The following is a 55,609-nucleotide window of genomic DNA, read 5'->3' on the forward strand; positions in this document are numbered from 1 at the left end:
ATTGCGGGAGAGTAGGTCGTCGCCGAGTTTTTACACAGCACAAAAAGCCTGCTCTACCCAGCAGGCTTTTTTGCGTTTTAGCCCATAACCCCATCCGGCTCCCGACTATCAGCAACAACCTCGGACAACTTCGCATCTGCTTTTTTCATTCATAATTCGCCATTTCATCTTCTTTTTTCCGGCACTATCCTTCTCTTTTTAATGTTCTATATTTATTATATGTACTTTGTTAATAGTAGTACATTAATAAGGTTTAACGGAACTTGGAGCATGGAGGCGAAACATGATGAACAGAGTGACACCTATACCGGAAGAACTTCTCAGGGTTCAAACCTCCCCGTGTATTTCGATCTACATGCAGACCAGCCGATGCTATCCCGAGAATGCTCAGGACCCGCTCAGGTTCAAGAATCTTGTTTCCAAGGCTGAAAGTGACGCTCTGAAGTCTGTAGGAAAAAGGGTGATCGCGCCTCTCATCGAGCGTTTACGGATGCTTCAGGAGGAGAAGGATTTCTGGAATCATACGCTCGAAGGGCTGGCTATTTTCGTGTCTCCTGATTATTTCAAGGTGTTTAAATTACAGCAAGCAGTTAATGAACAGGCGTATGTTTCGGATGTTTTTTTCATCAAGCCGCTGATCAGGATTTATCAGATGAACGAGCGCTTTCAGGTGCTTGCGTTGACCAAAACCGAGGTGCATCTTTTTGAAGGCAACCGCTATCGTCTTGATGAAATCGAGATGGATCGAGAGGTTCCAAAAACGATGATCGAAGCACTCGGTACGGAGATTACGCCACCACACATGACCATTGCCTCTTATGGCGGGGTTGCTCAAGGCTCCTTTATGCGGCATGGTCACAGCTCCAGAAAAGATGAAGAGGAACTCGATGAGGAGCGTTTTTTCAGGGCTGTCGATCATGCGATTACCGAACGTCACTCGAAGCCTTCCGGCCTTCCGCTGATTTTGGCTGCTCTTCCGCAACATCAGAGTGTTTTTAGGTCAGTTAGTCGGAATCCGCATCTTCTTGAAGATGGAATCGCCGGCGATCCGCGATTGCTCGAAACCGATGCGCTCCGCGAGTTGGCGTGGAAAGTGCTTGAGCCTCAATGGCAACGGAAGATCGATGGACTCCTCGCGCGATTTGAAGAGGCGCTCTCCAAGGCCCTCGGTTCAGACAATCCTTTCTATATAACGGAAGCTGCTTTGGCCGGAAACGTTTCAGTGCTTCTTCTCGATCAGCAAAGAATCTATCCCGGCGGCATCGATGCTGCTGCTGGCGACATCTCATTCAGCAAGATGACGCCGGGCAACGAGCATGATGTGTTGGAAGACCTTGCCATTACGGTACTTGGCAAAGGTGGCGAGGTGCTGGTGCTTCCGCCGGAAAGGATGCCGACCGTATCGGGCGTTGCGGCCATATTCCGGCACGAGTAGATCATGTTATCCTGTCGGCGCAATGTTGCCGTTCTCAAGCCTCCTGTTTTATGCCCCTTACCACTATATTGCGTAGTCATGGATGTGCTTGTCCCGTTCATGACTACGCAATAATTTTATCGAACGCTTCAAAGGCAGGATGGGCGCAACCCGCGAGATTTTCTGGAATACCGGCAGCGCGGCGGTCGCCGCCATGTACCTGCTCGCGCTCGTCGCCGTTGGCGCGCTGGCGCACGGGTTCCGGCGGCGGCGCGACATCTGGCGGCGCGGCAAGCCGCTTGACCGCACCGACCATCCGCTTCGGCGGCTGTCGCGATTGCTCGCCGATACCGTCAGCCAGCGGAAGGTCGCGCGGGTCGCGGAGGGCGGTGTGCCGCATGCGATCTTCTTCTGGGCCTTCCTGCTGCTCTTCGCCGGAACGCTGCTCGTGATGGCGCAGGCCGATCTGTTGACCCCCTTTTTCAACTTCAATCTGCTTTCGGGCGACTTCTACCGCCTCTACTCGCTCACGCTCGACCTTGCCGGCCTGTTAGCGTTCGTCGCGCTTGGCGTACTGGCGGCGCGGCGCTTCGTTATCCGTCCGCCGGGACTGGAGCGCACACCCGGCGACGCGACCATTCATCTGCTGCTTCTGGCGATTCTCGTGACGGGCTTCATCGTCGAAGGGTTTCGCATGGCCGCAACCGAACTGCGCGACAATCCCGGCCTGGCGCTCTGGTCTCCGGTCGGCTACCTTTTCGCCGAGCTGTTCGCGGGCATGAGCGACCAGGCGCAGCGAGTCGCGCACCGGGCGCTGTGGCTCGCGCACATGCTGCTGGCGCTTGGCTTCATCGCCATCATCCCGTGGACGAAGCTGCGCCACATCGCAACCACCAGCGGCAACAGCTTTTTCGAGCCGGACGAGCCGAAGGGTACGCTTGCGCCGGTCGATCTCGACGACGAGAGCGCGGAGCGGTTCGGCGCGTCGGCGGTCGGCGATCTCTTCTGGAAAGACCTCTTCGACGCCGATGCCTGCACGAAGTGCGGACGCTGCCAGCAGCGCTGCCCGGCCTGGCTCACCGGCAAACCGCTCTCGCCGATGAAGGTGATCGCCGACATCGGGGATGTGGCAGAAACGGCATCGGAAAACGGGCTGATCGACGCGGTTTCGCGCGACGCGCTCTGGTCGTGCACCACCTGCGGAGCCTGCGAGGAGATTTGCCCGGCGAGCATTGAGCACGTCGGCAAGATCATCGAAATGCGCCGCAGCCTCGTGCTCATGGCGGGCGAGTTCCCCGGCGACGAGGCCCGCCGCGCCTGCGACGCCATCGAAATCAACGGCAACCCGTTCGGCCTCTCCGGAGCTTCGCGGGGCGACTGGGCCAACGGGTTGCCGGTCAGCGTCGCCGATGGAAAAAGCGAAACGGAGATTCTCTACTTCACCGGCTGCTACGCTTCGTTCGATCCTCGCAACAGCAAGGTGGCCGAGAGCTTCATCAAAATTTGCGCGGCGGCGGGCGTCAGCGTCGCAGTGCTCGGCAAGGTGGAGCGGTGCTGCGGCGAACCGGCGCGGAAGCTCGGCAACGAATATCTCTACCGGATGGTTGCCGAGAGCAACATCGCCGCCATCCGCGCCTCCGGAGCGCGGCGCATCGTCACGGCCTGCCCGCACTGCTTCAACACCCTCGCGCGGGACTACCGCGAACTCGGATTCGATCTGCCGGTCGAGCACCACTCTACTTTCATCCGTCGGCTCGTTGGTGAGGGTCGTCTCAAACTGAATCCGGCGCCCTTCAGCGCCACGTATCACGACTCCTGCTACCTCGCGCGGTACCGCGATATTGTCGAAGCGCCGCGCGTTGTGGTCGAAGCCGCGGGCGGCAGGCTCGCCGAAATGGAGTGGTCGGGCAGCGAAACCTTTTGCTGCGGCGCGGGCGGCGGGCGCATCCTCGCAGAGGAGAGGATGGGGACGCCGATCGTTGACGAGCGCTTGCGGATGGCGAGGAAAACCGGCGCATCGACGCTCATCGCCGCCTGCCCCTTCTGCCTGAGTATGTTCGAGGATGGCATCAAGCGTTCGGACGCCCATCAGTCTCTCAAGGCCTTCGATCTCGCGGAAGTCGTCGTCCGAAGCCTCGAAAATCCGTAACGGTAAAAACACTTCATGATGCTGAAACGAACCGAAATCGGCGAGCGCATCGAGCGGCTGCAAGCGCGTCTCGGTGCAAGCGGTGTGCAGGCGGCGCTGCTCCTGATGCCTGTCGATATTTTCTACTTCACCGGCACTCGCCAGAACTCGGCGCTCTGGGTTCCCGCCAAGGGCGAGCCGGTGCTGCTGGTGCGCAAAAGCCTCGTCCGCGCCCGTGCTGAAGGGCTGATCGGCGACATTCGCCCCTTTCCGTCGAGCAAGGAGCTTTCGGGGCTTCTCGGCAGTGAAGGCGACAAGGTTGGCATGACCTTCGACGCCGTGCCGGTGGCGCAATATTCGTGGTACTCGAAGGTGCTGCCGGGGCGCAGTTTCGTCGATGTCACCATGATCGTGCGCGAGCTGCGCTCGGTCAAGTCGCCCGCCGAAATCGAAATGCTCCGTTTCAGCGCCGGGAAGCTGGCGTCGGTCTTCCGGGAGGTTCCGGATTTTCTGAAGGCGGGGATGCGCGAGGTCGATCTGGCCGCCGAAGTGGAGTTCCGGTTGCGCCGCATCGGGCACGAAGGGTACGTGCGGATGCGGGCGTTCAATCAGGAGCTGTTCGGCGGCATGGCGGTGTCGGGCGGCGCGGCGAGCTACGGATTTTTCGACGGAGCCGTCACGGGCCAGGGGCTTTCGAGCGCATCACCGCAAGGCGCGTCGCTTGACGCGATCCGCGAGAACGAGCCGGTGCTGGTCGATTTCGCCGGCGTATTCAACGGTTACATCGTCGATATGACCCGCATGTTCGTCATCGGCTCGCTCGACGCCGAGTTGCGGAGGGCCTTCGACGTCTCGCTTGAAATTCAGGAGGCCGTGCGCCGGGCGATGGTGCCGGGCGCGATTGGCGAGGAGGTTTACCGGCAGGCCGCCGCGATGGCCGAAAGCGCGGGCTTTGGCGGCAACTTCATGGGAATGCCGGGCGAGCAGTCGCGCTTCGTTGGCCACGGAGTGGGCCTCGAACTCGACGAACTCCCGGTGCTGGCGCAAGGCTTCGCCATGCCGTTGCAGGCCGGGCAGGTGGTGGCCGTCGAGCCGAAATTCGTCATTCCCGGCAAAGGAGCGATCGGCATCGAGAACACCTTCGTGGTAACGGAAAACGGCGGCGAGAGGCTGACTGAATTATCCGACGAAATTGTCGTGCTTTGAGCGGGCCGATAAAAAAGGCTCCGGTGTCGCCGGAGCCTCGATGAAGTGTCTGCGAAAAGCGGCAAGGATCAGAAGTTGTACCTGATGCCCGCCAGGAAATTGCTGCTGGCGAGGGAGACTTTTGCCCCATCAAATTCTGCATCGGATGGAGAGAGGTAGCGATACCCCAGGTCAACCATGGTGTTAGCGGAGGTTTTGATGCCAACGCCAGCGCCGAGCTGCCAGGCAAATTCCGTCGAACTCGATTCCGGCCCCCAGTTGCCGTCACTGATCGATGCGTCGGCCACGCCGAGACCGGCCATCACGTAAGGCGATACGTCGGCATTCGTCAACTCGAAGTCGTAATAGCCATTAGCCATAAAGGTCCACATCGAAACATGCGCTCCGTTTGGCCCATAATAGAAGGACGAATCGACACTGTTGCGGTGGTAACCGACCTCGGCTTCCATGCGAACATTATCGTTTTTCAAGCCGACCGCGCCATTGATCAGGTAGCCGGCGTCATACTCGATGGCGTCATCGTTTCCATCGACGGTCGAGTTGTTGAGCAAACCGATACCGCCTGACAGGCTCACGTACGGATTACCCATCGCATGGGCCAGAGATGGTGCGGTGCACACGCCAGCGACAAGCAGAGGGAGAATAATTTTTTTCATGGCTGTCTTTGTTTTGTTTGTTCATCGTTTAACTGATCATGAGCCAGCGCTCGGTGAAAGTTATATAAAAGTTCTTGAAAAAACAGGACATGGCAATGTTTTGACAACGGCGGTTTTCGGGAAATAATCTCTCCGTTTTCAGTTGCCAGTTCGAGACGCGCTCTGTACGTTGTCTGTGGTTACGCCTGTCCGGCGCGGGTTTACTGGAAGATTTCCGTGAATTTCGAGTGATTTTCTGACATCATGAACATACTTGTCTGCATAAAACAGGTTCCCGATATGGAGGGGCATTTCACGCCGAACGCAGCCGGGAACTGGTTCGACGAGACTGGGCTGGCCTGGCGGATGAACGAGTACGACGCCGTCGCCGTCGAAGAGGCCGTGCGGCTGAAGGAGTCGCTCGGCGGCGGGGCGCGGGTGATGGCGCTCTCCATCGGCCCGGCGCGGGCGGTCGAAGCGATCCGCAAGGCGCTCGCGATGGGGTGCGACGACGGTGTGCACATCGAAGACCCCGAAGCGCTGGAGCGCGATCCGTGGCAGATCGCCTCGATGATCGCCGGATTTGCCGCCGGGCGCGGGTTCGACCTCATCTTCACCGGAATGCAGTCCGAAGACCGAGGCTCCGCGCAGGTCGGCCTGCTGGCGGCCGAGCGGCTCGGCGTCGCCTCGGTGACCGGCATCACGGCGTTCGAGTGGCGCGATGGCTCGACGACGGTCGAGCGCGAGCTCGAAGGCGGGCGGCGGTGCAGGCTCCGGCTAAAGTCTCCGGCGCTTCTGACCTGCCAGCCCGGCCTCAACACGCCGCGCTACCCGACGCTGCCAAACATCATGAAATCGAAGCGCGCCGCATTGACCGTCCTCTCGCCCGACTCGGTCGGCCTCGAATCGCCGAAGGTGTCGTCCGAAAATTTCCGCCCCCATGAACGCAACGCGGAGGGCGTGATTCTCGAAGGCGACGCCGAAACGCTTGCCGCGCGGGTGTGCGAGATTCTCGAAACCAGAACCGCCGTGCACGGCAAGGGAGGCGCGCGATGAAGCTGCTACTTGTCGGCGAGGTGCACGACGGTCGGCTCACCACCGAAACCGCCGAGCTGTTCGGATTCGCCGCCCGCCTCGGTGCGGAGGCGTCGATGGTGATCGCCGGATCGGTTGACGATTTGCCAGCTTTCGACGGACGGCTCTATCGCGCGGAGGGTGGGCATGAGTTCGATGCGACGTTTCACAAACGCCTCGTGCTCGACGCCATCGAGCGGGAGCAGCCGGACGCAGTGGCGTTGCTGCACTCGTCGTATGGCTGGGAGCTTGCTCCGCGTGTGGCGTTCGCCATGAATGCCGCTCAAGTTTCCGGCGTCGTCGGTCTCGACGATGATGGCGGCTACGTGGTCGAATGCTGCAACGGCAAAATGCTCCGCACCGTCAGGCCGCTGACCGACCTGGCCGTGCTGACGATCCAGCCGGGCGCGTTCGCCGCCGCGCCGATGGCGGGGAGTCCCGAAGCGATCGCCATCGAAGCAGCGCAGGACGCCGCTATCGAGTTTCTCGGCTGCATCGAGCCGGAGCGGGGGATCGATCTCAGCCGCGCCGAGGTGATCGTCAGCGCCGGGCGTGGCATTGGGAGCGAGGAGCAGGTCGAGCTGGTGCGGGCGCTGGCCTCGGCGCTCGGCGGCGAGGTCGGGGCGAGCCGCCCGGTGGTCGATGCCGGATGGCTCGAACGGGCGCGGCAGGTGGGGTCGAGCGGGCAGAGCGTTTCGCCGTCGCTCTACGTGGCGTGCGGCATCTCCGGCGCGATCCAGCATCTTGCCGGGATGAAAAACTCCGGCTTCGTGCTCGCCGTCAACACCGACCGCGACGCTCCTATCGCCAGCGTGGCCGACGTGCTCGTCGTCGCGGATCTCGCGGAGTTCCTGCCTGCGCTGACGACGGCGATCCGGGCGCGGAAGTGATCGGGATACGGCATTTTTTCAACGACAACCAAACAGCGGATGAATCAGCAACCATACGCCTTCACGATGGAGATGGAGGTGCGCGACTACGAGTGCGACATGCAGGGCATCGTCAACAACAGCGTCTATCAGAACTACCTCGAACACGCGCGGCACGTCTGGCTCAAAACGGTCGGCATCGATTTCAAGGAGTTCACGGAGCGTGGCATCAACCTGGTGGTCGTCCGCGCCGAGCTGGACTACAAGTCCCCGCTGCAAAGCGGCGAGCGCTTCACGGTCGGCCTGACGATGGTGCGCGAGTCGCCGCTCAAGTTCGCGTTTTATCAGGACATCCTGCGCCTGCCGGACATGAAGCTCGCGATCAAAGCCAAAATCATCGGCACGGCGCTCAACGGCCGTGGCCGCCCGCAGATTCCCGCCGAACTCGAATCGCTGATGCAGCCGGGGGCGTGAGCGGTCACGAGTCGAAGCCGCGAAGGTTCAGGGTATAACGATTGTCGGCATCGACGGTAAGCAGCTTCCGTTCGAGCAGATTTTTCAGGTCACGCCGCGCGGTCATCTCTGAGACTTTCCGGTACAGCATCGTGTAGGGCATCGCCTGTTGAAGCTCGTGCAGCGTGAACGGCTTGCCCGATGAATCATCGAGCAGCAGCGTGAGCAGATCGTGTTGCCGCTTCGAGATCGCTTTGTTGCTGCTGAGGGAGTGGACGTGCTCTCTCATGACCAGCATTCTGATGAGAATAGCGATGCGGGTTTTCATGGTTTGCAACGATTCGATTACGCCGCGAAGGTTGAATTCGAGGAACGGCGTGACATCTTTTTTTGCTTTGATGGTGTCGGAGAAGGCGAGGTAATAGTCGTCCACATGGCGGTAATAGTAGTTCGAGAGCATCTTGGGCACATAGCGAATTCCCGCCGATTGGAGTAGCGATGCTTCAAGAAGCCGGGCAACACGCCCGTTGCCATCCCAAAAAGGGTGAATCAAAGAAAAATGGTAATGGGCCAGCGCCGCCCGGATGAAAACGTTCTCCTTGATGAGATCATCGCTGTTGATCCAGTCGATGAACTCCCGCATGAGCATCTCGACATCCTCGATGATTTTCGGCGGCGTGTAAATGCCGCCATGCGCTTTGTCGCCGACCTTGACCATACCATTGCGGTACGTACCGGGGATGTTGTCCTCATACGGCAGGCCGTTGGTGATCTGTCGATGCAACGCGCGGATGTGACTTTCGGCAAGAACGCTCTTTATCAAATTTAATCTCAGGGGAAAATCATACGTCCCCGAAGGCTCTGCTGCCTGAAGGTCAAGCTGACGATACGCGCCGATCAGGTTGGTAATCTCAAGCCTGTCCTTTGCCGTGTGGCCTGCATCGGGTATTTTCCCCTCGTCGAGTTCTCTGACTTCATTCGCATCAAGGGAGTTGCCTTCGATGGCGGCGGTTCCGGCGACTGAACTGTACAGAAGCTCCGGATCGATCTGTGACGACCACTTCGGCAAAATCGGTAAATCGCTGATCGCGGCGTTCAGGGTTGACGCTTCGACAAGCAGTTTCTCGATGCGGGGCCTGTCGTACTGGTCGCAAAAAACGAACTTGCCCGCTTTGAAGGTCATGACCTCTTTAATCATGATGCCCGAAATGTTAGTGATTTTGTTACACTCAATGAGTTATAAAATAAACCATTAGCAAGCCAGTGCGGTTCATTTTTGTTAAAGTTTTTTACAAGATTTGTTAAAGATTTCTGCAAGAATCATTGAAGAAAGCGTGAATCTTTTTTTTTCACTTCTGTTATCTGTTTATGAAACCACTCAAAGAGGTTGCCGGGGCTTATCTGGCGCTTTCCGACGCGCAGCGTCAGTTGCTCGAATCAAAATATGACGAGGCGGCGGCGAGTTGCCGCAAGGCGATGGAGATTTCCCGCACGATGCCGCCGGAGGAGGCGTTCGATCACGCCGGGTTCGATGCTTTCTGCCATGCAGGGCTTGCCGAGGCGCTGGCGGGGCTTGGCTCGTTCGACGAGGCGCTTCGCTCCGCCGACAAGGCGCTGCACCACTTCAACCGCCGGGGGGAGCTGAACCAGGACGAGGGGAAGCTCTGGATTTCGGCCGTTTACAGCCGTGCGCTGGCGCTCGACGGGCTTGGGCGCGGCGCGGATGCGCTGCCGGAGTTTCGCAAGGCGGTCGCGATGCTCGACGAGCGCAAGGGCGAAACGCCCGGCAAGGAGCGGATGAAGGCGGTCTCGAGCGAACGCATCGCCGCGCTCGGCGCATCGAAGAAGCAGCAGAAGCCTGAGGGGTACAAGGCGTGGTGGGAGTTCTGGTCGTGACGGATCCCGCCGCCATTCGCCGCGTTCTGGTCGTGCGACTCAGCGCTATCGGCGACATCGTGCTGACGACGCCCGTGCTTGCCGAGCTTCATCGCGCGCTCCCGCAGGCGCGGATCGACTTCTGCACCAAAGCCCCCTTCTCGCCGCTCGTCGCATCGAATCTCGCCGTGGCGTCGGTGGTGACGCCGGAGTCGATCACGCCCGGTTCGGCGTACGATCTGGTGATCGATCTGCAAAATAATCGACGCTCTCGCGCTCTGATCCGCAAAATCCGGGCGGCTGAGGTGCGGCGCTACCACAAGCGCAACTGGAAAAAGCTGTTGCTGGTGCAGTTCAAGATCAATGTTTCGGATGGCTGTCGATCCGTCGTCGAGCGTTACGGCGAGGCGCTCGGCGGTCTGGCGCCGAAGATCACCGCGTCGTGCTCGCTCTCTCCGTCGCCGGAGGATCGCGCCTTCGCCGCCGGAGCGCTCAGCGCGGACTCGCCCGTGCTGGCGCTCTGCTTCGGCGCGAACCACTTTACCAAGCGCTATCCGCTGGAGCGCTTCGCCCGGATCATCGAGCTGGTCACGGCGGCGACACCGGCTCGCGTTCTGCTGCTCGGTGGCAAGGAGGACGAGCTGGAGGCGCAGCGGCTCATGGCGCTTTTGCCGGCGGCAGCGCGAGGCCGTGTGCTGTCGCTCGCCGGAAAGGCGACGCTCATGCAATCCGCAGCGTTGCTGTCCGGAGTCGATGCGGTGCTCACCAACGATACAGGACTCATGCACATCGCCTCGGCGTTCGGCAAAAAGCTGTTCGTCATCTTCGGCTCGTCGGTCAAAGCGTTCGGCTTCATGCCGTGGGGCGCGGAGTACGAGCTGTTCGAGACGCCGGGGCTTGCCTGCCGACCCTGCTCGCACATCGGGCGCGGCTCCTGCCCGAAAGGGCACTTCCGCTGCATGACCGAAATCGCGCCGGAACGCATCGCGGGCCGCATCGTCGAAACGCTCAACCAGAGATCGTCATGAATATTTATACTTGGAACATTAATGGCATCCGCGCCCGGCAGGAAGCGCTTTCGGCGTGGCTCGAAAGCCGCAAGCCCGACATCGTGGTGCTCGAAGAGGTGAAGGCGCGGGAAGAGGAGATTCCCGAAAGCATCGCCTCGATCGAGGGATACCGGAAATTCTGGAACGGCTCGTCGTTCAGAAAAGGGTACAGCGGCGTCGGCCTGCTCGTCCGCGACGGGTTGTTCGATGATGCACATTGCGAAGTGCCGCCGTTCGACGTCGAGAACCGCACACTCGTGCTGCGCGCTCCTCAGTTCACCCTCATTGGCACCTACGTGCCGCGCGGCGACGGCGCGGAGCACTACGCCGTGAAGCTGCGCTATCTTGCCGATCTGAAAGCCTTTATCGCCGATCTTCTCGCCGAAGGCCGCCAGGTGGTGCTGGCCGGGGACATGAACGTCGCCCTCACGGAGATCGATGTGCACCGCTCGCAGAACAAGCCCGGCGCTACCGGCCTGCGCCCCGAGGAGCGCGCGGCTATCGGCGAGCATCTCGAACTCGGCCTGCACGACATCGTCCGCGAGCTGAACCCCGACAAGAAAGACCTGTTCACCTGGTGGCCCAACTGGAAATTCGCCCGCGAGCGCAACCTCGGCTGGCGCATCGATTGCCTCTATCTCACCGACGCGCTTGCCGGAAAGGTTTCCGGCGTCTCGGTCGATCTCGACGAGAAAAGCTCCGACCACGCGCCGGTTTCGGTCGAGCTTTCTTTGTGATCCACTTCGGTTACCATGCCGTTAACATCGCCGTGTTCGGGCGTTGGAAAACAGAATTAATATTCTTACCTTACATGTCCCAAAACGCAAATGGTGTTCGTGCGTCCGCATGAAGCCGCGAAGACAGGGATGCGCAATACCTGTTTTCCGCCGTTTGCGCAGTTTGACTTCACTCAAGAACGATTGCGCTATGAATACATTGAAACAGTATGAATGCACCGTCATCATCGACGGCGGCCTTCAGGATGACGCCATCGCCTCCGCAATGGAGCTGGTGAAAACGACGATCACCGGCAAAGGCGGCGTGATCAACAACGTCCTGGAAGTCGGAAGAAGAAAAATGGCCTACCTCATCCGCAAGTCCTCCATCGGCTACTACGCGCACATCGAGTTCGATGCCGAGCCTTCGGTTATCGCCGAGGTCGAGCGCGTGTTCCGTTACGAAGAGGCTATCCTGCGGTTCCTCATCATCCAGCTCAGCTCTCCGCTGCTCGAAATGCGCAAGCGCGTCGAGAAATACAGCGTCATGCTCGGCAGCCCGGAAGACCAGGTTGAACCCGAAGCCGATGCTTCAGCCAAGAAGAGCTGACGGCGGATTTCGCCCGGTTTATTGTGTGAATGACGAAACGATCCCATTTGAGAACAAAAAGGAGAAGATGCTATGGCGGAACTGAAAATGCCTGAAATCAACAGCGTCATCATTGCCGGCAACCTTACCAAAGATCCGGTCTTCAGACAGACCAATTCAGGCGGGACGCCAGTCGTCAATTTTTCCATCGCCTGCAATCGCCGCTTCCGGGACAGCAACCACCAGTGGCAGGAAGATGTCTGCTACGTCGGCGTGGTCGCCTGGAACAAGCTTGCCGAAAGCTGCCGCGACAATTTGCGGAAAAGCTCGGCGGTGCTGGTCGATGGCGAGTTGCAGAGCCGTACCTGGAAAGCCCAGGATGGCACATCGAGAACCGTGGTCGAAATCAAGGCCAGGAGGATCCAGTTCCTCAACAAAAGGAAGAAAAACGGAGAGGAGGACGAGGAGGACGAGGAGGGCTTTATCGAGGATGAAGCGCATGAGACCCATCATGGTCATATCGAGGATGACGGGCACATGTACGAATACAAATACCTCACTTCCGACTGAGAACGGGCGCATCGCTCTGCCGTAAACGAGAACTGGCAGACGACGGGCCACAAGATCATGCAAGCAAAATTCTGAACAAGATCAATGAGACAGAAACCAGGAAAGGCACAGGGCAACAAATCGTTGAGCAATGCTCTGGCATCGAAAAAGAAAGTGTCGAAAAACCAGGTGGTTTTCTTTGACTATCGCGATGAGCGCAAACTGAAACGCTTCATCAACGACCAGGGAAAAATCATTCCCCGCCGCATTACCGGCCTGTCGGCCAAAGAGCAGAGCCTGCTCACCCATTCGATCAAATGGGCGAGGTTCCTGGCGATTATTCCCTATGTTGCCGACGAATACAAGTAAGTGGTTGTCCGCACAAGTTTAATTATTTCAGAACGAGGAAACAGACCGTGAAAATAATTTTAAGAAAAGATGTGGCAACTCTTGGCGATGCCGGTGAAGTGGTCACCGTCAAGAACGGGTATGTCAATAACTACCTGATCCCGCAGGGATATGCCATCCGTGCTACCGAAGGTACGCTCAAGGCGCTTGAAACCGAGAAGAAACAGCAGGCGCGCAAGATCGAGCTTCAGCGCAAGAGCGCTCGCGAGCTTGCCGAAAAGCTGGAGCAGATGACGCTGAAGGTTTTTGCCAAGGCTGGCGAGTCGGGCAAATTGTTCGGCACTGTGACCGCCGGAGATATTGCTGAAGCGCTCAAAGCACAGGGCGTCGAGATCGACCGTCGCAAAATTCAGCTCGAAGCGCCGATCAAATCTCTTGGCAAGTTCGAGGCCGAAGCGAAGCTTTTCATGGACATCATGGCAAAGCTCAGCATCGAGGTCGAAGCCGAAGGCGCCTCCGCGGAGTAATCGATACGCCTTCGCGTTACGGGTCGAACGATTCCGGAAAGCGAGGGAACAAAATACGCCTCATGACCTGCGTGTCATGAGGCTTTTTTTATGTTCGTCTGTTGTAAAATCTTCAAGTCTGGCGTACCATTGAGAGAGACGGCATCTCTTTCAACGCAAGCCGTGCCTCGTGCAGTATCCAGCCACACCCAATCAGGGAGAGACCATGAAACAAACTCTTCTTCAGGAAAAATACCCCATCTACATCCTCGAGCTTGACAAAGAAGAGACCTCCTTCGGCAGCGTCGATGAGATTGTCGCCTACTACCGCGAGAAAATCGAATCGCATCCATTCGCGGTGTTGATCGGTGAGTTCGACCATTATGCCCATACCTCTCTTTTGCCGGAAGGGCAGATAGGCGAGGGAATCACCGCCGCCAAAAACATCGTGTTCTGTTTCGGAAAAGAGCTGATGAACCCCAAGATGCTTGCTGTTCGTCCCCGCTCGATCGGCGTGGCCGAGATGGGTGGGGAGTTCGTCATCAGCTTCCTCGAAGCGCCGAATCCGATGGCCAACGCCTCGATGGAGGAGTGGACGCTGGCTCTGAGGAACCAGGTTCCCGCCTGATTCGGGAGCACCCGCAGAAATGAAAAAGCCTCATGAGTTTGACTTCATGAGGCTTTTTTGATTTTCATACTCGATGTATCGGCGTTTGCCTTATGCCATGAACTGGCTGAGCATCCGGACGTCGTTCTCGAAAAAGAGGCGGATGTCGTCAATCTTGTAGCGCAACAGCGCCGTGCGATCGACACCCATGCCGAAAGCGTAGCCAGTCCACTCCTCCGGATCGATGCCGCAGTGCTTCATCACGTTCGGATGCACCATGCCGCAGCCCATGATTTCGAGCCAGCCGGACTTCTTGCAGACGCGGCATCCCTTGCCGCCGCACAGGTAGCAGGTGACATCCACCTCCGCCGACGGCTCGGTGAAGGGGAAAAAGCTCGGGCGGAACCGGAGCTTCACGTCGCTGCCAAACATCTGGCGGGCGAACGAATAAATCGTGGCTTTCAGGTCGGCGAACGACACGTTTTTGTCGATATACAGACCTTCGAGCTGGTGAAAAACGCAGTAACTTCTCGCGCTGATCGCCTCGTTGCGATAGACCTTGCCGGGGCAGATCACCCGAATCGGCGGCTTCTGGTCGAGCATCACCCGCACCTGCACTGGCGAGGTGTGGGTGCGGAGCAGGACGTCGCCCTCGGCATCGCCTCGGGTGATGAAGAAGGTGTCCTGCATGTCGCGGGCCGGGTGGTTCGGCGGAAAGTTAAGGCGCTCGAAGTTGTACTCGTCAAGTTCCAGCTCCGGGCCGGTGGCGATGCCGAAGCCCATCGCGGTGAAGATTCGCTTCATGTCGCCCAGCACCTTCTGCACCGGATGCTCCGAGCCGAGGAACGAGCGGCGTCCCGGCAGGGAGAGATCGAGCGCTGGCGCGGCGCTCTGCGCATTTTGCGCAAAGCGGCTCTCGGCGTCGGCAACTCGCGCTTCGGCTGAAAGTTTGAGCGCGTTGAGCAACTGCCCCATGCGAGGTCTGTCAGCGGCATCGACGGTTTTGAGCTGGCCAAACAGGCCCGCTATTTTTCCCTTGCGCACGGTGAACTCAAGCTTGAAGGCTTCGAGCTCACTGGCGTCAAGAATCTGGTATCCTTCGATCTCCTGCTGCAGTTGTTGAATGCTTGTCTCCATAGGGCCGCTGTACAAATGATTAATCGAGAGCCGTCTTGACGATCAGCGAGAATGCCGCCGGGTCTTTTACAGCGATTTCGGCCAGCGCTTTGCGGTCGATCTCGATGTTCTTCTTGTGGATGGCGTCCATCAAACGCGAGTAGGAGACGCCGTTCTGACGGGCGGCGGCGTTGATGCGCATGATCCAGAGCGAACGGAAGGTTCTTTTCTTGACGCGGCGGTCGCGGTAAGCGTACTGCTCGGCCTTGTCCACGGCGTGCTTGACGACGGTCAGCACGTTTCCGCGCGAACCCCAGTATCCTTTCGCTTTATTGAGAATCCTCTTCCTTCTGGCTTTGGAAGCTACGGCATTGGTTGATTTTGGCATCGTTGTATCGAATTAATGTTATAGACTGTCTCAGGCGAGGATCATTCTCTTGATCTGCTTCTCCATGGTTGCATCGACCAGCGTTGACTGGTGCAGGCGACGGGTGCGTTTGCGGTTCTTGTGCTCAAGGTTATGAGAGCCGTTCATACGCTCGCGTTTGATTTTTCCTGATGCGGTGGCCTTGAACCTCTTGCAGGCGCCGCGATGTGATTTCATTTTAGGCATGATCGTCGGTTTAAATGATAAAAGTCGATGCTTTTCAGTGTGGTTTTATTCGTCGTCATCCTCAGGCTCTTCCATCTGAGGCGGTAATGGCGCCAATGGCGCGACTGGCGCTTCCCTGGCTCGCCGTTTCTCGAACAGGTCGATCTTTTTCTTGTCGGGTTCAAAATAGACGAAGAGCTTTTTGCCCTCGAACTTCGGATCGCCGTCGCGGGTGGCGACCGTGCTGAGCCGTTCGGTCAGGCGGTCGGCCAGCTCGAAGCCTTTGTCTTTATAGATGATCGAACGGCCGAGGAACACGATGGTCGCCCTCACGCGGTTGCCCTTGCGGAGGAACTCCTCCAGGTGCGCGGTCTTGAAGTCGAAGTCATGCTTGTCGGTATTGGGATGGAACCTCAGCTCTTTCAGCGTGGTCTGCTTCTGCTTTTTCTTGAGGTCCTTGTCCTTCTGGGCCATCTTATAGATCAGCTTCCCGTAGTTTTCGAGCTTGCAGACGGGCGGCTGGGCATTTGGCTGAACCTCGATGAGGTCGATTCCTCGCTCTTCGGCCATCCTCCGGGCATCCTGGGTTTTCATGACCTGCATGCCACCTTCGGGAAACACGACCCTTACTTCTGGCACCCGGATCTGTTCGTTGATCCTGTAGGAAAGTTTTGCTTTCTGGTTGCCGGTTGTTTTCTGTTTTTTCATTCGATCGTTTTTGGTTGATAGTCAGATCAGGATCGTCGATCTATTTCCTCACGGAGTTTTGCGATCAGCTCGTCAACGCCAAAACTGCCTTCGTCGCCCTTGCGATGGCGGCGGAGGGAGACCTCTCCAGCCTCCTGTTCGTTCCTGCCGATGACCAGCATACAGGGAATTTTCGATACTTCAGCTTCACGGATTTTCTTGCCGATCTTTTCGCTGCGCAGATCGAGTTCGGCGCGGATGCCCGCTTCGTGCAGCTTCTGCCAGACCTCGCGAGCGTAGCCATGCACATCCTCGGCGATGGGTAGCACGACGGCTTGCACCGGCGCGAGCCAGAGCGGGAAGTTTCCGGCGGTGTGCTCGATCAAGACGCCGATGAAGCGCTCCATCGAGCCGAAGGGCGCACGGTGGATCACCACCGGGCGGTGCTTCTGGCCGTCGCTGCCGATGTAGGTCAAGTCGAAGCGCTCCGGCATGACGTAGTCAACCTGCACGGTGCCGAGCTGCCACTTGCGTCCGATGGCGTCGCGCACGATGAAGTCGATCTTCGGGCCGTAGAAGCTCGCCTCGCCGATGCCGATGAAGTATTTGATCCCCATGCGGTCAGCGGCCTCCTTTACATCCTTTTCGGCCTGCTCCCAAACTTCAACCGTGCCGCCGTACTTGGCCAGGTTCTCCGGGTCGTGCAGCGACAGGCGGGTTTCGACGTCGTCGAAGCCGAGCGTGTTGAAGACAAAGCGGGTCAGGTCGATGGCGTTGCAGATTTCGTCAACGAGCTGATCGGGACGGCAGTAGATGTGCGAGTCGTCCTGCGTGAAACCGCGCGCGCGCACCAGGCCGTTTAGCTCGCCGGACTGCTCGTGGCGATAGACCGTGCCGAACTCGGTCAGCCGGATCGGCAGCTCGCGGTAGCTGCGCAGCGACGAACTGTAGATCAGGTGGTGGTGCGGGCAGTTCATCGGCTTGAGCAGATACTGCTCTTCGCGCCCCGTCTCGTCCTTGTAGGTGAGCGGCGGGAACTGCGAGTCGCTGTAGTACGGGTAGTGGCCCGAACGCTTGTACAGCTCGATGTTGCCGATATGCGGCGTGTAAACCGGCACGTAGCCGCGCTTGCGCTGCTCGCCTTTCAGGAAGGTTTCGAGTTCGTTGCGGATGATCGCGCCGTTCGGCAGCCAGATCGGCAGGCCGCTGCCCACTTCGGGGGTCAGCATGAAAAGGCCGAGTTCCGCGCCGAGTTTGCGGTGGTCGCGCTTGCGGGCCTCATCCAGCCGGGCGACGTGCTCCTTGAGCAGCTTGTCCGACGGGAAAGTGATGCCGTAAATTCGCTGCATCGTTTCGCGCGACGAGTCGCCGCGCCAGTAGGAGGACGAAATATTGGTGAGCAGCACCGCCTTGACCTTGCCGGTCGAGGGCAGGTGCGGGCCGCTGCACAGATCGGCGAATCCGTCTTGATGATAGACCGAAACCGTTGCGACTTCTTTCAGCGTATCCTCAAGAATTTCAACCTTGTACGGGTCTTTGCGCGTATTAGCGAAGTAGTCGATAGCCTGCTCGCGAGGCATCTCCTCGCGGGTGATGACCAGGTCGCGTGTGCTGATTTCGAGCATTTTCGCCTCGATCTGCCGGAGATCGTCCTCGTTGAAGCGGTGCTCGCAGGCGATGTCGTAGTAAAAGCCCTGCTCGATGGCGGGGCCAGCGCCGAACTTCGCGCCGTCGAACAGCTCCTCGATGGCGTGGGCCATCAGGTGGCTCGAACTGTGCCAGAAAATCTCCTTGCCCTCGGCGGAGTCGAAGGTGACAATCGAAACGCTCGCGTTGGCCGTGACGGGCGCGTCGAGGTCGCGAAGCTTGCCGTCGATGGTGATGGCGAGCGCCGCCTGGGTGAGCTTTTTGCCGATGGAGGCCGCGATTTCGAGGCCAGTAACGCCGGAAGGGTAGCTTCTTTCAGAACCGTCGGGCAAGGTGACGATCACCTGTGGACGGTCATCCGTTCTTTCAGACATTGAATTTGTAGTCCATAAATCATGTTGCCGGGGCGAAGGTTTTGACGCCAGCCCTTCCCCCTCAGTGGGGAAAATCCCTGACAGCCGCTTTTAGTCAGTATTCGCCGGACGGGAGGGCTGTTCTCGACGCCGTGCTGAAAATCAGCGGCGCATCTGTTCCCCGTACCGATAAGAAGACGGGCATAATGCAAAAAATTCGGGAAATCTCCAAGAATGGAATTCGGCGAGTGGGGTTTGGTCTGTAGGGGCGGGTCTTGCGCCCGCCCTGGTGGTAATGCCGTGGACTTGGTGGTGTTTGGGTAACCCTTGCGGTTACCCTGCTGGGAGCGCCATGGACGTTGTGGACTTGGTGGACGGCGTGGACGGGCGATGCGCGATTATAATGCCGCCAGCGCATTTTTCACCCACGCCAAGTTCTTCTGAAACTGGGCATACGCTGGAGAATCATTGACCAACTCCGTCCAGCGTGCCTCCGCCTTCTTAAGCCAGCGGCGAGCTTCCGCCATATCACCGCGCTGATCGCGGCTGAAAACACCCAGCTTTGAATACGATACGGCCAGCCCGTTTTTGAACTCGACATTTGCCCGGTTTGACTCGTAAAGTTCTTCAAACAATTTGATATCCTTTTTATATAAGCTCAACGCTTTTTCCAGATCGCCCAGCGTTGTATAAGTATCTCCCAGTGTTTCGTAAGAGATTGCCAACCCGGTTTTGAAGCTTAAATTTGCCTGGTTCGATTTGCACAACTCTTTAATCAACTGATTGAACTGCTTAAAAAAGCTTAGCGCTTTTTCCGGTTGGCCCAACAAACGGTACGTGTCTCCCTGCTTTCCGTACGATGTTGATAATCCGTATTTATAGCTCACATTTTTTCGGTTCGAATCGTACAACTCTTCAAACAATTCGGTTTCATCTTCAAAAAAGCTCAACGCTTTTTCCAGATCACCCACATTTTTGTACGTAATTCCCAACCTTTCATACGAGATTGCCAACGCGTACTTGAAGCTCACATCTTCCGGATTCGCCTTGCACAACTCTTCGCATAACTGATGGTACCTTTCAAAAAAGCTCAACGATTTTTCCATTTGACCAGTCGTACGATAAAACATTCCAATACGATCAGTAAGCAAGCTTTTTTCATATCGGGTATTTTTAAGATAATCTACGACGTTCTCGGCATAGCGTACGTTTAGTGCGCCTGACAGGTAATCCGTATTGAGCAGATGACCCGTCATATCAGGAGCGTAGTCAAGCTTTTCCATCAGCGCCCATACCAGCGTTTCGCACTGCTTGTCCAAGCGCTCTCCGACCTGCAACCGTGTCACCGCCTGAACGACCGGGCTGCATTTGAACTGTTTCGCTTCGGCGTTGAACTCGATCCACCCTTTGCGGACGAGGGCGCGGAGAGCGCTGTCGAGTTCGTCATTTCCGGGTTGCAGCGCTTCGAGTACTGCAAAAGCAATCGGTTCGGCGGGCAGCACCGAAAAGACGCACAGAAGCTGCTCTTCGCCCGGTTCGAGCTTGGCGAGGTCGTACATGGCGGCAATCACCGTTTCCGGTTTTTCCACCCTCAATCCAAAGTTTCCGGGATTGTACTCCGTCTGCACCTTCTCGCTTTTGCTCAGGCCGAACAATCCCCGATGTCGCAGATCGTCAAGCATCTTCGCAAGCGGGTAGCCGGTTCAGTATTCGTTGAGAATCTTGAGGTTTTTGGCCAGCAGCTCGATGACGAGGGTGTTGTAGCCGATGGCTCGCAGCATCTCTTTCAGCAGCTCGTCTTCGGCGGAGTCGTGCACCGGATAGTGCGTCGTGAAAAGCTGGATCGCCGCCGCTTCGTCGAGATGGCCGACCCGGCAGGTTCTTGCGTGAGCGAACGACTCGATGCGCGTGGTCAGCAAGATGTGGAAATTCGGGCACTTGCGCAGTTCGTGGTAGTGCGCCGCAAGATCGTCGAGGTCGTTGGCGTTGTCGATCACGAGCAGGCAGGGCTTTTGCAGCCCGGCCATTTCGCGGAGCAGCTTTTCGCGACGCACGTCGGCGTCGTCGGTCGGCGAGAACTCCACCTTCAACGGATCGGCAAGCGTCAGCAAGGCATCCCCCAGGCTCCGTTCGGCAAACACCCAGCCAAGATGCGCGTAGTCGTCAAAGAAGCGCTGGTAATACTTCGCCGCCAGCGTCGTCTTGCCGATGCCCCCCTCGCCATTGACCAGCAACAGTACATTGTCGCCATCGAACAGCTTGTCGTGAACCTCCTGGAGCTTCTCGTCACGACCGATGAAAACCTCCGGAATCACCGGCAGAATGCCGAGATATTTATGGATTTCCTTATTTCCGTAACGGATGACAGATTTGTTTTGAGTCGACGCATTGTATCGTTTTTCAAGATCGAACCGGTCAAGCTCCTTGTTGAACTGAACCCACAGGTCGGTGGCGTCTTTGTAGAACGCAGGAAAATGCTCAGCGTCTTTCAGCGTCTTTTTGAACTGATCGAGGCTCGGTTCGGCAGCTTGTGGAGGCTCCTTGAACCAGGTAAAAATAGCCGGTTTTTTCTTCTTTCTGAATACGCAGCAAGCGAAGTCGAACTCCTCTTCGGTGTATTTACCAACCTTGTTCCAGGCAAGCAGCACGAACATATCCACCGCTCCGATCTGCTTGTTGTACTCATCCTGCGATCTCGTCAACGACATCTTTGCGGAAAGGTCTTCCCAATTGACGAGTTCAAGAAAAACCCCTTTGTCTTTCAAGAGCTTGTTCTTGCGATTGATTTCAATTTCAAAAGCCAGCCTGTCGGCCTTCAGCTCGCTGGACGAAGCAAGAAATATTCTGATCGTTCGCATGGCAGGGGGTTGGTTGGCGTGACGAGCGCACTTCGTAATTTGGTGAAAAAAATCGGGAAGAACGTGGCGGTTTTGCTTGTAGGGGCAACCCTTGCGGTTGCCCTGATGGTAATGCCGTGGACGTGGTGGACGACGTGGACGAGGTGGACGCGGGGACCGAAAACGTTGGAGGTGTGCCCGGCAGGGCAGGCGCGAGGCCTGCCCCTACGGGGAATGGCGGGTTAGGCGAGCTGCTTGAGAATATCTGGCGTTACGGTGTCTGCGCCTCGGCTTGCCGCCAAATTTTCGGCTTTGCGTTTGAGTTCGCGGCCAAAGGAGATCTGGCTGATGAAGGGGGCTTTTTTGACGATCTCTTCGAGAATCGCGTTGGCTTCGGGCGTCCATTTGAGCGGCTGGGCCGGGGCTGCCGAGTCGGGCTGGCGGCGCGTGATGGGCAGGAAGTTGAAGAGCATGTCGTAGAGCGCGTTGACGATCTCCTGCACCATCCAGACAACGCCGCTGTGGCCCATGAAGGGCGTGCCGAGGGCGCGGCGCACGATGGGGCCGGGGAAGCCCGCCGGGATGAAGCGGCTTTTGGCGTCGGCTTCGGCCAGGTAAATCTTGTCGGGCATCCGTCCGTACAGGAATTGCGGCTGCGTCGCTTTGATCTGTTCGCGCACGGCGCTGTTGTCCGCCGTCGCCGAGTCGTGGCTGAAGAGGCACTGCATCCCGAGTTCGTCCGCCAGCACTCGCTTGATGCCGTCGGCGTAGCTCTTGCTCGCCACGACGCCGAAGCGGATGGTCGGGAACCACTCCGACTGCGGGCCGCGCCACAAATCCCAGAGCGGCCTGAGCGTCGTGCGCTTCTCCTCGGCGATGAACTGCGCCGCCTCTTCCGGCGTTCCGGCGAGGCGGCCGATCTCTTCGATAAAGCGGTCGGTCTCGTCGATGCCGAACGGCGCGTAGAGCACCGGGCGTCCGAGCTTTTCGGCGAGCGCCGCGCCGAATTCGCGGTACATCACCACAATCGCCGCCGAGTTTTTCAGCTTTGCTATGTCCGCCGCCTTCGACTCGAACGGATAGACGTGAGCGACTCTGCCGCCCGCGCCGGTGACGAGCCGCTTGACTTCCGCCAGATCGGAGGGGCTGTTGAAGCAGCCGTAGGTCGGACCGATGATGCTCACCGCGCCCGGTTCGACCTCCGCCGGTTGGCCGTCGTCGAACTGGTCGAAGAGCCACGCAAGCGCCCGCTCGCGTCCACGCCACTCGTTCTCGCCCAGCGAGTTCGACGGAAAAAAGCGCACCGACGGGTACTTCATCGCCAGCATGTTTTGATGGTCGCTGCCGATCATTTCGCTCTCCGCGCTCGAAATCAGGATGAGCTGCTTGCCGGTCTCTTTCAGCTTCTCGATGGTCTCCTGCACGATCTCCGAGCTGCCCGACGAGGCGATTTCCAGCTCGGTGAGGCTGGTCGGCGTGAGGTTTTCGAGGTAGGGCAGGGCGTCGGTGTAGTCCATGACCGCCACGCCAGCCAGATTGTAGCACCCCACGGGGGCGTCGGCAATGACGTGCACGTCCTGGAGCGCGCAGAAGGTGTTGACCGCGGCCCAGTAGGCGCTGGCGGTGGATTCGTCCCGGATGGTTTTTGCCATATTCGAAAGGCGTAAGCTGGGTTGATCGAAGCGCGTAATTTATGCAATAATATGCTCAAAGATCAAGGGGCAACGCCATCGATCGACACAGGAAGCCTGCCTTTCGGCGCGAGCTGGCCGTTCAGTACCTCGAGCAGGGCGGATGCCGTCTGGTCGTTTTCGCTGTAGGCGCACAGGGCGGAGCCGATCTCCGGGAATGCGTCGAGGATGTAGGGCGTGCCGAACGATATGAAGAGCACCGGCGCGCCCGCTTTTGTCATCGATGGGAGGCTGCGGACGAAATCGCGTTGCTCTTCGCTGAGTTTCGGCGGCATGGAGCGCGACCAGGCCTGGATGCCGGTGGTCAGAATCACGGCGGCGGCGCCGGAGACCGCCTGGGAGGCCTTCCGGAAAAACTCCGGTTTGCTCGCGGGGGTGAGCCGGAACGTGGTGACGTTGTAGCGGGTGCGAAGCGAATCGGCGAAATCGCCACCGACTTTTTGGCCGGTGCGGTCATTCAGGATGATGTTGACCAGCGCACCTTTTTTCGGAAGGCGAAGCGGCAGGTTCCGGTTGCGATCCCGGAGAAGCGTGAGCGATTCAGCGGCGATTTTTTTCGCGACACGTTCGTTTGCCGGAGTGCCGACCAGCTCTTTCAGCCGGGAGAGATCGACGAGCTTTTGCCGGTCAAGGCCAAGCCAGCGCTTCATCTGGAGAATCCGCCGCACCGAGTGGTCGAGTCGGCTTTCCAGAATGTCCCCTCGTTCCACGGCGGCGCACACCGCCTCGAAAATCACCTCCGGCTCTTCGGGATAGAGCAGTATGTCGTTGCCCGCGTGCACGGCCCTGATGGCAATATCCCCATCAGTCTGGCCATTGTGCAGCGCTTTCATGTTCAGCGCGTCGGTCACGATCAGCCCCTTGAAGCCAAGCTCGTTCCGAAGCAGGCTGGTGACGATTGCCCTGGAGAGCGAGGCCGGTTCCATCGTGCCGGTGAGCTTCGGCACGGCCAGATGGCCCACCATGACGCTCAGCACACCTTGCGAAATCGCCGCCCGGAAGGGCTTGAGCTCGTAGTTTTCGAGCCGTCGTCGGTCGCCTTCGAGCACCGGCAGGGCCAGGTGGCTGTCCACGGTCACGTCGCCGTGGCCGGGAAAGTGCTTGACCGTTGCCACCAGGCCATTGGATTGCTGCCCGTCGATCACCGCCGCCGACATGGCGTTGACCAGCGGAATGCGGTCGCCGAAGGAGCGAGTGTTGATGACCGGATTGGCCGGGTTGCTGTTCAGATCGACCGTCGGCGCGTAGTTCTGGTGGATGCCGACGGCGCGGGCTTCACGTGCCACGATTTCGGCCATGCGGCGGGCGAGCGCCGGATCGCCAACGGCGGAGAGCGCCATCGCTGGCGAGAATTGCGTCGCCCCGTCGAGCCGCATGGCCACACCTTTTTCCATGTCAGCGCTGACGAGCAGCGGGACCTTCGAGACCTCCTGAAAATGGTTGGCCAGTGTGCCCGCGCTCTGAATGTCGCCCTTCAGGAACATGATGCCGCCGATTTTTCCCTCCGACGCGAGCCGCGAAATCAGCAAGTACTGCGGATCGGCGTTGCCGTTATAGCGTGCGTCAACTTTAGCTACGATCATCTGCCCGACCTTTTCGCGGATGGTCATGTTGCGCAGCGTGCGCTCGATCCACGGGTCTCTGTTCGAGAAAACGGCTTGGGCGGAATACGGTTTCAGACGGCCTTTTTCAGCCGAATCGACGCCGTTTGCCATCGCCGTTCGAGGCCATGCGGCAAAGAGCGAAAAGAGAAAAAGTGCTATGAACGGTCTATGAAAAAAACGCATGGTTCGGTTCGGGCTGGCTGAAAATTTCGGTGTTTCAGGGGGTAATCTATCAAACAGAACGCTGAGGCCGAAATGAATCGGACAGATCTGTCCGATCCGCGCGGGAGTGCGGTGCATAAAAAAAGCTGTTCCGGTTTTTTTCCGGAACAGCCTTGATTTTGAAATGCCTTGCGCCGAACAGCCGCGTTAGTGGTGGCAGCAGATGTTGAGCTGGCGCGAGGCCTGCGCTTCGTCGAGGCGCTTGACCGGCGTGGTCTGCGGCGCGGCGAGGATCACCTCGGGAGTGTTTTTGGCCTCCTCCGCGATGGCGATCATGGCGTCGGCGAAGGCGTCGAGCGTCTCTCTGGCCTCGGTTTCGGTCGGCTCGATCATGAGCGCTTCGCTGACGATGAGCGGGAAATAGACCGTCGGCGCGTGGTAGCCGTAGTCGAGCAGGCGCTTGGCGATGTCAAGCGTGCGGACGCCGTGCTCCTTCTTCTGGCGGTCGCCCGACAGGCAGAACTCGTGCATCACCGGGCGCGGGTAGGGCAGCGCGTAGTGCTCGACGAGTCGCTGGAGCAGGTAGTTGGCGTTGATGATGGCGTTCTCCGACACGCGGCGCAGCCCCTCCGCGCCGAGCATCCGGATGTAGGTGTAGGCGCGAACCAGCACCGAGAAGTTGCCGTAGAAGTTCATCATGCGGCCGATGCTGTCCGGCTTGCCGCCGTTCAGACGGTAGCGGGTCTCGCCCGCCTCCTCGTACTTCTCGACCACCGGAACCGGCAGGAACTCCACGAGCCGCTCGCTCACGCCGACCGGGCCGCTGCCGGGGCCGCCGCCGCCGTGGGGCGCGGAGAAGGATTTGTGCAGGTTGTAGTGCATCACGTCGAAGCCCATGTCGCCGGGGCGGGCGATGCCGAGCAGGGCGTTCATGTTTGCGCCGTCCATGTAGAGCAGGCTGCCGTTGCCGTGCACCAGCTTCTCGATTTCGGGAATCTGCTTCTCGAAGATGCCGACCGTGTTCGGGTTGGTGAGCATCAGCGCGGCCACCTCGCCGTCGAGCTTCGTGCGGAGGTCGGCCATGTCGGTGCAACCTGATTCGTCGCACTTGATCGAGACGCACTCGTAGCCGCCGAGCGCCGCCGAGGCCGGGTTGGTGCCGTGAGCCGAATCGACCACGAGCAGTTTGTGCCGCTTGTTGCCGAGCTTTTCGTGATACTTCTTGATGAGCAAAATGCCCGTCAGCTCGCCATGCGCGCCCGCCGCCGGTTGCAGCGTCACCGCCGCCATGCCCGCGATCTCCTTGAGCATCTCGGCCAGCTCATGCATGAGCTGCAACGCCCCCTGCGAGGTTGACTCCGGCTGCAACGGATGCATTGAGGCGAAGCCCGGCAGGTCGCAGGTGTAGTCGTTGATCTTGGGATTGTACTTCATGGTGCAACTGCCAAGCGGATACATGTTCTTGTCAACGTGGTAGTTGAGGTTCGAGAGCCGCACGAAGTGGCGCACCACCTCGCTCTCCGGCATCTCCGGCAGTTCAGCGGGCGCTTGGCGCAGGAATTTCGACGGCACGAGATCCTCCGCCGGGCGAGCGGGAATGTCGAGCGGCGAGAGGCAGTAGCCTTTGCGACCGCTGCGGGAAAGGTCAAAGATGAGTTGTTCTTTCATGGACAGGCCTTGTTAAGGTAGGCATTCAGTGCATCGCCAGCGCCAGGCGCCGCAACCTGCATGGATTAAAGGTTTTCCGGTCGATCGCTCAGGCCGGAAGGTTCACAATATACGCATTTTGAGGCGGGTGTAAAGAGGGGGGATGGGGGGAGGGGGAGATTTTGGCTGACGCTTCTCTGGAGGGCTTATGGGTAGTTGCTTGAAAATGACTATTATTCAGACTGAATAGTGGTTAAAAAATTGGAGTCTTTTATGAAATACAGTGACTCGATCAAGCCTATCAGCTACCTGAAAACCCACGCCTCGGAAGTGGTGCGGAATGTGTGTAGCAACAGAGAGACCATGATTATCACGCACCACGGCGAAGCCAAGGTGATTGTGCAGTACATCCATGTTTACGAGCAGACGCAGGAGAGCTTGGCATTGCTCAAAATACTGGCGCAGTCCTCGGCGAGTATCGAACGGGGAGAGTACAACCCTGTCGGTGAAGCGTTCGAGGCGGTCAGAGAAACGTGATGCTTTGACGGATAGTATAACCGTATGCCAATACGAATTTATGGAGTACAAAACAACGTTCCAAAGCCTATATATGGGGGCGCGCAGTAACCTATCGGTTACCTCCGTAAAGGCACCTTGTCAATATGCCAAAGACATGACTCAATGAGGGGCTAGCTTTGCCAATGGACAAAAAGACCGAACAGTATGGATGAAAACGCTTTGGATTTTACGGCCTTGCTCTTGATAAAGAGCAGAGATATTTCTTAAATTCTAGCTGTAATATTTATGTAAGGTAGCTTTTGTCAAATCCTCAAAGCGATTAAGGATTTTAGTTAAGAAAATGGACCCATGCCAAAGGATATTCAAACAAAGTATGAGGAGCAATTACCAAAACCAGAGCGCCTAAGCTTTGACCGGGTGTTTGGTTATTGTGCGGGCACGGCCTCAATAGCCGGCCTCGTTGTTGCTCCTTTTATCGTACAAGATCAGAGTTGGCTCAGTTATCTGTATATGGTATTTTTATCTATTCTTGTGCTTTTATTAATAATGCATGCGATATTAGTGGAAAAGCGTAAGCTACATCATTATGCTCAGACGGTATTCTATACTCATTTTGCTCAGCATCTTGTAAGAGATTTCTTGGCTGGCTTAGCCACAGCCCAATCAATTAAAATAGAGCAAACAACAGAGAAGATACTTGATTCGATTGCAAATTGTTTTTCAATAACATCAGGGAAAAAATGTCGTGCATCTATTGTTGAGTTAAATAATAAGTTTGAGCTTTCTGTTGTGGCGAGAGATTCAATGTCAGCAAAAAAAGCGAACCATCGACATTTGCAGCATCTTTTAGAAGAAAATACAGATTTCAGAAATCTTTGGTATTCAATTAATGGCTGTTCTAGATACTATCTAAATAATAATATAAGGAGATCTTGGATAGGTCATAAATATCAGAACTCTTGTTTTAAAGAAAATGGTGATCCAGAGGTAATAAATATTTTAGGCTTTACTTTTATTAAAGAATGGCCTTTAAGTTATAATAGTGCATTGGTTTTACCGATAAGGTATATCTCTGATTTTTTACCCCCTAAAACCACTATAAGCATTCCGTCAAATTGGGATTATTATGGTTTTCTTTGTATTGACAGTATTTCAAAATATTCTTTTGATTCTCGATATGCCCCTGAGTTAGGAGGAGTATTTGCTGATATGTTATACGAATACTTTAGGCAAAGTGATTTTATTCTTGATCGTATTACTACACCATAACCAAAAAGGAGATGTAAAATGAATGATAAGGCTATTGTAAAGTCTGTTGCAAAGCAAATAAATTATAATACAACTGTAACATCATCTGATAAAGATGAAAATAGATGGGAAGGGTCAGTTGTTATTGACAAGAAAAATATTAAGGTGACGGTAAATAGTGTTAGTCATCTGTTTTCACGTTGCATGCAATTCGAAAAAGCGAGCAACCAAGGGTGATAAATCAGAAGATGAGTGGATTAAGTCATGAATAAAGATTAGAGTATTATGCTGTTAATCTGAGCGCATCATGAAAGAGATTCGTGTTTCAAGCGACATCATCCCGTTGGGCGAATTCAAGACGGGGCTTTCCACCTGCCTCAAAAGGGTTCAGACGACAGGTCATCCGCTGATTATTACCCAGAACGGCAGACCCGCTGGTGTACTGCTATCGCCCGAGGAGTATGATAAGCTGGTGTACCGGACAGTTTATGGAATCCGTCGAACAAGGGCTAATGGCGGAGGAGGACGTAGAAGTGTACGGTACTGACGAGGTGAGAGCAAGGCTTGCAGAAAAACGAGCCGCCAGAAAACCATGAACGTTGTCTTGTCGTCGGAAGCGCTCAGAATGCTCGATGAAATCGAGAGGTTTATCGCGCAGGATAATCCTCAGCGAGCCATTGAGTTCATTGATCGGCTCCTTGAAAAAGGCGACTCGATAGCCTCATTTGCCGAAATTGGAAGCGTTGTCCCCGAGTTTTCCCGATCTGACATCCGCGAGATACTTGTCGGGAATTACCGGATCGTGTACAGAACTACTCCGTCACAGATTGTTATTCTCACTGTCTTTGAAGGTCACCGGTCAATGCGTACCGAAGAGATCGATCCATGAGCGGCAGATGCTCTCTCACCCCCGCCCAAACACCAGTACCACGTCCGAGCCGTGATCGCTTCTCAACGTCGCGTCGCTGAGATCGCAGAAAATTCCTTCATCCCTCAATCCGGCAGCTTCATTCAGTGACAGTTCGTCAGCGAGTCGGCGAGGCGGATTCTTGCATGACGCTAAGGAGTTGTTGTTTATAGAAAAAGTGAAAAAGCAGTGTTTTGATTAATCTTCTTAAAATTTACGCATATCTATAATATCTCATTTCTACAGCGCTTTCGATTGAGAGAAAAAAACTCGACCGATGAGCCGCCCGTTCGGTCTGGACGAATTTTTCGCTCTGCTTAACTTCGCGCATAACAAGTATTTATAGATCATATGAATGAAATGCTATGCGACCTTGGGAATTCTTTGGAATGACTTGCGTTTTTACGTATAGTTTACGATGAAACTACGAAACAAAACAGCAGCAGCCTGACTCATCACCAATGTTTATATATATGTCGAATTTGGTGCTGGGAGGAAATATTTTAACACATAAATCAAGAACTAATCATGCTACAGATAATCACGCCATTACTCAATGAGGTGTCGAGCTTGCCGCCGGCAATGCAGGTCGGAGCGATATCTGCGCTGGGAATGCTGGGGATATGGATGGCCATGAGGCATATCGACAGAAACGCCGGGTGTTATTAAATCGGCAGAATAATTTTTTGGTTTTTCCCATCTGTGCTGAAGCTCGAGAGTCAGTAGCTTTCCGGGCCAGTTGCTTGAAATGCCCCACTATTCATCTCAATGCTCCTCAATCGCGTATCTATCAGGTTCGATAATCCCCGATAGGTACGTTAAGAGCCGACCGGAGAGTGCCGTATCCAACCAGTTTTGATCTCAAAAAACAGGCCATCATCAAGGCGACGCAGGCGTGCTGAGCCGTTGCTGTACATTCTCCTGAGAGGGCGTATTGCTGCAGAACGCCGTGGACGGTGGTGCGAAAGTTCGTGCCAGTACGTCGTCACTCTTTCCTGAACACCAGCACCAACCCCGTGCCAGGCACGTCCTTCAACGGACTCCCGTTGAAATCCGAATAAATCCCCTCGCATCTGAATCCCGCTTCCTCGCGCCACGACAGGTAGCGATCCAATCCGGCGGGGTAGAGCATCACCGTTTCGTCAAACATCACGGCATCTGCCTGCTGGAGCGAGAAGGTGAAGCGCAACGACTCAGGCGTGATCGACGAGTAGCGTCGGTGGAAGGTGGCTGACGAGCCATCGGCGGTGAGGGTTCGCGTCGGGAAGTCGTAGTCCGTCCATCCGGCGAGAGCGTCCCAGTTCATCACCTGCATGATCCAGTAGCCGCCTGGCTTGAGCAGGGCGTGGATGTTCGAGATGAACGGGGCGAGTTCGTCGGCGGGCAGGTGCGCCATGACGTTGCCGATCGACCAGATGCAACTGAATTTCCCTCCGGCCTCATCGACTCGTCGCATGTCGAGGCAGCGGAATTCGGCGTCGGGATAGTGATGCTTGGCTTCGTCGATCATCGCTTCGTCGAGGTCGATTCCGGTTGCCCTGAAGCCTTCGCGAGCGAACCGGCCACAATAGTGCCCCGGCCCGCATCCCACGTCGAGCAGCGCATTTCCGGAGCTTCCGGCATATCTTTTCAGAAAGCCCCATACCTCCTCTCTGAACGGAAAGACCCGCTCATAGTATTCCGAGAATTTTGAATAGAATGACATGGCGAGTTCTCCGGTTCAGGACTCCGCAGGCGGGCCGAACGGATCCTCGGTTTCGAGCCTGGTCATGGCCTCTTTGGCGGCGAACTGTTCGGCGTCTTTTTTGCGTGGCGCGGTTCCCTTGCCAAGCGCGACGCCGTTGCATGAGACCTCGATGGTGAAGTGCTTTTCGTGCTCGGCCCCCTCTTCGGCGATGACCGTGTAGAGCGGCGGTGGAAGCTGGCGGGACTGGGTGTACTCGATCAGGCGGCTTTTGTGGTTGTATTCCGCCTCGGCCAGCTTGCGCAGATCGACTCTGGCGATAACGTGGTTCGTGATGAATCGCTCGGCTCCGGCGAGCCCCTGGTCGAGGTAAATCGCGCCGACGAGCGACTCGAAGGCGTCGGCCAGCGCCGATTCGCTGTCACGGATTTTCTGCTTGTCGGCGGACTCTCCTATGATGAGATGCTCGCCGAGTTGCAGTTCGCGGGCGAATGCGGCCAGCGCTTTACGGTTGACGATCTTGGCCCGGTTGCTCGAAAGGTGCCCCTCGTCGCTTTCGGGAAACTGCTTGAAGAGGTGCTCGGAGATCAGGAGGTCGAGCACCGCGTCGCCGAGGAATTCGAGGCGCTGGTTCGATTCAGGCTTGTCATCCGCACCATGATGGTCGTGCAGCACGGAGCGGTGCGTCAGGGCGGTGCGGTAGATCAGGCGGTTGCAAGAGCGCCCGGTGAGGCGTTCGAGGTGCTTTGCTGTTTGGAGATCGAGAAGCGGGGCTGAACGGTTGGCGTCCGAAGAGCCGGGGGCATCATCGGACGCTTTTGTACGAAGCAATGGAAGTGACATCAGTTTTTGCCACAGGTACGCCATCGTTGAACCATTTCCGGCGTCAGACAGCCGGAGCCTTCCTGAAGATCAGGCAGCCGTTGTGCCCGCCGAATCCGAAGCCGTTGTTCAGCGCGTATTCAATCGATCGCGCTTTCGGCTTGTTCGGCGTCACGTCAACGTCGATCTCCGGATCGATATTGTCGAGGTTGATGGTCGGAGGCACGGTCTGGTTCTGCAACGCCAGGATGCAGGCAATCGATTCGACGACGCCCGCCGCGCCGAGAAGGTGGCCGGTCATCGATTTGGTCGAGCTGATGCTGAGTTTGTGGGCGTGATCGCCGAACACCTTCTTGATAGCCCTGATTTCAGCAAGGTCTCCAAGCGGGGTGGCGGTGCCGTGGGTGTTGATGTAATCGATCTTGTCCGGCGTGATGCCCGCCATGTTCAGGGCGGTACTCATCGCGCTGCGAGCGCCGAGGCCCTCGGGGTGTGGAGCCGTGAGGTGGTACGCATCGGCGGACGCGCCCATGCCAACGATCTCCGCATAGATTTTCGCGCCGCGCCTGACGGCGGATTCGTAGGTTTCGATCACCAGCGAACCGGCGCCTTCGCCCATGACGAAGCCGTCGCGATCCACATCGTACGGACGCGAAGCTTTCGCCGGAGCGTCGTTGCGGGTCGAGAGCGCCTTGGCTGAATTGAAGCCAGCCACGCTCATCGGAGTGATCGGCGCTTCCGAGCCGCCGCAAACCATGTAGTCGGCCATGCCCATCTGGAGGAGCATGACGGCGTCCATGACGGCGTGCAGCGAGGTCGCGCAGGCGGATGCTGTTGCGTAGTTCGGTCCCATCAGGCCGTTGCGGATCGAAATCTGTCCGGCGGCAATGTCGGGAATGAGCATCGGAATGAAGAACGGGCTGACCCGGCGGGGGCCGCGCTCGAGGTACTGGCGGAACTGCTGGTCGTAAACGGTCATGCCGCCAATGCCCGAGCCATGGACGACGCCGATCCTGGTCGGATCGATCGAGGTCAGGTCGAGGCCGGAGTCTTTCAGGGCGTGTTCAGCCGAGATGACGCCGTACTGACAGTATGGATCCATGCGGTCAGCGGATTTCCTGTCGATGTACTCATCGGCTTTGAAATTCTTGAGCTCGCATGCAAAGGTGGTGGCAAACCCGGTCGTGTCGAAATAGCTGATCGGAGCCGCGCCGCTTTTGCCCTCCATGAGAGCGTTCCAGAAATCCGTTATCGAGAGGCCGACTGGCGACAGGACACCGATTCCGGTGACAACGACTCTTTTGAGTTCCAGACCCATCTGTTCAGATTTAACGTTGATTCAGGCAGGGACAACGCCCTGCCCGAAGAGAATGCCTTTAGCTTATTTCTTGTTGACGATATAGTCAACGGCCTGCTGTACAGTACCGATTTTCTCGGCATCTTCATCAGGAATCTGGACTCCGAACTCGTTTTCGAGCTCCATGATCAGTTCGACCGTGTCGAGCGAATCGGCGCCGAGGTCATCGGCAAACTTCGATTCCGGCTTGATCTGATCCTTGTTGACGCCCATCTTGCTGACGATGATATCGTACACTTTATCTGTGATTTCGGCTGCGCTCATGGCACTATTCTCCGTGTTTGTGATTGGAAACAATTAAAAAAACCAAGTTTGCTAATATAAAAAGAAAAACCAGCCGGGCAAAGCTGCGCTCTGGCTGGAGAACCGGCGACTTTCAGGAACGGAACGGTTCCGGCAAGTCAGCGATTCTCAACAGGTTATGATTACATGTACATGCCGCCGTTCACGCTCAGCACCTGTCCGGTGATGTAGGCGGACTGGTCGCTGGCCAGAAATGCCACTGCGTCGGCCACATGCTGGGGAGTACCGAAAACTCCCAGTGGAATGGCTTCGAGCATCTTCTGGCGAACCTCTTCGGAGAGGGCGTCGGTCATTTTCGATGAAATAAATCCGGGTGCGATGGCGTTGACCCTGACGTTTCGCGAGGCAATCTCCCTGGCGATCGACTTGGTGAAGGCGATGACGCCGCCTTTCGAGGCCGCGTAGTTGGCCTGTCCGGCGTTGCCCATGAGGCCGATGATCGAGGCGATGTTGATGATCGAGCCTGAACGCTGTTTCATCATGGTGCGCGTCACGGCCTTGGTGCAGTTGAACACCCCTTTGAGATTCACCGTCAGCACGGCATCCCAGTCCTCTTCGCTCATGCGCATCAACAGGCCGTCGCGGGTGATGCCCGCGTTGTTGACGAGAATATCGATGCGGCCATTCTCTTTAGCCACTTCGTCGAACACCTTCTGGCAGGCGTCGGTGCTGGTGACGTCGAGCTCCTTGCAGGTCACTTTCGCGCCGAGCTGCTTGAGCGCCTCTTCGGTTTCCGACAGCCACTCCGCCTTGAGGTCGCCGATGACAAGATCAGCGCCTTTCGCGGCCAGATCGAGGGCGATTGCCTGGCCGATTCCGCGCGCCGCGCCGGTGACGACGGCGGTTTTCCCTGTGAACATGGTCATGATTTCTATCCTTTCGTTTTTAAATCGTCCTGGTTCAGGCCGGATTGCGCACGGCATCCACCTGATCGGCGGTATCGACTCCCGCGCAAACGGCTGATTTGCTGATCCTTTTGATGAGGCCCTGAAGCACTTTCTGGGGGCCAACTTCGACGAATTCCGTGACGCCCGCCTCTACCATCGCCTGAACCGACTGGCTCCAGAGCACCGAGCTGGTGAGCTGGCTGATGAGGTTCGCGCGGATCTCCGGGGCCGAAGTGACCGGCTTTGCCACCACGTTCATGCAGACCGGAATTTCGGCGTCGCGGATCGCGATGGTGTCGAGCGTTTCGGCAAGCTCCTTTTCGGCGGGCTTCATCAACGGTGAGTGGAATGCGCCCGAGACGACCAGCTCCTTGGCCATCCGCGCGCCCTTCGACGGCGCGAGTTCGACCGCTTTGCGCACGGCGTCGATGTCGCCGGAGATGACGATCTGGCCGGGCGAGTTGAAGTTCGCCGCCTGCACGATGCCCGCGGCCCCGGCCTCCTGCAAAAGCGCGTCGAGCGCGTCGTCGGCCATGCCGATGATCGCGGCCATCGTGCCCGGATTCTGCTGTCCGGCGTTTTGCATCAGTTCGCCGCGTTTGGCCACGAGCCGGACTGCGTCATCGAACGAAATCGCACCCGCAAAGCAGAGCGCGGTATATTCGCCGAGGCTGTGGCCCGCCGCCATCTCGACGCCCTGGCGGCCGAGCAGCGTCGCCGCCGCGTAGCTGTGCAGGAAGATGGCGAGCTGGGTGTAGCGGGTCTGCTTCAGCTCATCCTCGCTGCCGTTGAACATGATATTGGTGATCGAAAAGCCGAGCAGTTCGTCGGCCTTGTCCATCAGCGCCTTCGCCTCCGGAAAGCGTTCGTAAAGATCGCGTCCCATGCCGCAGTACTGCGAACCCTGTCCGGGGAAAACAAATGCTTTCATATTCTGTAATTCCTTTGAATGGTTGCGCTTACTGCCAGCGGACGTAGATGCCGCCCCAGGTGTATCCCGCTCCGAAGCTCACCAGCACGAGGTTCGAGCCTTTGTGCAGTTTGCCTTGCTCGTCCAGCTCGGCCAGGCAGATCGGCACGGTGCCGGCGGTTGTGTTGCCGTAGTGCGCGATGTTCATTACGACCTTCTCCTCGGTGATGCCCATGCGCTCGGCGGTGGCGTGAATGATGCGCTGGTTGGCCTGGTGCGGCACGAGCCAGTCGATGGTCTCGGAGGTCAGGCCGTTGCGCTGCATGATTTCTTCGGCCACGTCGGCCATCGCCATGACCGCCGCCTTGAAGACCTGCTTGCCATCCTGCTGGATGAAGTGCATATGCTGATCGATCGTTTCATGCGACGCCGGGTGAAGGCTTCCGCCGCCTCGCATCAGGAGATGATTCGGGCCGTTGAGGCCGTCCGAATAGAGCCGTGCGTCGAGCACGCCGTATCCGTCCTCTTGCGCCGCTTCGAGCAGGACGCCGCCTGCGCCGTCGCCGAACAGAATCGCCGTCGAGCGGTCGGTGTAGTCGATGATGGAGGACATCTTGTCCGCGCCGATCACCATCACCTTTTTGCAGTTGCCCGACTCGATGAACTGCGCGCCGGTGTTCAGGGCATAGAGAAATCCCGAACAGGCGGCGGAAAGGTCGAACGCCCAGGCGTTTTTGGCCTGGATGTTTCCCTGAACCAGACACGCCGTCGAGGGAAAGATCATGTCGGGCGTCATGGTCGCCACGATGATGAGGTCGATCTCGTCGGCGCAGATGCCGCGCTTTTCGAGCAACATGCGGGCAACTTCGGTCGCCATGTACGATGTTGCCTTTTCAGGGTCTCTGAGAATTCTGCGCTCGCTGATGCCGGTACGGGTTCTGATCCACTCGTCGTTGGTCTCGAGAATGCGTTCAAGGTCCTTATTGGAGAGCACCTCTTCAGGCAAGTACTTGGCTGTCGTCGATATGGCTGCTTTCATAGTGTGGTTTCTCTTGATAAGCGAACGGAAAATGCGAAGTTGTATCGGAGCCGGACTTTTCGGTCAATCGCGGGGGGCAGGGGATGGGCGCTCCGGAGCATCAAGGCCTGCATGGGAACATTCGCCGTCAGGCGAGCATTTCCGCGATGCGTTCGTTGACGCGCTGCTCGATCATGTGTTCGGCCATGTAGATCATGTTCTTGATGGCGCGCGACGACGAGCGTCCGTGGCCGACAATCGAGATGCCATCGACGCCGAGGAACGGTACGCCGCCGAACTTTTCGACATCGAACGGCTCGAAAATTCCCTTGAACGCCTGGCCCGCCAGCGCCGCCGAGTTCTGGTCGAGCTTGCCCGCCATGACCAGCTTTTCGAGCGCGGGCTTGAAGAGCGCGCCCAGAAAGTGCGGGATGCTCTCGCCGAACTTGAGGATGGTGTTGCCGACCAGCCCGTCGCAGACGACGATGGTGGCTTTTCCGGCCAGAATGTCGTGCCCCTCGATGTTGCCGATGAAGTTGATTTTTCCCTGTTCGTGCGCCTCCTGCAACATTTTCCATGCCTGCTTGAGATAGTCGGGGCCTTTGCCCTCCTCCTCTCCAATGTTGAGCAGACCGACCGCGGGATTTTCGATTTTTGCCGCGTAACGCTGGTAGATGGTCAGCATTTCAGCGAACTGCACCAGATTTTCCGGCTTGCAGTCCACGTTGGCGCCGACATCGACGATGTTGGTCAGCCCCTCGCCAAGTCGCGGGAAGTAGGCGTAAATGGTCGGGCGCAAGACGCCGGGAATGCGGCCGAGCACGAAGAGCGAGGCGGCCATCATCGCGCCGGTGTTTCCGGCGCTTACGAAAGCATCGGCCTCTTTCGACTTGCAGAGCTTCAGGCCGCGCACAAGCGACGACTCCTGCTTTGCCTTGACGGCGGTGGCGGGAACATCCTCCATGGTGATGACCTCTGGCGCGTGCATGAAGCGGAGGTTGAGTTCTCCGGCATCATGCTGTTCCAGAAGAGGGGCAACCTTCTCTTCCTGCCCGATCAGCAGGATTTCAAAGCGGCCTTCGCTTTCCCTGAGGGCATCGATCACGCCCTCGACAACGCACACGGGGGCATTGTCGCCACCCATGGCATCCACGACAATGGTCAACATGGCGGTGCTGTCTTGTTTACTTCAAACTACTTAGGCGACGACAATCTTGCCGGTGACCTGACGGCCTTTGTAGTGGCCGCAATGGCGGCAGGCGCGGTGCGGAAGGGTCGGCTCGCCGCAGTTCGGGCAGAGAACCGTAACGGCGGCCTTGGTGCGGGCGTTGTACTGTGCTCTCCTCTTGTCCCTTCTGGACTTGGACATCTTGGCTTTCGGGTTGGCCATAATCTATATCAATTTAGAATCAACGGTTAACGATACTTGTTTTTCAGTTTTTCGAGCGACTCCAGCCAATCGGTGTCGTGCAGATTGACTTCGTCCGGCTCGTCCAATTCCTCCTGATGGAACACCCGGCAATCGGGATTGTCCGTACAGGTGACTTTCATCGGAACGGAGAGCAGCAGCGTTTCGCGAACATCCTCGGTCAGGTCGAGCGAGACCGCGTTCCGGTCGATGAGCCGATACTCCTCGTCGCGCTCTTCATCCGGTTCGTCAGGCTGTTCGTAACCAAAATAAATACGGTACGAACCATTCAGCTCGGTAGTGACCGGTGCAAGGCACAGATCGCAGGTCAGATCAGCGATTGCCGAGGTTTTCAGGGTGACGATCATCTCGCCCTCCAGCTTCTCGACGGTCGCTTTGGCCGAAATCTCCTTCGAGAACCCGGCCTCGACGAGGGCCGAATCAGCGAAATCAGCTGCGGAGCAGGTGAACTCGAACTCGAACTTTCCCTGAGAAAGACCCGCAAGACGGATTTCAATCAGCGCTTTTTCCCTGGACATAACTATCTCGTTTCCATAAAAGAGCATCAATGTACAAAAATAATAATCGAAAAAGAAAGCCCTGGCCCCATCAGTCAGACGGAAAAAATAATAAAAAATGCTCCCGCCGGTTTGGAAATTCGACGCACAGCCTTATATTTGCATCTCTTCGGTCAAGAAGATGTCATATTCCGCGATAGCTCAATGGTAGAGCATTCGGCTGTTAACCGAAGGGTTGTAGGTTCGAATCCTACTCGCGGAGCTTAAAAAAGGAAGTGCTTGAGTATGCGGCGCTTCCTTTTTTATTTATACCCCTGCGCGCCATCTCTACCCCTGATGCCGTGGATAATTCAGCACATGCCCCATATTTCCTCTACATCCTCAAATCGGCGGTTGTCGCTCGCTATTACGTCGGCATCTCGACGAATCCGCACCGTCGCCTGGAGTATCACAACAGCGTTGCGAAAGGTTTTACCTCCCGGTAACGGCCTTGGCGGATCGTGTACACGAAAGCGTATTCGTCCAAAGCCGAAGCTCATGTGGCTGAAAAAACGGTCAAGGGGCGAAAGCGTAGCCGGATGATCGAGCGCTTGATTGGTGGTGGGGCGATTTGAGACCGCTCGCGGGCTCAGACTCTTCTCCGTATTTCCTCGCCATTAGTATATTACCCACCACAGCCACATCTTCCGCTCACCCGCCAATTCGCACCCATCATGATTCGATACCTATTCATCTTCCTGCTCACCGCGCTCTCCGCCTGTTCTCCTCGTTATGCAACGCAGCCGGAGGCGAGCACTCCGAAGCTGTTCGGGACGTGGTGGCGGGTCGAGGCGATCGATGGGCGGAAGGCGGAGTTCCTGCGCGGACAGCGGCGGGATATGCATATCATCCTCTATTCGTCGCGCAAGATGGTCGGTTCCGGCGGGTGCAACCAGATCAACGGCTCGTTTGTTCACTCGCCGGGCAGCATTCGCTTCGGCGCGATCGCGTCGTCGAGGATGATGTGCGCGCCGGTGGTGATGGCGCGGGAGCGGGCGTTCATCGCGGCCTTGCGCAAGGGCGACAGCTCTATTGTCAAAGGTCGCCGGTTGACGATCTATGACCGGTCGGGCCACGAGGTCCTGCGCTTCATGGCGGTTCCGTCGCGCTGATGCGAGCTTGCCGGGCGCAGCGGGGAACCTCCTGTACCGCTTCGCTGTCGTCTTGCCAAGCGTCCCATCCATCTGCGGACAATCGGAGGCGGCTGGCGCAAGGGCGTTGCAGACGGGAAAGAATTGTTTATATTGCCCCAACTTTTCGTACAGCCGATAACGGTACTTCACCTTGTATGAACACGGTCAACAACATGCATCTTCTTACGCTATCGCTAACGGGCCTTACCTGCCTGAGGGGTCGCGCATTGTAAGTTTTGTTGACTTGCACGGAATCCGATTTTCAAAGCCGCAATCCTCTCAGGGTAAGCGGCTTTTTTACTTTACGGGACTTTACTATCCAAGAGCATCAAAAGGAGATTCTCTCATGAGTACGATGAATTATAAGAAATACGCATCCTATCCGACCGTCGGCCTGAAAGACAGAACCTGGCCGGACAAGACCATCACCAAAGCGCCGATCTGGAGCAGCGTCGATCTTCGCGACGGCAACCAGGCGCTGCCGATTCCCATGAGCGTCGATGAAAAGGTCGAGTTTTTCAAGCTGCTGGTCTCCGTCGGCTTCAAGGAGATTGAGGTGGGCTTTCCCTCCGCGTCGGCCACGGAGTTCGCCTTTGCGCGCAAGCTGATCGAGAACAATCTCATCCCCGACGACGTGACCATCCAGGTGCTGACGCAGTCGCGCGAGCATCTTATCCGCCGCAGCTTCGAGGCGATCAAAGGCGCGAAAAACGCCATCGTGCACCTCTACAACTCCACCTCGCGCCAGCAGCGCGACATAGTGTTCCGCATGAGCCGGGAGGAGATCATCACCATCGCCGTCGCCGGAACGCGGCTGGTGCGCGAGCTGAAGGAGGCGAGCGGCAATCCGGGCATCCGCTTCGAGTACAGCCCGGAGAGCTTCACCGGCACGGAGCTGGAGTACGCACTCGACGTCTGCCATGCGGTGATGGACGAGTGGGGCGCGTCGGCGGAGAACAAGGTGATCCTGAACCTGCCTTCGACGGTCGAGCTTTCGACGCCGAATGTCTATGCCGACCGCATCGAGTGGTTCTGCCGCCACATCAAGGATCGCAGCGCGGTGCTCTTCAGCGTTCACGCCCACAACGACCGCGGCACGGCGGTCGCCACCTCCGAGCTGGCGGTGATGGCTGGCGCGGATCGCATCGAGGGGGCGCTGTTCGGCAACGGCGAGCGGTGCGGCAACATGGACATCATCATCATGGCGCTGAACCTGATGACGCAGGGCATCGATCCGGAACTCGATTTTTCCAACCTGCCGCACGTCAAGGAGGTCTATTCGCGCTGCACCCGCATGACGGTGCATCCGCGTCACCCCTACTCCGGCGACCTGGTTTACACCGCTTTTTCCGGCTCGCACCAAGACGCCATCAGCAAAGGGATGAAGGCGCACCAGCGCGCCACCGACGGGGTGTGGGACGTGCCCTATCTGCCCATCGATCCCGAGGATGTGGGCTGCAATTACGAGGCGATCGTCCGGATCAACAGCCAGTCGGGCAAGGGCGGCATCGCCTATCTGCTCGAAAAGGAGTACGGCATCCAGGCGCCCAAGTGGATGCAGCCCGATTTCGGCGTCGTCGTGCAGGAGTTGACCGACCGCACCGGCGAGGAGCTTTCGGCGCAGCAGATTCACGATCTGTTCCAGAAGGAGTATATCACCTGCGCGGAACCGTATCTCATGAAAAAATGCACGATTAGCTGGAGCGACGAAGACCCGGATCGCAACGACGAGGTGGCTACGATCATCAGCGCGTCGATGGTTGGGCCACAGGGCGAGTTCAGCTTCAAGGCGAAGGGCAACGGCCCGCTCGACGCCTTCGTGCGCGGCATGGTGAGCCACACCGGCATCGGCTTCCATGTGGACGAGTACACCGAGCACGCCATCGGGCACAGCTCCGACGCCTTGGCCATCGCCTACATCCGCCTCGCCTTCGATGAGGGCGCGCTGGTTTGCGGTTCGGGCATCGACTCGAACATCAGCCTCGCCTCCATCAAGGCCATCGTCAGCGCCCTGAACCGCCACAAGAAGGCGTGATGCCCATCCGGCAGGCTTCCTCCGACACCATGCGGAAGCCTGCCGGAGCTGCGGCTCCTTTTTTTGGATTTTCCACTCTTGCCCTATCTTTATCGAAGCACTCTCTCCGTCACGCTCAACGAATCTGGAGATCGGTCATGACTATCAGGCAAGAGCGCACGCCGCTGCTCTCTTTTTTTCCGCTACCGGGCCTTGCGCTGCTGCTGGCGCTGTGCTTCGCGCTTTTGCCGGGATGCGCCGCCAGGCAGCCGGAGTCTGGCAAGATTCAGGTGGTCGCCTCCATCGAGCCGCTGGCGTGGTTCGCAGGGCGCATCGGCGGCGACCGGGTGGCGGTGTCGGTGATGGTGCCCGCAGGCGGCAATCCGCACACCTACGAGCCGACGCCGCGGCAGATGGCGGAGGTGAGCCGCGCGGCGCTTTTCGTGAAGGCAGGATCGGGGGTCGAGTTCGAGCTTGACTGGATGGGCCGCCTCGTCGAGCTCAACAAAAACATGGCGGTGTGCAACGCCTCCGAGGGGGTGACGCTGTTGCCGATGAGCGAGACGGAGCATGACGCCGCAGTCGAGCCGGACAGGCATCACCACGAGCACGGCCACTTCGATCCCCACTTCTGGCTCTCGCCCGCCAACGCCCGCGTCATCGCAAAGAACGTCGAGCGCTCGCTCGTGGCACTCGATCCGGCGGGCAAGGCGCAGTTCGCGGCCAACGCGGCGGCGCTCGACAAGGAACTTCAGGCGCTCGACGGCGAGATTCGCGAGCGACTGGCCGGGGTGAAGCGCCGCCGGTTCCTCGTCTTCCACCCGGCATGGGGCTACTTCGCCCGCGACTACGGGCTGGAGCAGATCGCCGCCGAAGAGGAGGGCAAGACGCTGACGCCGCGACAGATGGCGCGGGTGATCGACGAGGCCCGGCGCGGCGGCATTCGGGTGGTGTTCGTCGCGCCGGAGTTCAGCTCGGCGCAGGCCGACGCCATCGCGCGGGATATTGGCGGACAGACCGTCACGGTCGATCCCCTTTCGCGGAACTACGTGGAAAATCTTCGCAAAGCGGCAACCGCATTCGCAAGGAGTCTGCAATGAAGGAGCCGCTGATTGTCTGCGACCGGCTCTGCGTCGAACTCGGCGGCGCGAAGGTGCTGGACGGGCTGTCGCTCTCGGTGCACGAGGGGGACTTCCTGGCCGTCTTGGGGCCGAACGGCGGCGGCAAAACCACGCTGCTCAAGGTGATCCTCGGCCTCGTCAAGCCATCGTCGGGCAGCGTCACGGTGTTCGGCAAGGAGCCGGGCCGGGCCTCCGGGCGGATCGGCTACGTGCCGCAACGCCTCGACTTCGACCGCACCTTCCCGATCAGCGCGATGGAGGTGGTGCTGATGGGGCGGCTCGCGTGCAAGCGACTCTTGCAGCGCTACGGGCGCGAAGATCGCCAAAAGGCGCTCGAAGCGCTTGAAACCACCGGCCTCACGGCGCTTGCCGGGCGGCGGATCGGTGCGCTCTCCGGCGGCGAGCTTCAGCGAGTGCTGATCGCACGGGCGCTGGCCGGAGAGCCGGAGCTGCTCTTGCTCGACGAACCGACGGCGAGCGTCGATCCCGAGATGAAGACCACCATCTACGACCTGCTCGACCAGCTCAAAAAGAGCCACACCATCGTGCTGGTCACGCACGACACCGGCACCATCGGGCGGCACGTCTCGCGCATCGCCTGCCTGAACTGCACGCTCGACATGCACGAACCCGGCTCGACGCTTGGCCGTTCGGCCCTCGACAGCCTCTACGGCTATCCGGTCGATGTGGTCGAGCATCGCGCTCCTCGCAGCCACGAAACCCATCCGGATCATCGCCATGCCTGACATCCTGCACTTCGAGTTCATGCGCAACGCCTTTCTGGCGGCCATTCTGTCGAGCGTCGCCTGCGGCATCATCGGCGCCTACGTGGTCGTCCGGAGGCTCGGCTTCATCAGCGGCGGCATCGCCCACACGGCCTTCGGCGGCATCGGCCTCAGCTACTACCTCGGCCTGAATCCGCTCGCGGGCATCATCCCCTTCAGTCTCGCGGCGGCCATCGGCATCGGGCTGCTTTCGCGAAAGGCGAAGATCGCCGAGGACACCGCCATCGGCGCGTTCTGGGCGGCGGGCATGTCGGTCGGCGTTATTCTCATCGGCCTGACGCCCGGCTACGCGCCCAATCTTTTCAGCTATCTTTTCGGCAACATCCTGACCGTGCCCAACTCCGACTTGCAACTCATTCTGCTGCTCGATCTCTTAATCATCGCCGTCGTCTGGCTGTTCGACAAGGAGTTTGTGGCGATCTCCTTCGACGAAGAGTATGCGCGCATATCGGGCCTGAAAACCTTGGCGCTCGACCTCTTGATGCTCTGCCTCATCGCTCTGACCGTGGTGATCATGGTGCGGATTGTCGGCATCGTTATGGTTATAGCGCTGCTCACCATTCCAGCCGCCATCGCCCGGAGTTTCAGCCAAAGCCTCTACCGGATGATGGCCACCGGCATTTTGCTTGCGGGCCTTTTCAGCATTGCCGGGCTGTGGCTTTCGTGGATTTTCAATCTGGCCTCGGGCGCGACCATCATCCTTGTCGCCGCGCTGGTTTTCCTCGTGAACGCGCTGCTCAGAGCCGGAAAATCTCGGCAGACGGCGTACTGATTCGTCGGGATTTATGGAAAGATGGCAAATTGTTACATTCATTGAACAGATCCGATCAACCAACCAGCACCCGTTATGAAGCCGATGTATTACCTCGTGGCCGCGGCCCTGTCGATCCTGCTCTCCATCTACGTTTTTCTTTTCGGCACGGCGGCCAACAGCCAGCTCGTGGCGATCTTTATCGGCCTGTGGGCGCCAACGATCATCTGCCTCGGCATCTTCAACATTCTCATGAACATCCACGGCGAGATGTGCTGCGCCCACAAGCGCATCGAGGACCGGCAGACCGGCCATGAACACTGAGGTGGCGATGAAGCAGGTGCTTCTGGTCGGAGCGGGCGGTTTCGCCGGATCGGTCGCCCGCTACCTCGTGGCGCTTGCGGTACCCTTCGCCGGCACCGGCTTTCCTTTCGCCACATTCGCGGTCAACCTGCTTGGCTCGTTCCTGATCGGCTTCATCAGCGAGCTGGCGCTCTCGACTACGCTCTTCTCGCCCGAAACGCGCCTGCTTCTGACGACCGGCTTCTGCGGCGGATTCACCACCTTTTCAACGGCGATGTACGAAACCGGCGGCCTCATGCGCGACGGCGAGGCGCTCTACGCCAGCCTGTACGTCGCGGGCAGCCTTGCTGGCGGCCTCTTCTGTCTTGCTTCCGGAACGCTTCTCGCAAAACTCTGGCAATGATGAACTTTATCGAATCGGAACTCCTGCGGATATTCATTGGTGAGCAGGAAAAGCTGCACCACCGCCCGCTCTACGAACTTCTCGTCAGCGAAGCCCTCGAACGCGGCATGGCCGGAGCCACGGTTTTTCGCGGCCTTCTCTCGTTCGGTCTGCGTCACAAAGTGCACACCTCGAAGATTTTCGAGCTTGCCGGAGAACTGCCGATGGTGATCGAAATCGTGGAGATCACCGAAAAAATCGAAGAATTCCTGCCGGTAGTCGAGACGCTGCTGCGGGAGTCCGGAGCGCAAGCGCTGGTGACGCGGGAGTCGGTGCGGCAGTGGACGACGTGAGGGGGGCTAGTATCGTAAGGTGAACAGGTCTATAAATGCGTTAAAATGTTATTTTATTATAAATAAATGCCTTATGACTGCTCTGGCGCGTTTATTTAATGGTATTGTTTTGCAATTTTTTTTGAGATCGGTAACTTTACGTGTAAAATCTTTGTGTTGAATATTTTTTTTGCTAAACTCTGTATGAAGTTCTTTCATGGTTAACACAATTTCATTGTTTGATAAAAAGGAGGCAATAATGAGATTAGATCCTACAAATGGGTAGCTGTTTTAGATGAATAAGCTTTAGTTTTAAAACAACTTTTGTGACGCCATTCTTTTGCAAAAAGAGAATGGCGTTTTTTTTGTCATGTCCTTTGTATAAAAACTTTTTATGTGGAAAAGGAGAGTGATATGAGTGTGACTTTAACTGAGGCTGAATCTTATGTGGTTGGCCTTAAACCATCATTAGATGCTCAGATGACGATTTTAAAAGGCAAATTGTCTTCCATATCTTCTAAAATATATTTAAGTCCTGGAAGGCTAAAGACAAAAGAAAGTGTTTATCTTAAAACTAAAAGAAAATCTAAGCGCTTAAATGAAATATATGATTATGCTGGTTTGAGATTGTTGTGCTTATTTGAGGATGATATATTTGAGGTGCATAAAGATTTCGTTCGCATGTTGCGTGTTGTAGATGATGAGGAGATTGACGCAAAATATCAATTAAAAAAATGTTCTGTTTATAATTGGGATAAGGATTATCAAGAAAGTATTAAAAATGAGGTAAATAAGTATTACCAAGAGGGGAAGGAGTATAAATTTGAAAGTGAAGAAAAGCCTTCTGGTTATAAGTCTATCCATTATGTTGTTCGTCAAGAGGGACAGCGCGGATGGGTTGAAGTACAGTTGAGAACATTGATTCAGGATGTTTGGGGACAACTTGAACATTCGATTTCTTATAAAAAGGGCGGAGTTCATCCCCATATCAGAAAGAGCTTTTATTTGCTATCAAAAGATTTAGGTAATATTGAGAGCTTGTTGTCCTATCTAAGAACAGTTAATAAAAAAGAGGAGGCTGGTGAGGAATATTTTAATAAATCTGCAAAGCCTCAATATGTTTTTAATTATGAAGATTCGATATTTCCTATAATTTTTAATTCGAAAGAAGAATTAAAAAATGCATCTGATTCTTACTGGGAAATGGTTAATGGTGAGTTGCTGATAACGCCAGAGTGGGTGAGTAAAGCGCGCGGATATTTAGATGTGATTGAGGACGGCATTTCAGCAAGAGAGCTTGCTAAAAACCAAGAGTTAACTTATTGGATAAAAATGGAGAAGGCTTTTTTGTTGTTTTGTGAAGAAAAGCATGAAAAGTCTTTAGAAATATATGGAGATGTCGAAAAAGAACATAAGGATAGATATTGTGTATATTTTAGAATGGGGGAATTGTATTTTATTTTAGGCCGTATAGTGGAGGCTTTAGATGCATTTGACAAGGCAGAGTCATTGTTGAAAACAACCGATGGCTTGGGATTAGTTAATCAGCATAGAATAAAGACGAAATTAGCCTATACTTATTGGCGACTTGGAGAGGAATACATTGATATATGCAATGAGGAGATTGACGACGCAAGGGAAAAGTATTATGAAAATCCTGACGATTTTACTGAAAAGCAGCGTATGGCCTTAGTCAATAACGTTTGTTGGTATAGACTGGAAAAATACATAATACTTCAAAATAGATTCTTATGTGAAAGAAAGGCAGAAGATGAAAAAAAAGCGTTAAAAGCATACGAAGATGTAACGGCAGAGTTCGAGGAGGTTGAGAAGTGTTTGCAAGATGGTGGAAAAGAGGCTGGCCACATGCTTGATACCGCAGCATGGTATTGCTATTGGTCATATAAGCGCGATATAAGAAATAAAGATTTTCTTGCTAAAGCAAAAGTATATGCTTATGCTTTAAATGATATGACAAAAAGTCCACCTCGAGAAATGAGGAGCATGAAGACTTATATGGCCCACATTCAGGAGATTATGTCTGAATAATAATAAGGCAATATAGTTTTTGTGTGTGGAAATCGCCTCTCGATGAATGGTTTGTAACGGTAAAAAATGAATAAACAAGATTTAGACAAGCCGTGAAATCGATCCTGTATTCGCATCCAAGTCCATCCCAAAAATCTCCCCAAAACAAAAAAGGGCCGCCTTTTCGGGCAGCCCTTTTTTGCGTCTCTGTCGTCCTTTCGCCGCTTACTGGTGCGCGGCGACGAGGGCGCTGTAGTTTGCCTTGATGGTCTTTTCGAGGTCTGCGTCGGTGTGGACAAGGCAGGTGAACTGATTGATGACGTCGAGTCCTCTGGCTCTCGCCATCGAATCACAATGTCGAGACCGCACCTCTCTCCTCACATCCACAGCAGCGCCAGCCGGTAGGTGATGAACGAGGCGATCCACGCCACTGCAAGAACATACGCAGAGTAGAGCAGCACCGGCTTCCACGCGCCGACCTCTTTTTTCATCACGCCCACCGAAGCCACGCAGGGGATGTAGAGCAGCACGAAGACCATCAGGCTCAGCGCCGTGGCTTTGCTGAAGCCCGGTTCGCTTCGGAGAATCTCCGAAAGGCTCGTCTGTTCGGCGGCATGGCCGATGGAGAAAATCGTGCCGAGCGTCGAAACCACCACCTCCTTGGCCGCAAGCCCCGTCACCAGCGCGATGCCGATGCGCCAGTCGAAGCCGAGCGGGCGGATGAGCGGTTCGAGCAGCTTGCCGCTTCGTCCCGCAATCGAGTATTCGAGCTGGCCCGCGTCGATTCGCGCTTCGAGCTTCTGCACTTGCTCCGCCTTCAGCTCCGGCGCGACTGCCGATGCCTCGATCCGCGCGGTCTCCGTCGCCAGCTCCGCGTCGAGCGCCGAGCTGCGTGGGAAGTTGCTCGTCGCCCAGATCAGGATCACCGCGCCGAGAATCAGCGTTCCGGCCTTTTTGAGGTACATCACGGCCTTCATCCGCGCCTGGAACACCACCGAGGTGAGCGTCGGCCAGCGGTAGGGCGGCAGCTCCATGACGAACGGCTCCGAGTCGCTCTTGAGCACGGTGGACTTGAGCAGCCACGCCGTCCAGAGGCCGATGACAATGCCGAGCAGGTAGATGCCGAACATGACGTTCGCCGCCATCGCGGGCGGGAAGAACGCCCCGGCGAGCAGCACGTACACCGGCAGCTTCGCGCCACAGCTCATGAAGGGGATCGTCATGATCGTCGCCAGACGATCCGACCGGCTCTTCAGCGTACGCGTGGCCATGATGGCCGGAATCGAGCAGCCGAAGCCGGTGATCATTGGAATGAACGACTTGCCGTGCAGCCCGAAGCGGTGCATCACCTTGTCGATCACGAAGGCCGCGCGCGCCATGTAGCCGGAGGCTTCGAGGAACGACAGCCCCATGAAAAGCAGCACGATGTTCGGCAGGAACACCACCACGCTGCCCACGCCGGAGATCACGCCGTCAACGAAAATCGAGCGCACCATTCCGGCGGGCAGATGCGGCGCGACCGTTTCCGACAACAGGCCGAAGGAGTAAGCGAGCGCCTCCATCAGCGGCTTGCCGAGCGTGAAGGTGAGCTGAAAAATCGCCCAGACGACGAGGAAAAAGACCGGCAGGCCGAGCACCCGGTTCAGCACCACCGCGTCGATGTAGTCGCTCACCGAGGCGCGGGCGGCCTTCGGCAGGCGCACACACTCCTGCATCGCGCCGCGCACGAAGGCGTGACGATCCTCGGTGATGAGCGCTTCGGGATCGGTGCTGTGCAGAATGCCGCACTCCGAAATCGCCTCCTGCAACGCCAGCTCGATTTTGACCCACACCGGATACTTCTGCACCTGGGTGTAAACCTCGCGGTCGTTTTCGAGCAGCTTGATGGCGAGCCAGCGGTGGTTTGCCGCCACGTCGAGCTCCCGCTCGTGCGAGAGCAGGCTCGCGATTTTGTCGATCGCCTTCTCGACCTCCGGGCTGAAGGTCATCTTGTTTTTGCGTATCTCGATACACCCTTCGCTGATGCTGACGACATGGTCGAGCAGGTCGTCGAGTCCCTTGCGATTCCGCGCGGAGATCGGCACGATGTGGCTGCCGAAGAGTTTTTCGAGCTGGCCGATGTCGATGGAAATTCCCTTCTGCTCGACCTCGTCCATCATGTTGAGCGCCACGAGCAGCTCGACCTCCATCTCCATGAGCTGCACGGTGAGCATCAGGTTCCGTTCGAGGTTGGTGCCCTCGACGACGTTGACCACCACGTCGGGCTTTTCGTCGATGATGAAGCGGCGGGTGACGATCTCTTCCGGCGAGTAGGGCGTCAGCGAATAGGTTCCCGGCAGATCGACCACGGTGATGCGGTAGTTCTTGTAATCGAGATAACCTTCGTGTTTTTCGATGGTTACGCCGGGGAAGTTGCCCACGCGCTGGTGCGCGCCGGTCAGCGCGTTGAAGAGCGAGGATTTGCCCGCGTTCGGATTTCCGGCCAGGGCGACCGTGATGGTTTTGTGCTGGCTCATGCGCGTTTTCCGAAACGATGGCGCCTGCGCAACCCCGGCCATCCGTTCTGTGTGGCCTCAGCGGCTTCGAGTTTGTTGACGGCGATGCCTTCGGCCTCGTTGCGCCTCAGCGTCAGGAGCAATCCCTTGCAATTGATCTCTATGGGATCGCCAAGCGGGGCGAATCTGAGCACCTCCAGCTCCGTGCCTCTCACGAGTCCCAGGTCCATCAGGCGTCTTCTTATAGCCGGTTCAGCCGCGACCGCCGTCACCTCCGCGCGCTCTCCAGCTTTCAATTCAGATAACTTCATATATTTTTTTAATCCTGTAAAAACCCATGTGTCCCGCGTTGTCTTAAATAGACAAAATACAAATAACGAAGCGGGCGGACGAAAAGTTTTCCCGTTTTGATTGCGGGATGCAATTTCCTGAAAAATGGCTTGCGTGATTACTCCTCGCCGTGCGCTACTTCGCGGCCCGCGAATGGAGGCCAGCCCATCGTTTTGCCGCCGATCAGATGCGCGTGGATGTGCCCGACGCTCTGCAAGGCGTCCTCGCCATTGTTGAACACCAGCCGGTAGCCCGATTCGAGCACCCCGGTCTTTTCAGCCACCACTCGCGCGGCCAGCAGAATCTGTGCGGCAATCTCCGAGTCGCCATCCTTCAGCTCGCTCAGCGATGCAATGTGCTCCAGCGGAATGATGAGCACATGAACGGGCGCGACCGGATTGAGGTCGTGGAACGCGGCCACATGGTCATTTTTGTAGATCAGGCTGGCCGGAATATGCCCAGCGGCGATTTTGCAGAAAATGCACTCTGGCTCGTAACGTGTCATGGTGTTATCCATTTATGAATGCTGAACTACGGTTTCTGGATGATCGACAGGCTCATGCTGCCGCCTGAGCCGATGAGTACCACCGTAAGCTGTCCCTTGAGGCCGGTCACGCTGCCCCGGTCGCCCTCCTTTTCGGCGACGATCATCGAGGTGGTCTCGAAGCCCTTCGCCTTGAGCGCCACTTCGTAATCCCGGAGAGCGTGTTCCGGCAGGCGGTCGATAGCCATGTCCCAACTGCTTCCTTCGGGCGTTTCGGTTTTGATGATCTTGCGGATCGTGCCAAAAGAGTACCTCGGTACATCGGCGGGCACGTCATCCGGCCAAGGTTTGGCCGCGTCGATGATCTCGACCGAGCCTCTGCCCGATTCGATCGTGACGCTATTCTTGGAGGTATCGGCAGCCGCCGGAACCGGCTTGGGCGCGGAGGGCGGCAGTTCGGGCGTCTTTTGATTGCAGGCTCCGAGAACGCTGACAAAGACGATGAGTGACAGTGTCCCGGTGGTTTTGCTGAACAGGTTCCGGCTCATGATCGTTCGTGACAAGTGGATGGTAACCGCTTCGTTTTGCAAATGTAATAAAAAATGGGCGCAGACTGCGGCAACTCAGCGCCAGGGGTGGCATAAAGTTCTCGCGATCACTACATTGCGTGTGATAACCCCGTTAACATGCGCTCCGGCGTCAACCATTCGGCAACCGGAAATATGCGGAGCGCGCATTCAATCGATGGAGTCCAACGATGATCAAACGACGCATTTTCAGCATGACCGGCGCCATGAAGCCGCTCCTTTTTGCCGCTCTGCTCATGGCTGGCTGCAACGGCAACGCGCCGAAAACCGTCAGCGACATTGATGGCAACAGCTACGGAACGGTCAAAATCGGTGACCACGTCTGGATGAGCGAAAACCTCAGTGTGAGCCGTTACCGGAATGGCGACCCCATTCCGGAGGTGACGGCGGGCGCTTCGTGGGCCGCGCAGAGCGCCGGGGCGCGATGCTCGTACGACAACGATGCCGAAAACGGCAAAACCTACGGAATGCTCTACAACTGGCGCGCCGTCAGCGACCAGAGAGGTATCGCCCCCGAAGGGTGGCACGTGGCCAGCGACAAGGAGTGGCGTGAGCTGGCCGAAGCTCTCGGCGGCGAAGAAGAGGCTGGCGGCGCTCTGAAAGCTCCCGGAAAATGGAGCGATCCGGCCAGCGAAAGCGCCAAAAGCAGCGGCTTCGACGCCCTGCCCTCCGGAGCGCGGCGCGATGCCGACGGCGTCTTTCTCATGCGAGGTCAGTTCGCCCGCTTCTGGACAAGCTCGCCCGCCAGCAACGGCAAAGCCCTCGCCCGCGCGCTCGGCTTCTACGACAACGCCCTGCGCGGCGGCGAAGTCGGCCCGAAGAACGGCTTCGCGGTACGGTGCGTGAAGGATTGAGGCGGGTCGGCTTTGGCGCTTCGGAGGCTGTCACTACCGGTTTCTCCGGGTATGGCAGCATGAGCGAAGCGCCTTTCTTTCGATCGCGGAAGGCCGTACATTGCGGAACGTAATTGCTTCATCACGTTTTTTCCCGGAGTTACTCGAATGCCGTCACTGGACTGGATTGGCAAGAAGGCTGTCGTCAACCATCACATGGAGGTTCCGTTTCACCTGTTGCGGTGCAACGGGGAGCTGTCGGCGGGCGAACCGGAGAGCGGGAACCTGCTTGTTCAGGGTGACAACCTGGTCGCCCTGAAGGCCCTGTTGCCGCATTACGCCGGTCAGGTCAAGTGTATTTATATCGATCCGCCGTATAACACGGGGGTTGACGAGCGGGATGAAAGTGGGAAACGAAGCGGCTGGATTTATAATGACAACGTCAGCAGCCCTGAGATCAGGGACTGGCTTTTCCGGGTTGTCGGGCCGGAAGCCGAAGACCTGTCGCGCCATGACAAGTGGTTGTGCATGATGTATCCGCGTCTTGTCATGCTGCATCAGTTTCTTAGGGAAGACGGAGTGATTTTTGCCAGTATCGATGAGGTGGAGTTCGGCAACCTGCGATTGCTTTTCGACGAAATTTTCGGCATTTCGAACCGGGTCGGGACGATCATCTGGGACAACGCGACTGACAACAACCCGACGAATATTGCGCTCGAACACGAATACATTTTCTGCTATGCCAAAAACAAAGCCAACCTTCCTTCGGTCTGGAAGTCCCAGAATCTGGCCGTGAAAGAGAAGTTGCTTGAAATCGGCAATGATTTCGTCACGCGCTATCCAGACCAGAGAAAGCGGCAGGAAGCCTATTCGAAATGGTTCCGGGACAATAAGCAGTATTTGTGGCCGTTTGACCGATACAAATACATTGATGATGAAGGTGTTTACACCGGTAGTCAAAGTGTGCACAACCCCGGCAAGGAAGGTTATCGTTATGATGTACCTCATCCGGTTACGGGAATGCCTTGTAAACAGCCATTGATGGGTTATCGTTTTCCGCCTGAAACCATGAAAAGGCTATTGGATGAAGGGCGAGTTATCTTTGGCGAAAACGAAACCAAACTGATCGAACTGAAGGTGTACGTCAAGGATTATAGAGCCAAGCTTGCCAGCCTTTTCACGCTCGATGGTCGGGTCGGAACGAATGAAATCAAGGAGATTCTTCACCATGACAGGCGACCGTTCGATTTCCCGAAGCCGACAGCACTTATCGAAGAGTTGCTGAGTTTCACGACATCAGGCGACGATCTTATTTTGGATTCATTTGCAGGTTCTGGAACCACCGGCCATGCGATCATGAAGCTGAACAAAGCAGATGGTCAAAAACGGCGTTTCATTCTTGTCGAAATGAAAGAGAAGATCGCCCGTGACATTACCGCCGAGCGACTCAGGCGAGTGAGCGAGGGATATTTGAATGCAAAGAAGGAGAGCGTTGGCGGACTCGGCGGCGGGTTCAGGTATTGCGAGCTTGGGGAGGCGTTGTTCGATGCGGGTGGGTTTATCAACCGGAACGTTTCGTTCAGGGAGCTTGCGCAGCACATCTTTTTTATCGCAACCGGCCAGCCGCTTCCGGCTGAATCCGAACTGACAACGCCGCTTGTCGGCATCTCGAACGGCACGGCGGTCTATCTGCTTTACAACGGCATTCTTGGCGATGCTTCGGATGATGGCGGCAACGTGCTGACGCGGGAGGTGCTTTCGCGGCTGCCCGCGCACGAGGGGCTGAAAATCGTTTACGGCAACGGATGCCTGCTCAGCCCGATGCGGCTCGCGAGCGAGAACATCGTGTTCAGGCAGATTCCTTACGAGGTGAGGCAATCATGATGACCCTCAAGGATTACCAGCGGCGCTCGCTCGATACGCTGAGCGACTATTTCGTAGCCTGCCAGCAACACGAGAACGTCGATACGGCGTTTTACAGCGTCACGCGCCAGTCGCTCGGTTTCGGAATTCCGTATCGGGAAGTAACGGAACTGCCGGGCGTGCCCTATGTCTGCCTGCGCATTCCGACCGGCGGCGGCAAAACGATCGTCGCGGCGCACTCGGTCGGCACTGCGGCGAAGGATTTGCTGCACACCGACGCCCCGGTGGTGCTCTGGCTCGTGCCATCCAGTGTCATCAGGGAACAGACGCTCAAGGCGCTGAGGAATCGCAAGCACCCCTACCGGCAGGCGCTCGAAGCGGCGCTGCCCTCGGTCGAAGTGCTCTCGATTCAGGAGGCGCTGGTCGTCAGCCGCCCGACGGTTGCCGGGAACGCGACCATTATCGTCTCGACCATGCAGGCGTTTCGGGTGGACGATACCGAAGGGCGCAAGGTCTATGAGCAGTCGGGGGCGCTGATGGATCACTTCACCGCGCTCGATCCGGCGCTTGCGAGCCAGCTCGCCTGCTACGACAACTGCCAGCCGGTGCAGTCCTTCGCCAATCTCCTCAAAATGCACCATCCGGTGGTGATCGTCGATGAGGCGCACAACGCCCGCACGTCGCTCTCGTTCGAGACGCTCGCGCGGTTCAGCCCCTCCTGTATCATCGAGTTCACGGCGACGCCCGCCGCTGAAAACAATGCGAGCAACGTGCTCTGTTCGGTTTCCGCCGCCGAGCTGAAGGCCGACCATATGATAAAAATGCCGATACGGCTCGAAACCCGTCCGAACTGGAAGGAGTTGCTCGCCGACGCCATTGCGCTCAGGCAGCACCTCGAACAGGAGGCAGCGCTGGAGCGGCAGGTTACGGGCGAGTATATCCGCCCGATCATGCTCGTGCAGGCGCAGCCGAAAAGCCAGACGCACGAAACGCTGACGGTCGAGGTGGTGGAGCGTTGCCTGATCGAGGATTTCGATATTCCCGAAGAAGAGATACGGCGCGCAACCGGCGCAGACCGGGAGATCGACGGGATTGATCTTGCCGATCCCAAGTGCGTGGTGCGCTACATCATTACGGTGCAGGCGTTGCGCGAGGGGTGGGATTGCCCGTTCGCCTATGTGCTCAGTTCCGTGGCTGAAATGCGCTCATCGACGGCGGTCGAGCAGATTCTTGGCCGGGTGATGCGTCTGCCGGGGGCGAGGCGGAAGATGCGCGACGATCTGAACATGGCGTACGCTTTTTCGGCTTCGGCGGATTTCGTCGATGCGGCGCGGGCGTTGCAGGACGCGCTCGTGCAGAACGGCTTCAACCGCCAGGAGGCCAAGGAGTTGATCGCGAGTATGCCGACGAACGAACAGGGGCGCTTCGATCTCTTCTTCGAGACGCGCGAAGTGGTCGGCGAAGCTCCGAAGCTGGAGCTGTTGCCTGAGATCGTCCGCAAGAAAGTGTCGTTCGATCCCGAAGCCAAAGCGCTCATCTTCACCGGCGAGATGGATGACCGCGAAATGAAGGCGTTGCAGGAGTGTTTCGACTCCTCCGAGGCCAAAGCCGGGGTTGAGACGATCTGCCGGAACTCCCGGCGATACCTCAAAAAGCAGGCGGCCACTCCGGCGGAGCGCTTCGAGCCGTTTGCGGTGCCGGTACTCGCCATCCGGCAGGGCGAGCTGTTCGAGCCGTTCGAGGAGACCCATTTTCATGAGGTGCCGCTGCGGCTGTCGAAATGCTTGCCGGAATTGAGTGAAAATGAGTATTCGGCAAAGCGCTTCGACGGCAAGCTTGCCGAGATCGACATTTCCAGTCGCGGGCAGTTGTCGGTGCGATTCGTCGATACGCTGCACCAGCAATTGAGCCTGCTCCTTGACGAGGGGCGGCAATCGGTCGCGCAACTGGTTAACTGGATCGACAAGAATCTTCCGAATCGGCAGGATATTTTCCCCTCCGAGAGCGGGCCGTATCTGACCGGCGTCATTCACTACCTCATCGACCAGCGCGGCTTCACGCTTGCCCAACTGATCGGCGACAAGTACACGCTTCGGCAGAAAATCGCCGAAAAGATCGATGCCCTGCGCAAGCGCCAGTGGTTACAGTCGTACCAGACATTCCTGCTGCCGGAGTGCGCAACGCCTCTCGTCGT

The 55,609-nt window shown here is 57.2% G+C and carries 59 protein-coding genes and 1 tRNA gene (1 of these 60 cut by a window edge); 34 read left to right on the forward strand and 26 right to left on the reverse strand.

Annotated elements, in window-relative coordinates:
* Positions 1-286: 286 nt before the first annotated feature.
* The 3 genes from FGF66_RS07475 to FGF66_RS07485 all read left to right on the forward strand — a co-directional run bounded on the left by FGF66_RS07475 (position 287) and on the right by FGF66_RS07485 (position 4,748).
* The gene (locus FGF66_RS07475; RefSeq protein WP_246046619.1) at positions 287-1,435 is read left to right on the forward strand and encodes a baeRF3 domain-containing protein; all 1,149 of its coding nucleotides are present in this window, start codon (positions 287-289) and stop codon (positions 1,433-1,435) included.
* A gap of 139 nt (positions 1,436-1,574) precedes the next feature.
* Positions 1,575-3,563, forward strand: coding sequence for a heterodisulfide reductase-related iron-sulfur binding cluster (locus tag FGF66_RS07480; protein ID WP_139457045.1), 1,989 nt, complete (start codon positions 1,575-1,577; stop codon positions 3,561-3,563).
* A gap of 18 nt (positions 3,564-3,581) precedes the next feature.
* A complete protein-coding gene (locus tag FGF66_RS07485) occupies positions 3,582-4,748 on the forward strand; it encodes a M24 family metallopeptidase (protein WP_170181268.1) in 1,167 nt (388 codons plus the stop codon).
* Positions 4,749-4,816: 68 nt separating this feature from the next.
* On the opposite strand, the gene FGF66_RS07490 is transcribed toward FGF66_RS07485, so the two are convergent.
* On the reverse strand, positions 4,817-5,404 hold the full coding sequence (locus FGF66_RS07490; protein ID WP_170181269.1) for an outer membrane protein: 588 nt from the start codon (positions 5,402-5,404) through the stop codon (positions 4,817-4,819).
* Between FGF66_RS07490 and FGF66_RS13035 the strand changes: the two genes are divergently transcribed.
* The 4 genes from FGF66_RS13035 (at position 5,403) to FGF66_RS07505 (ending at position 7,800) form a co-directional block, all read left to right on the forward strand.
* Complete coding sequence (locus FGF66_RS13035) at positions 5,403-5,531, forward strand: hypothetical protein (RefSeq protein ID WP_281279061.1); 129 nt, start codon at positions 5,403-5,405, stop codon at positions 5,529-5,531. The two genes, FGF66_RS07490 and FGF66_RS13035, sit on opposite strands and share 2 nt — an antisense overlap.
* A gap of 116 nt (positions 5,532-5,647) precedes the next feature.
* Positions 5,648-6,439 carry an electron transfer flavoprotein subunit beta/FixA family protein gene (locus tag FGF66_RS07495; RefSeq protein WP_139457046.1) on the forward strand — a complete coding sequence of 264 codons (792 nt, stop codon included), beginning with the start codon at positions 5,648-5,650 and terminating at the stop codon, positions 6,437-6,439.
* Positions 6,436-7,347, forward strand: a complete 912-nt coding sequence (locus FGF66_RS07500) for an electron transfer flavoprotein subunit alpha/FixB family protein (protein WP_139457047.1) — start codon at positions 6,436-6,438, stop codon at positions 7,345-7,347. The genes FGF66_RS07495 and FGF66_RS07500 overlap by 4 nt, the downstream gene beginning before the upstream one ends.
* Positions 7,348-7,386: 39 nt before the next feature.
* Positions 7,387-7,800, forward strand: a complete 414-nt coding sequence (locus tag FGF66_RS07505; RefSeq protein WP_139457048.1) for an acyl-CoA thioesterase — start codon at positions 7,387-7,389, stop codon at positions 7,798-7,800.
* Positions 7,801-7,804: 4 nt separating this feature from the next.
* Here FGF66_RS07505 and FGF66_RS07510 read toward each other — a convergent pair whose 3' ends face one another.
* Positions 7,805-8,974 carry a Fic family protein gene (locus FGF66_RS07510; protein WP_139457092.1) on the reverse strand — a complete coding sequence of 390 codons (1,170 nt, stop codon included), beginning with the start codon at positions 8,972-8,974 and terminating at the stop codon, positions 7,805-7,807.
* 173 nt (positions 8,975-9,147) lie between these two features.
* Between FGF66_RS07510 and FGF66_RS07515 the strand changes: the two genes are divergently transcribed.
* From FGF66_RS07515 to FGF66_RS07550, 8 genes are all read left to right on the forward strand, one after another.
* On the forward strand, positions 9,148-9,675 hold the full coding sequence (locus FGF66_RS07515; RefSeq protein WP_139457049.1) for a DUF3856 domain-containing protein: 528 nt from the start codon (positions 9,148-9,150) through the stop codon (positions 9,673-9,675).
* On the forward strand, positions 9,654-10,682 hold the full coding sequence (locus tag FGF66_RS07520) for a glycosyltransferase family 9 protein (protein WP_139457050.1): 1,029 nt from the start codon (positions 9,654-9,656) through the stop codon (positions 10,680-10,682). Before FGF66_RS07515 ends, FGF66_RS07520 begins: the two co-directional genes overlap by 22 nt.
* On the forward strand, positions 10,679-11,440 hold the full coding sequence (locus tag FGF66_RS07525; RefSeq protein WP_139457051.1) for an exodeoxyribonuclease III: 762 nt from the start codon (positions 10,679-10,681) through the stop codon (positions 11,438-11,440). The genes FGF66_RS07520 and FGF66_RS07525 overlap by 4 nt, the downstream gene beginning before the upstream one ends.
* 190 nt (positions 11,441-11,630) lie before the next feature.
* The gene (rpsF, locus tag FGF66_RS07530) at positions 11,631-12,029 is read left to right on the forward strand and encodes a 30S ribosomal protein S6 (RefSeq protein WP_139457052.1); all 399 of its coding nucleotides are present in this window, start codon (positions 11,631-11,633) and stop codon (positions 12,027-12,029) included.
* Between the two features lie 72 nt (positions 12,030-12,101).
* Positions 12,102-12,578, forward strand: coding sequence for a single-stranded DNA-binding protein (locus FGF66_RS07535; protein WP_170181270.1), 477 nt, complete (start codon positions 12,102-12,104; stop codon positions 12,576-12,578).
* 84 nt (positions 12,579-12,662) lie between these two features.
* Entirely contained in the window at positions 12,663-12,926 is a 264-nt protein-coding gene (gene rpsR, locus FGF66_RS07540) for a 30S ribosomal protein S18 (protein ID WP_139457053.1), read from the forward strand.
* A 47-nt stretch (positions 12,927-12,973) separates the two neighbouring features.
* Positions 12,974-13,432 (forward strand): 50S ribosomal protein L9, encoded by a 459-nt coding sequence (gene rplI, locus FGF66_RS07545; RefSeq protein WP_139457054.1) that lies wholly within the window; start codon positions 12,974-12,976, stop codon positions 13,430-13,432.
* Positions 13,433-13,637: 205 nt separating this feature from the next.
* Positions 13,638-14,039: a DUF6858 family protein gene (locus tag FGF66_RS07550; RefSeq protein ID WP_139457055.1), complete on the forward strand. Its 402-nt coding sequence runs from the start codon at positions 13,638-13,640 to the stop codon at positions 14,037-14,039.
* A 90-nt stretch (positions 14,040-14,129) separates the two neighbouring features.
* Here FGF66_RS07550 and pheS read toward each other — a convergent pair whose 3' ends face one another.
* The 10 genes from pheS to gcvPB form a co-directional block, all read right to left on the reverse strand.
* On the reverse strand, positions 14,130-15,155 hold the full coding sequence (pheS, locus tag FGF66_RS07555) for a phenylalanine--tRNA ligase subunit alpha (protein WP_139457056.1): 1,026 nt from the start codon (positions 15,153-15,155) through the stop codon (positions 14,130-14,132).
* A 19-nt stretch (positions 15,156-15,174) separates the two neighbouring features.
* A complete protein-coding gene (rplT, locus tag FGF66_RS07560; protein WP_069810956.1) occupies positions 15,175-15,522 on the reverse strand; it encodes a 50S ribosomal protein L20 in 348 nt (115 codons plus the stop codon).
* Between the two features lie 30 nt (positions 15,523-15,552).
* The gene (gene rpmI, locus FGF66_RS07565) at positions 15,553-15,747 is read right to left on the reverse strand and encodes a 50S ribosomal protein L35 (protein WP_129050875.1); all 195 of its coding nucleotides are present in this window, start codon (positions 15,745-15,747) and stop codon (positions 15,553-15,555) included.
* Between the two features lie 45 nt (positions 15,748-15,792).
* On the reverse strand, positions 15,793-16,434 hold the full coding sequence (infC, locus tag FGF66_RS07570; protein ID WP_139457057.1) for a translation initiation factor IF-3: 642 nt from the start codon (positions 16,432-16,434) through the stop codon (positions 15,793-15,795).
* Between the two features lie 26 nt (positions 16,435-16,460).
* Positions 16,461-18,434 carry a threonine--tRNA ligase gene (gene thrS, locus FGF66_RS07575; protein ID WP_139457058.1) on the reverse strand — a complete coding sequence of 658 codons (1,974 nt, stop codon included), beginning with the start codon at positions 18,432-18,434 and terminating at the stop codon, positions 16,461-16,463.
* Positions 18,435-18,811: 377 nt separating this feature from the next.
* Positions 18,812-20,095, reverse strand: coding sequence for a tetratricopeptide repeat protein (locus tag FGF66_RS07580; RefSeq protein WP_139457059.1), 1,284 nt, complete (start codon positions 20,093-20,095; stop codon positions 18,812-18,814).
* Between the two features lie 21 nt (positions 20,096-20,116).
* Positions 20,117-21,271, reverse strand: coding sequence for an NB-ARC domain-containing protein (locus FGF66_RS07585; RefSeq protein WP_139457060.1), 1,155 nt, complete (start codon positions 21,269-21,271; stop codon positions 20,117-20,119).
* A 221-nt stretch (positions 21,272-21,492) separates the two neighbouring features.
* Complete coding sequence (bchZ, locus tag FGF66_RS07590) at positions 21,493-22,902, reverse strand: chlorophyllide a reductase subunit Z (RefSeq protein ID WP_139457061.1); 1,410 nt, start codon at positions 22,900-22,902, stop codon at positions 21,493-21,495.
* 62 nt (positions 22,903-22,964) lie between these two features.
* Positions 22,965-24,728 carry a glycoside hydrolase family 3 protein gene (locus tag FGF66_RS07595; RefSeq protein WP_246046622.1) on the reverse strand — a complete coding sequence of 588 codons (1,764 nt, stop codon included), beginning with the start codon at positions 24,726-24,728 and terminating at the stop codon, positions 22,965-22,967.
* A 186-nt stretch (positions 24,729-24,914) separates the two neighbouring features.
* Entirely contained in the window at positions 24,915-26,375 is a 1,461-nt protein-coding gene (gene gcvPB, locus FGF66_RS07600) for an aminomethyl-transferring glycine dehydrogenase subunit GcvPB (protein ID WP_139457062.1), read from the reverse strand.
* A 252-nt stretch (positions 26,376-26,627) separates the two neighbouring features.
* Between gcvPB and FGF66_RS07605 the strand changes: the two genes are divergently transcribed.
* The 5 genes from FGF66_RS07605 to FGF66_RS07625 all read left to right on the forward strand — a co-directional run bounded on the left by FGF66_RS07605 (position 26,628) and on the right by FGF66_RS07625 (position 29,010).
* Positions 26,628-26,891, forward strand: a complete 264-nt coding sequence (locus tag FGF66_RS07605) for a type II toxin-antitoxin system Phd/YefM family antitoxin (RefSeq protein ID WP_139457063.1) — start codon at positions 26,628-26,630, stop codon at positions 26,889-26,891.
* A 330-nt stretch (positions 26,892-27,221) separates the two neighbouring features.
* Positions 27,222-28,142, forward strand: a complete 921-nt coding sequence (locus FGF66_RS07610) for a hypothetical protein (protein WP_139457064.1) — start codon at positions 27,222-27,224, stop codon at positions 28,140-28,142.
* Between the two features lie 18 nt (positions 28,143-28,160).
* Complete coding sequence (locus tag FGF66_RS07615) at positions 28,161-28,358, forward strand: hypothetical protein (protein WP_139457065.1); 198 nt, start codon at positions 28,161-28,163, stop codon at positions 28,356-28,358.
* A 70-nt stretch (positions 28,359-28,428) separates the two neighbouring features.
* Positions 28,429-28,668 carry a type II toxin-antitoxin system Phd/YefM family antitoxin gene (locus FGF66_RS13105; protein WP_211341989.1) on the forward strand — a complete coding sequence of 80 codons (240 nt, stop codon included), beginning with the start codon at positions 28,429-28,431 and terminating at the stop codon, positions 28,666-28,668.
* Positions 28,669-28,713: 45 nt separating this feature from the next.
* Positions 28,714-29,010 carry a type II toxin-antitoxin system RelE/ParE family toxin gene (locus tag FGF66_RS07625; protein ID WP_139457066.1) on the forward strand — a complete coding sequence of 99 codons (297 nt, stop codon included), beginning with the start codon at positions 28,714-28,716 and terminating at the stop codon, positions 29,008-29,010.
* Between the two features lie 1,003 nt (positions 29,011-30,013).
* Here FGF66_RS07625 and FGF66_RS07630 read toward each other — a convergent pair.
* From FGF66_RS07630 to FGF66_RS07675, 10 genes are all read right to left on the reverse strand, one after another.
* Positions 30,014-30,733, reverse strand: a complete 720-nt coding sequence (locus FGF66_RS07630; RefSeq protein WP_139457067.1) for a class I SAM-dependent methyltransferase — start codon at positions 30,731-30,733, stop codon at positions 30,014-30,016.
* 15 nt (positions 30,734-30,748) lie between these two features.
* Complete coding sequence (gene rnc / locus FGF66_RS07635) at positions 30,749-31,579, reverse strand: ribonuclease III (RefSeq protein ID WP_246046623.1); 831 nt, start codon at positions 31,577-31,579, stop codon at positions 30,749-30,751.
* Between the two features lie 19 nt (positions 31,580-31,598).
* A complete protein-coding gene (gene fabF / locus FGF66_RS07640; RefSeq protein ID WP_139457069.1) occupies positions 31,599-32,852 on the reverse strand; it encodes a beta-ketoacyl-ACP synthase II in 1,254 nt (417 codons plus the stop codon).
* Between the two features lie 63 nt (positions 32,853-32,915).
* Positions 32,916-33,155, reverse strand: coding sequence for an acyl carrier protein (gene acpP / locus FGF66_RS07645; protein WP_139457070.1), 240 nt, complete (start codon positions 33,153-33,155; stop codon positions 32,916-32,918).
* Positions 33,156-33,316: 161 nt separating this feature from the next.
* Complete coding sequence (gene fabG / locus FGF66_RS07650; RefSeq protein WP_139457095.1) at positions 33,317-34,054, reverse strand: 3-oxoacyl-[acyl-carrier-protein] reductase; 738 nt, start codon at positions 34,052-34,054, stop codon at positions 33,317-33,319.
* A gap of 40 nt (positions 34,055-34,094) precedes the next feature.
* On the reverse strand, positions 34,095-35,012 hold the full coding sequence (gene fabD / locus FGF66_RS07655; RefSeq protein WP_139457071.1) for an ACP S-malonyltransferase: 918 nt from the start codon (positions 35,010-35,012) through the stop codon (positions 34,095-34,097).
* A 28-nt stretch (positions 35,013-35,040) separates the two neighbouring features.
* Positions 35,041-36,030 (reverse strand): beta-ketoacyl-ACP synthase III, encoded by a 990-nt coding sequence (locus tag FGF66_RS07660; RefSeq protein ID WP_139457072.1) that lies wholly within the window; start codon positions 36,028-36,030, stop codon positions 35,041-35,043.
* 127 nt (positions 36,031-36,157) lie between these two features.
* Positions 36,158-37,177: a phosphate acyltransferase PlsX gene (plsX, locus tag FGF66_RS07665; RefSeq protein ID WP_139457073.1), complete on the reverse strand. Its 1,020-nt coding sequence runs from the start codon at positions 37,175-37,177 to the stop codon at positions 36,158-36,160.
* 30 nt (positions 37,178-37,207) lie between these two features.
* A complete protein-coding gene (gene rpmF / locus FGF66_RS07670; protein ID WP_129050892.1) occupies positions 37,208-37,399 on the reverse strand; it encodes a 50S ribosomal protein L32 in 192 nt (63 codons plus the stop codon).
* A gap of 26 nt (positions 37,400-37,425) precedes the next feature.
* On the reverse strand, positions 37,426-37,956 hold the full coding sequence (locus FGF66_RS07675) for a YceD family protein (RefSeq protein ID WP_246046624.1): 531 nt from the start codon (positions 37,954-37,956) through the stop codon (positions 37,426-37,428).
* A gap of 169 nt (positions 37,957-38,125) precedes the next feature.
* Here FGF66_RS07675 and FGF66_RS07680 point away from each other — a divergent pair.
* The 11 genes from FGF66_RS07680 to FGF66_RS07730 all read left to right on the forward strand — a co-directional run bounded on the left by FGF66_RS07680 (position 38,126) and on the right by FGF66_RS07730 (position 46,844).
* Positions 38,126-38,197: transfer RNA gene (locus FGF66_RS07680), tRNA-Asn, on the forward strand.
* A 79-nt stretch (positions 38,198-38,276) separates the two neighbouring features.
* Positions 38,277-38,420 carry a GIY-YIG nuclease family protein gene (locus FGF66_RS12940; RefSeq protein ID WP_246046625.1) on the forward strand — a complete coding sequence of 48 codons (144 nt, stop codon included), beginning with the start codon at positions 38,277-38,279 and terminating at the stop codon, positions 38,418-38,420.
* A 228-nt stretch (positions 38,421-38,648) separates the two neighbouring features.
* A complete protein-coding gene (locus FGF66_RS07690) occupies positions 38,649-39,086 on the forward strand; it encodes an META domain-containing protein (RefSeq protein WP_139457074.1) in 438 nt (145 codons plus the stop codon).
* 367 nt (positions 39,087-39,453) lie between these two features.
* Positions 39,454-41,142: a 2-isopropylmalate synthase gene (gene leuA, locus FGF66_RS07695; protein ID WP_139457075.1), complete on the forward strand. Its 1,689-nt coding sequence runs from the start codon at positions 39,454-39,456 to the stop codon at positions 41,140-41,142.
* Between the two features lie 137 nt (positions 41,143-41,279).
* The gene (locus FGF66_RS07700) at positions 41,280-42,221 is read left to right on the forward strand and encodes a metal ABC transporter solute-binding protein, Zn/Mn family (protein WP_139457076.1); all 942 of its coding nucleotides are present in this window, start codon (positions 41,280-41,282) and stop codon (positions 42,219-42,221) included.
* Positions 42,218-42,988, forward strand: coding sequence for a metal ABC transporter ATP-binding protein (locus FGF66_RS07705; RefSeq protein ID WP_139457077.1), 771 nt, complete (start codon positions 42,218-42,220; stop codon positions 42,986-42,988). Before FGF66_RS07700 ends, FGF66_RS07705 begins: the two co-directional genes overlap by 4 nt.
* Positions 42,981-43,799, forward strand: coding sequence for a metal ABC transporter permease (locus FGF66_RS07710; protein ID WP_170181272.1), 819 nt, complete (start codon positions 42,981-42,983; stop codon positions 43,797-43,799). The genes FGF66_RS07705 and FGF66_RS07710 overlap by 8 nt, the downstream gene beginning before the upstream one ends.
* Positions 43,800-43,874: 75 nt before the next feature.
* Positions 43,875-44,102, forward strand: a complete 228-nt coding sequence (locus FGF66_RS07715; protein WP_139457079.1) for a hypothetical protein — start codon at positions 43,875-43,877, stop codon at positions 44,100-44,102.
* The gene (gene crcB / locus FGF66_RS07720) at positions 44,092-44,484 is read left to right on the forward strand and encodes a fluoride efflux transporter CrcB (protein WP_246046626.1); all 393 of its coding nucleotides are present in this window, start codon (positions 44,092-44,094) and stop codon (positions 44,482-44,484) included. Before FGF66_RS07715 ends, crcB begins: the two co-directional genes overlap by 11 nt.
* Entirely contained in the window at positions 44,481-44,816 is a 336-nt protein-coding gene (locus tag FGF66_RS07725) for a DUF190 domain-containing protein (protein ID WP_170181273.1), read from the forward strand. The genes crcB and FGF66_RS07725 overlap by 4 nt, the downstream gene beginning before the upstream one ends.
* A gap of 393 nt (positions 44,817-45,209) precedes the next feature.
* A complete protein-coding gene (locus tag FGF66_RS07730; protein WP_139457080.1) occupies positions 45,210-46,844 on the forward strand; it encodes a GTP pyrophosphokinase in 1,635 nt (544 codons plus the stop codon).
* Between the two features lie 356 nt (positions 46,845-47,200).
* On the opposite strand, the gene feoB is transcribed toward FGF66_RS07730, so the two are convergent.
* The 4 genes from feoB to FGF66_RS07750 all read right to left on the reverse strand — a co-directional run bounded on the left by feoB (position 47,201) and on the right by FGF66_RS07750 (position 50,680).
* Complete coding sequence (gene feoB, locus FGF66_RS07735; protein WP_139457081.1) at positions 47,201-49,339, reverse strand: ferrous iron transport protein B; 2,139 nt, start codon at positions 49,337-49,339, stop codon at positions 47,201-47,203.
* Complete coding sequence (locus tag FGF66_RS07740) at positions 49,336-49,629, reverse strand: FeoA family protein (protein ID WP_139457082.1); 294 nt, start codon at positions 49,627-49,629, stop codon at positions 49,336-49,338. Before FGF66_RS07740 ends, feoB begins: the two co-directional genes overlap by 4 nt.
* A gap of 137 nt (positions 49,630-49,766) precedes the next feature.
* Complete coding sequence (locus tag FGF66_RS07745) at positions 49,767-50,153, reverse strand: histidine triad nucleotide-binding protein (RefSeq protein ID WP_139457083.1); 387 nt, start codon at positions 50,151-50,153, stop codon at positions 49,767-49,769.
* Between the two features lie 26 nt (positions 50,154-50,179).
* A complete protein-coding gene (locus FGF66_RS07750) occupies positions 50,180-50,680 on the reverse strand; it encodes a hypothetical protein (protein ID WP_170181274.1) in 501 nt (166 codons plus the stop codon).
* 209 nt (positions 50,681-50,889) lie between these two features.
* Here FGF66_RS07750 and FGF66_RS07755 point away from each other — a divergent pair, with 209 nt between their 5' ends.
* The 3 genes from FGF66_RS07755 to FGF66_RS07765 form a co-directional block, all read left to right on the forward strand.
* Entirely contained in the window at positions 50,890-51,573 is a 684-nt protein-coding gene (locus tag FGF66_RS07755) for a fibrobacter succinogenes major paralogous domain-containing protein (protein WP_139457084.1), read from the forward strand.
* Between the two features lie 147 nt (positions 51,574-51,720).
* Entirely contained in the window at positions 51,721-53,436 is a 1,716-nt protein-coding gene (locus tag FGF66_RS07760; RefSeq protein ID WP_139457085.1) for a site-specific DNA-methyltransferase, read from the forward strand.
* Positions 53,433-55,609: the 5' portion of a DEAD/DEAH box helicase gene (locus FGF66_RS07765; protein WP_170181275.1), read on the forward strand. Its footprint extends 433 nt past the window's final position; 2,177 of the gene's 2,610 nt are visible here — the first part of the coding sequence; the start codon lies at positions 53,433-53,435; the stop codon falls past the right edge of the window. Before FGF66_RS07760 ends, FGF66_RS07765 begins: the two co-directional genes overlap by 4 nt.

Origin of the sequence: Chlorobaculum thiosulfatiphilum (genome assembly GCF_006265165.1) — a bacterium.
In the GTDB taxonomy this organism is placed as follows: Bacteria; Bacteroidota; Chlorobiia; order Chlorobiales; family Chlorobiaceae; genus Chlorobaculum; species Chlorobaculum thiosulfatiphilum.

Coding starts and splice junctions, on each gene's coding strand:
- FGF66_RS07480 (WP_139457045.1), top strand. CDS start 1,575: ATGGGCGCAACCCGCGAGATTTTCTGGAATACCGGCAGCGCGGCGGTC.
- FGF66_RS07615 (WP_139457065.1), top strand. CDS start 28,161: ATGAATGATAAGGCTATTGTAAAGTCTGTTGCAAAGCAAATAAATTAT.
- FGF66_RS07495 (WP_139457046.1), top strand. CDS start 5,648: ATGAACATACTTGTCTGCATAAAACAGGTTCCCGATATGGAGGGGCAT.
- FGF66_RS07525 (WP_139457051.1), top strand. CDS start 10,679: ATGAATATTTATACTTGGAACATTAATGGCATCCGCGCCCGGCAGGAA.
- rpsF (WP_139457052.1), top strand. CDS start 11,631: ATGAATACATTGAAACAGTATGAATGCACCGTCATCATCGACGGCGGC.
- FGF66_RS07500 (WP_139457047.1), top strand. CDS start 6,436: ATGAAGCTGCTACTTGTCGGCGAGGTGCACGACGGTCGGCTCACCACC.
- rplT (WP_069810956.1), bottom strand. CDS start 15,522: ATGCCAAAATCAACCAATGCCGTAGCTTCCAAAGCCAGAAGGAAGAGG.
- FGF66_RS07625 (WP_139457066.1), top strand. CDS start 28,714: ATGAACGTTGTCTTGTCGTCGGAAGCGCTCAGAATGCTCGATGAAATC.
- FGF66_RS07475 (WP_246046619.1), top strand. CDS start 287: ATGAACAGAGTGACACCTATACCGGAAGAACTTCTCAGGGTTCAAACC.
- fabD (WP_139457071.1), bottom strand. CDS start 35,012: ATGAAAGCATTTGTTTTCCCCGGACAGGGTTCGCAGTACTGCGGCATG.
- FGF66_RS07745 (WP_139457083.1), bottom strand. CDS start 50,153: ATGACACGTTACGAGCCAGAGTGCATTTTCTGCAAAATCGCCGCTGGG.
- FGF66_RS07715 (WP_139457079.1), top strand. CDS start 43,875: ATGAAGCCGATGTATTACCTCGTGGCCGCGGCCCTGTCGATCCTGCTC.
- rpsR (WP_139457053.1), top strand. CDS start 12,663: ATGAGACAGAAACCAGGAAAGGCACAGGGCAACAAATCGTTGAGCAAT.
- FGF66_RS07595 (WP_246046622.1), bottom strand. CDS start 24,728: ATGCGTTTTTTTCATAGACCGTTCATAGCACTTTTTCTCTTTTCGCTC.
- FGF66_RS07710 (WP_170181272.1), top strand. CDS start 42,981: ATGCCTGACATCCTGCACTTCGAGTTCATGCGCAACGCCTTTCTGGCG.
- FGF66_RS07605 (WP_139457063.1), top strand. CDS start 26,628: ATGAAATACAGTGACTCGATCAAGCCTATCAGCTACCTGAAAACCCAC.
- FGF66_RS07490 (WP_170181269.1), bottom strand. CDS start 5,404: ATGAAAAAAATTATTCTCCCTCTGCTTGTCGCTGGCGTGTGCACCGCA.
- FGF66_RS07515 (WP_139457049.1), top strand. CDS start 9,148: ATGAAACCACTCAAAGAGGTTGCCGGGGCTTATCTGGCGCTTTCCGAC.
- FGF66_RS07535 (WP_170181270.1), top strand. CDS start 12,102: ATGGCGGAACTGAAAATGCCTGAAATCAACAGCGTCATCATTGCCGGC.
- plsX (WP_139457073.1), bottom strand. CDS start 37,177: ATGTTGACCATTGTCGTGGATGCCATGGGTGGCGACAATGCCCCCGTG.
- pheS (WP_139457056.1), bottom strand. CDS start 15,155: ATGGAGACAAGCATTCAACAACTGCAGCAGGAGATCGAAGGATACCAG.
- leuA (WP_139457075.1), top strand. CDS start 39,454: ATGAGTACGATGAATTATAAGAAATACGCATCCTATCCGACCGTCGGC.
- rnc (WP_246046623.1), bottom strand. CDS start 31,579: ATGGCGTACCTGTGGCAAAAACTGATGTCACTTCCATTGCTTCGTACA.
- FGF66_RS07610 (WP_139457064.1), top strand. CDS start 27,222: ATGCCAAAGGATATTCAAACAAAGTATGAGGAGCAATTACCAAAACCA.
- FGF66_RS13035 (WP_281279061.1), top strand. CDS start 5,403: ATGGCTGTCTTTGTTTTGTTTGTTCATCGTTTAACTGATCATGAGCCA.
- thrS (WP_139457058.1), bottom strand. CDS start 18,434: ATGTCTGAAAGAACGGATGACCGTCCACAGGTGATCGTCACCTTGCCC.
- crcB (WP_246046626.1), top strand. CDS start 44,092: ATGAACACTGAGGTGGCGATGAAGCAGGTGCTTCTGGTCGGAGCGGGC.
- FGF66_RS07550 (WP_139457055.1), top strand. CDS start 13,638: ATGAAACAAACTCTTCTTCAGGAAAAATACCCCATCTACATCCTCGAG.
- FGF66_RS07675 (WP_246046624.1), bottom strand. CDS start 37,956: ATGTCCAGGGAAAAAGCGCTGATTGAAATCCGTCTTGCGGGTCTTTCT.
- FGF66_RS07730 (WP_139457080.1), top strand. CDS start 45,210: ATGAGTGTGACTTTAACTGAGGCTGAATCTTATGTGGTTGGCCTTAAA.
- FGF66_RS07755 (WP_139457084.1), top strand. CDS start 50,890: ATGATCAAACGACGCATTTTCAGCATGACCGGCGCCATGAAGCCGCTC.
- FGF66_RS07485 (WP_170181268.1), top strand. CDS start 3,582: ATGCTGAAACGAACCGAAATCGGCGAGCGCATCGAGCGGCTGCAAGCG.
- FGF66_RS07630 (WP_139457067.1), bottom strand. CDS start 30,733: ATGTCATTCTATTCAAAATTCTCGGAATACTATGAGCGGGTCTTTCCG.
- rpmI (WP_129050875.1), bottom strand. CDS start 15,747: ATGCCTAAAATGAAATCACATCGCGGCGCCTGCAAGAGGTTCAAGGCC.
- FGF66_RS07660 (WP_139457072.1), bottom strand. CDS start 36,030: ATGAAAGCAGCCATATCGACGACAGCCAAGTACTTGCCTGAAGAGGTG.
- FGF66_RS07690 (WP_139457074.1), top strand. CDS start 38,649: ATGATTCGATACCTATTCATCTTCCTGCTCACCGCGCTCTCCGCCTGT.
- gcvPB (WP_139457062.1), bottom strand. CDS start 26,375: ATGAAAGAACAACTCATCTTTGACCTTTCCCGCAGCGGTCGCAAAGGC.
- fabG (WP_139457095.1), bottom strand. CDS start 34,054: ATGTTCACAGGGAAAACCGCCGTCGTCACCGGCGCGGCGCGCGGAATC.
- FGF66_RS07725 (WP_170181273.1), top strand. CDS start 44,481: ATGATGAACTTTATCGAATCGGAACTCCTGCGGATATTCATTGGTGAG.
- FGF66_RS07700 (WP_139457076.1), top strand. CDS start 41,280: ATGACTATCAGGCAAGAGCGCACGCCGCTGCTCTCTTTTTTTCCGCTA.
- rpmF (WP_129050892.1), bottom strand. CDS start 37,399: ATGGCCAACCCGAAAGCCAAGATGTCCAAGTCCAGAAGGGACAAGAGG.
- infC (WP_139457057.1), bottom strand. CDS start 16,434: ATGAAAAAACAGAAAACAACCGGCAACCAGAAAGCAAAACTTTCCTAC.
- FGF66_RS07580 (WP_139457059.1), bottom strand. CDS start 20,095: ATGCTTGACGATCTGCGACATCGGGGATTGTTCGGCCTGAGCAAAAGC.
- acpP (WP_139457070.1), bottom strand. CDS start 33,155: ATGAGCGCAGCCGAAATCACAGATAAAGTGTACGATATCATCGTCAGC.
- FGF66_RS07705 (WP_139457077.1), top strand. CDS start 42,218: ATGAAGGAGCCGCTGATTGTCTGCGACCGGCTCTGCGTCGAACTCGGC.
- FGF66_RS07585 (WP_139457060.1), bottom strand. CDS start 21,271: ATGCGAACGATCAGAATATTTCTTGCTTCGTCCAGCGAGCTGAAGGCC.
- FGF66_RS07740 (WP_139457082.1), bottom strand. CDS start 49,629: ATGAAGTTATCTGAATTGAAAGCTGGAGAGCGCGCGGAGGTGACGGCG.
- feoB (WP_139457081.1), bottom strand. CDS start 49,339: ATGAGCCAGCACAAAACCATCACGGTCGCCCTGGCCGGAAATCCGAAC.
- FGF66_RS13105 (WP_211341989.1), top strand. CDS start 28,429: ATGAAAGAGATTCGTGTTTCAAGCGACATCATCCCGTTGGGCGAATTC.
- FGF66_RS07505 (WP_139457048.1), top strand. CDS start 7,387: ATGAATCAGCAACCATACGCCTTCACGATGGAGATGGAGGTGCGCGAC.
- FGF66_RS07760 (WP_139457085.1), top strand. CDS start 51,721: ATGCCGTCACTGGACTGGATTGGCAAGAAGGCTGTCGTCAACCATCAC.
- bchZ (WP_139457061.1), bottom strand. CDS start 22,902: ATGGCAAAAACCATCCGGGACGAATCCACCGCCAGCGCCTACTGGGCC.
- fabF (WP_139457069.1), bottom strand. CDS start 32,852: ATGGGTCTGGAACTCAAAAGAGTCGTTGTCACCGGAATCGGTGTCCTG.
- FGF66_RS07750 (WP_170181274.1), bottom strand. CDS start 50,680: ATGAGCCGGAACCTGTTCAGCAAAACCACCGGGACACTGTCACTCATC.